The following is a 57,302-nucleotide window of genomic DNA, read 5'->3' as shown; positions in this document are numbered from 1 at the left end:
GCCGGTCACGTCGACGATCGACGACGGCACGATGCCGGGCGTCGGGCCGCCGTCGAGGTAGACGGAGACGGAGTCGCCGAGCATCTCCTGGGCCGCGTCGCAGTCCTCGGGGGCCGGGTGTCCGGTGAGGTTGGCGCTGGAGACGGCCATCGGGCCGACCTCGGTGAGCAGCTCGATGGCGACCGGGTGCAGCGGCATCCGGATGGCGACGGTGCCGCGGGTGTCGCCGAGGTCCCACTGCAGCGACGGCTGGTGCTTGGCGACGAGCGTGAGGGCGCCGGGCCAGAAGGCGTCGACGAGCTCCCAGGCCTGTTCGGAGAAGTCGGTGACCAGCCCGTGCAGCGTGTTCGGGGAGCCGATCAGGACGGGCGTGGGCATGTTGCGGCCGCGCCCCTTGGCCTCCAGCAGGTCGGCGACGCCCTCGGAACTGAAGGCGTCCGCGCCGATCCCGTACACGGTGTCGGTGGGGAGCACGACCAGTTCGCCGCGGCGGACGGCCGACGCGGCCTCACGCAGACCCGTCGTACGGTCGGTCGCGTCGTTGCAGTCGTATCGCCGTGCCATCAGCCGGCCTCCTCAAGCGTGTACGGGTATGGCGGGTACGGGTCGTGCGGGTGGTGGCCGCCGGTCACGGCATGGCCTTGCGGGCCGTGGCGAACCGCGGCCGGTTGTTCAGGTCGGGGTGGTCGGCCGCGTCGGCCCAGCCACGTTCCTCGGTGAAGATCCACGGCACCTGGCCGCCCTGGGTGTCGGCGTGCTCGATGACGACGAGGCCGCCGGGGCGCAGCAGACGGTGCGCGGTGCGTTCGATGCCGCGGATGGTGTCGAGGCCGTCCTCGCCGGAGAACAGGGCCATCTCCGGGTCGTGGTCGCGGGCCTCGGGTGCCACGTACTCCCATTCGGTGAGCGGGATGTACGGCGGGTTGGAGATGACCAGGTCGACCTGGCCGTCGAGCTCGGGAAGGGCCGTGAGCGCGTCTCCGTGGTGGACGGTGACCCTGGACCCCTCGGCGTTCTTCCTGGTCCACCTGAGGGCGTCGTCGGAGAGCTCCACGGCGTGCACCCGGGAGCGCGGCACCTCCTGGGCCATGGCCAGGGCGATGGCGCCCGATCCGCTGCAGAGGTCGACGACGACCGGCTCGACGACGTCCATCGCGCGCACCGCGTCTATCGCCCAGCCGACGACCGATTCGGTCTCCGGCCGGGGCACGAAGACGCCGGGACCCACCTGGAGCTCCAGGTAGCGGAAGAAGGCGCGTCCGGTGATGTGCTGCAGCGGTTCGCGGGCCTCGCGGCGGGCGATGGCCTCCCAGTAGCGGGCGTCGAAGTCCGAGTCCGGCACACGGTGCAGTTCGCCCCGCTTGACGCCGTGCACGAACGCGGCGAGTTCCTCCGCGTCGAATCGCGGTGAAGGCACACCGGCGTCGGCCAGCCGCTGGGTGGCCTGGGCCACCTCGGCGAGCAGCAGGTTCATCGCGGTTCTCCGTACGGGGTTACGGGCGGGGCGGGTCTTGCACTTATGCGGCGGCGAGCTTGGCGGCGGAGTCGGCGTCGACACAGGCCTGGATCACGGAATCCAGGTCGCCGTCGAGCACCTGGTCCAAGTTGTACGCCTTGAAGCCGACGCGGTGGTCCGAGATCCGGTTTTCCGGGAAGTTGTACGTACGGATCTTCTCGGAACGGTCGACCGTACGCACCTGACTGCGCCGTACGTCCGAAGCTTCCTGCTCGGCGGCCTCCTGCGCGGCCGCGAGCAGACGCGAACGCAGGATGCGCATGGCCTGCTCCTTGTTCTGGAGCTGGCTCTTCTCGTTCTGGCAGGAGGCGACGACTCCGGTCGGCAGGTGGGTGATGCGGACCGCCGAGTCCGTGGTGTTGACGGACTGGCCGCCGGGGCCCGAGGAGCGGTAGACGTCGATACGGAGATCGTTGGCGTGGATCTCGACGTCGACCTCCTCGGCCTCGGGCGTGACGAGCACGCCGGCGGCGGAGGTGTGGATGCGGCCCTGGGACTCGGTGGACGGCACCCGCTGCACGCGGTGCACCCCGCCCTCGTACTTCAGCCGGGCCCACACACCCTGGCCGGGCTCGGTGGCGCCGTTGCCGCCCTTGGTCTTCACGGCGACCTGGACGTCCTTGTAGCCGCCGAGCTCCGACTCGGTGGAGTCGATGATCTCGGTCTTCCAGCCGACGCGCTCGGCGTAGCGCAGGTACATCCGCAGCAGGTCACCGGCGAACAGGGCGGACTCGTCGCCGCCCGCGCCCGCCTTGATCTCCAGGAGCACGTCCTTGTCGTCGCTGGGGTCGCGCGGGACCAGGAGGAGGCGGAGCTTCTCGGTGAGCTCTTCGCGCTGCTTCTCCAGGTCCTTCACCTCGGCGGCGAAGTCGGGGTCGTCGGCGGCGAGTTCACGGGCCGTCTCGATGTCGTCCCCGGCCTGCTTCCAGGAGCGGTACGTGCCGACGATCGGGGTCAGCTCGGCGTAGCGCTTGTTGAGCCTGCGCGCGTTGGCCTGGTCGGCGTGGACCGCCGGGTCCGCGAGCTTCTTCTCGAGATCGGCCTGTTCGCCGATCAGTTCCTCGACCGCCTCGAACATCTTCGGGCTCCTGGTTTCTTCACTCAAACGTGCCTGCTGGACGGCGTGATGCCGGCCGGGCGGGGATACGGGCCGCGCACCCCCGGCCGGAAAAAACGCCGGTTCCGACGCCCCCGGGAAGAGGGCGCCGAGAACCGGCGCAGTGGCTCGCTACTTGCTGGCGGAGCCGGCAGCCTTGCCGAAGCGGGCCTCGAAGCGGGCCACGCGGCCACCGGTGTCGAGGATCTTCTGCTTGCCCGTGTAGAACGGGTGGCACTCGGAGCAGACGTCGGCGCGGATGGTGCCGCCGTCGATGGTGCTCCGGGTCGTGAACGACGCGCCACAGGTGCAGCTGACCTGCGTCTCGACGTACTCGGGGTGGATGTCGCGCTTCAAGGGTTTCTCCTAGGTTCGGGAGGGCGCCGGGTCGTCCGCGCGGATTGCGCGTCCGTGAACCGGGGCCGACGTACCAGTCTGCCAGGACCGGCCGCATCTCCCAAAACCGGGGGCGGGCCGCAACTATTCCCGGCCCGCCCGGTCACCGCACGACGCTGCCCGCGACGCCCTTGTCGCCCGCCGACTTCTCGGTGGCGGAGGCGGGGATCGTCTTGTCCTGCTTCAGCGCCGTCCAGACCTGCTGCGCGGACGCCTCCAGCGGTACGACGCGGTTCGGGTCGGCCGGGTCGTACTGCACGGGCAGGGTGACCATGTGGACGTTCTTCGCGCCGAGCCCCTTGAGGCCGTTGGCGAAGCCGGTGAGCTGCTGGACCGAGCCCAGGTCGGAGTCGGTGGTGATGGCCTTGGTCGCCGTGTCCGCGAGGTCGAAGAGGGTTTTCGGGTTCGAGAACACCCCGACGCTCTTGACCTGCTCCATGAGCGCCTTGATGAATGCCTGCTGGAGCTGGATGCGGCCGAGGTCGCTGCCGTCGCCGACGCTCTTGCGGGTACGGACGAGCCCCAGCGACTGCTCGCCGTCGAGATTGTGGGTGCCGGGCTCCAGGTCGAGATGGCTCTTGGAGTCGTGGATGGCGCGGGTGGTGGTGATCTTCACGCCGCCCAGCTGGTCGATGAGCTTTTTGAAGCCGGTGAAGTCGACTTCGAGGTAGTGGTCCATGCGGATGCCGGACATGGACTCGACGGTCTTGACCGCGCAGGCCGGTCCGCCGACCTCGTACGCCGTGTTGAACATCGCGCGCTGCTGGCTCGCGACGGGCTTCCCCGTCGTGTCACTGGTGCATTCCGGGCGGGTGACGAGGGTGTCGCGCGGGATGGAGACGACCGAGGCCGTTTTGTGGCCCTTGTTGACGTGCACGACCATCGCGGTGTCGGAGCGGGCCGTTCCCTCGTCGGCACCGTACTTCGAGTTCGCGCCGGAGCGGGAGTCGGAGCCGAGCACGAGGATGTCCTCGGAGCCGTTGTCGACGTTGTCGGGGCGGTTCTTGCCGAGCGCCGCGTTGATGTCGACGGCCTTGAGATTGCCGTTGAGTGTGAAGTAGGCGTATCCGAGCCCGCCACCGCCGACGATCACGGCGGCTGCCAGCGTCCAGATCGCCGCCATCTTCGCCCGGTGGCGTCGGGACGGCTTCCTCCGGCGTTTGCCGGTGGGGCGTATTCGGCCGCCGCTCCCGCTCTGCTCGGTCATCCGTCTCCTTCGGTCGTCAGCTTCTCCCGGCTACCCCCTGCAGCGGTGTTCGGGCACCGAGTCGTCGCCTTGGGCGACTTGTCGTCACTTCGTACGACGTCGCGGTACGAAGAAGGGTTGCACAGAGACCTGTCATCTCCATGTGAGGACAAAAGGGACGCGGAGCCTTGATGGACAGCTGGTGATCCCGCGCTCACCTGCGGTTTCTTGCCCTCTACAGACATCACGGCGGCAGCCGTTGTCGCGACCGTCATGTGGCGAAGGTCTCGGATCGGCCGAAAAGGCCGGATCGGTTGCGGCGCATGCGCGGACATCACGACACAGGGCCGCCCCCGTCACCTGGGTGACGGGGGCGGCCCTGTTGTTCGGCCCTGCTGTCCGGCCTCTGTCGTTCGGCCGGTCCGGGTGCGACGTCAGTCGTTGCCGTTGCCCGGGGCCGGCGTCGTCTTCTGGATCTGGAGCAGGAACTCCGCGTTGGACTGGGTCTTCTTCATCCGGTCCAGGAGGAGCTCGATCGCCTGCTGCTGGTCGAGCGCGTGCAGCACCCGGCGCAGCTTCCAGACGATCGCCAACTCGTCGCTGCCGAGCAGGATTTCTTCCTTGCGGGTGCTGGACGCGTCGACGTCCACCGCCGGGAAGATGCGCTTGTCCGAGAGCTTCCGGTCGAGCTTGAGCTCCATGTTGCCGGTGCCCTTGAACTCCTCGAAGATCACCTCGTCCATCCGCGAACCGGTCTCGACCAGCGCGGTGGCCAGGATGGTCAGCGAACCGCCGTCCTCGATGTTGCGCGCGGCACCGAAGAAGCGCTTCGGCGGGTAGAGCGCGGTCGAGTCGACACCACCGGAGAGGATGCGTCCGGAGGCGGGGGCCGCGAGGTTGTACGCACGGCCCAGACGGGTGATGGAGTCCAGCAGGACGACCACGTCGTGACCCAGTTCGACGAGACGCTTGGCGCGCTCGATGGCCAGCTCGGCGACGGTGGTGTGGTCCTCGGCGGGGCGGTCGAAGGTCGAGGAGATGACCTCGCCCTTCACCGACCGCTGCATGTCGGTGACCTCTTCCGGACGCTCGTCGACCAGGACGACCATCAGGTGGCACTCGGGGCTGTTGACCGTGATGGCGTTGGCGATCGCCTGCAGGATCATGGTCTTGCCGGTCTTCGGCGGAGCCACGATCAGGCCTCGCTGGCCCTTGCCGATCGGGGCCACCAGATCGATGATCCGCGTCGTCAGGACGTTGGAGTCGGTCTCCAGGCGGAGCCGGTCCTGCGGGTAGAGCGGGGTCAGCTTCTGGAACTCCGGACGGCCGCGTCCGGATTCGGGCGCCATGCCGTTGACCGAGTCGAGGCGGACCAGGGCGTTGAACTTCTCGCGCCGCTCGCCGTCCTTGGGCTGGCGCACCGCACCGGTGACGTGGTCACCCTTGCGCAGGCCGTTCTTGCGGACCTGGGCGAGCGAGACGTACACGTCGTTCGGGCCCGGCAGGTAGCCGGAGGTCCGGATGAACGCGTAGTTGTCGAGGATGTCCAGGATGCCCGCGACGGGGATCAGGACGTCGTCGTCGGAGACGGGGACCTCGTTGGCGAAGTCCTCGCGGCCACGACGGCCACGGCGGTCGCGGTAGCGGCCACGGCGGCCACGACGGCCGCCCGCCTCGTCGTCGTAACCGTCGTCCTGCGGTCCGCCGCCCTGCTGGCCCTGGCCCTGGCGCTGCTGGCGCTGGCCGCCCTGCTGACCCTGCTCGTCACCCTTGCCACGGCGATCGCGCTGGCGGTCGCGGCGCTCCCCGCGCTCCTGACGGTCGCCCCGGTCGCCGCGCTGCCCGCGGTCCTGACGGTCGCCACGGCGGCCCTCGGCCGTGTCCGCGGCGGCTTCGGCCTTCGCGTCGGCGCGCTCGTCGCTCTTCGGCTCGGCCTGCGCCTCCACCTTGGCCTCGGTGGCCGGCTTGCTCTCCGCCTTGGCCTCCGGGCTGCCCGCCTGAGCGGTCGCACGGCGCCGACGGCGCTCGCCCGTGGGCTGGTCGTCGCTGGCCGGCTGGCCGGGGATGTCGATCTGCTGCTGGGCCGCGGCCTTCTCGGCGGGCGCGGCGGCCGCGGGCTCGTCCCCGGTGCGCGCCTTGGAGGTGGCACGGCGCTTCGGCTTGGTCTCGGCATCCGCGGCGGGCGCGGCGGCCTTGGGCGCGGCGGTGCTACCGGCCTGCGCCTCCTTGATGACCTCGATCAGCTGGCCCTTGCGCATCCGCGCGGTGCCCTTGATGCCGAGGCCGGACGCGACCTGCTGCAGCTCGGCCAGGACCATGCCGTCAAGGCCGGTGCCGGAGCGGCGGCGCCGTGCGGTGGTGCCAGTGGCAGCACCTTCGGCGGGCGCAGCGCTGTCGACAGTCTTGTCGGCAGTCACGCCCATCAGATCGGTGGTGTCGCTCACGAAGGGTCCTTCCCTGGAGCGGACGTCGGCCTTCTGGCTCGGCGACCGGTTGTGCTGTCCGACTGCGGTCTTTTTCTTGCGGACCGTGCCGGGGCGGTGGTCCGCCGGGTACGGCGGAGAGATGAAGGTGTGCTTGGGTCCGGCGCGAGCATCCCCCTGCTCGGCCCACTCCTGGACAAGCGAGGGGTGTCGTGCCGGTTCCGGAGCGTGCACGAAACTGCTCAGGCAGGCTGCTCAGGCAGTTGGGGAGGCTCCCGGAAGAAATGTGGTCCCGGAAAGGGACACGAAGCAACGCGCCACATAGACGTCGGTTGCAGACTTGAGGTTAACACTACCGGCTCCAACAAACATTCCCCCTCTCACTCACCGGCAATCACTTCTCGGCTACGGGGCGAGCGGCAGCACACTCGCACCCGGGGCGTCGAGCGTGAGCCGATTGGCCGCCCATCCCTCGCCCGCCAGCCGTGCGACCTTGTCGGCCGCACCGTCCTCGGCCAGTGCGAGCACGGTCGGCCCGGCACCGGAGATGACCGCGGGCACGCCGTCGGCACGCAGTCGGTTCACGAGTTCCACGCTCTGCGGCATCGCCGGGGCGCGGTACTCCTGGTGCAGCCGGTCCTCGGTGGCGGTGAGCAGCAGTTCGGGGCGTCTGGTCACGGCCTCGACGAGAAGCGCGGCACGGCCGGCGTTGAAGGCCGCGTCGACATGCGGGACCGAGCGCGGCAGCAGCCCGCGGGCGGTCTCGGTCAGGACCGGCTTGCCAGGGACGAAAACCACCGGAACGATGGAATCTGCGGGATCCATCCTGATCGCGTGGGCCGATCCGCCGTCCATCCAGGCGAGTGTGAAACCGCCGAGCAGACAGGCCGCGACATTGTCGGGATGGCCCTCGATCTCGGTGGCGAGTTCCAGCAGCGCGGCGTCGTCGAGCCGTGCGTCGCCACCGGTCGTCACGGCTCGGGCGGCGACGATGCCGGCACAGATGGCGGCGGAGGAGGATCCCAGGCCGCGCCCGTGCGGGATGCGGTTGGCGCAGACGATCTCCAGGCCGCGGGGCTGCCCGCCGAGCAGGTCGAAGGCGGTGCGCAGGGAGCGTACGAGGAGGTGGCTCTCGTCGCGGGGCAGCGTGTCCGCGCCCTCACCGGCGATGTCGATGTGGAGTCCGGAGTCGGCTACGCGGACGACGACGTCGTCGTACAGCCCCAGCGAGAGGCCGAAGGCGTCGAAACCGGGGCCCAGGTTGGCGCTGGTCGCGGGGACGCGCACCCGGACGGCGGCGGCTCGGAAGGCGGGACCGGCCATCGGTTGGACGACTCTCCTTGTGAGGCAGCGGGGGTGGTGGAGCGATTTCTCGACAGTGGCGGTGGTCGTGGCGACGGGGAGTGGGATTCCGGGGAAACCGACGGCCACAACGGCCCTTGCACCGCGGCATATGCGGCGGGGCGGGTTGGGTACAGCTTATCGAAGGAAGGTTCTGTGGCGACATAGGGCGCACAGGAGGCGCACGATGCGTGTCGCTCGCCTCCTATGCGCTCTCCGCCCCGAAAAAGGATGGTTGAGCTGGGTTCTTACCGGGATCCCCGCCGGCGGCGAGCCCGGCGTCCGGCGGGGCGGTCCGGGCCCCCGTCGGCAGCTGAACCGAGTTGCGCCGCGGGGCCCGGAACTGCGAGCTCCTCTTACCCGAGACCCAGCTTCTCGGCAGCGGTGGCCGCGTCGACCGGGACCGTGACCGGCTGCGGAGCGCCCGCGACGGCCCAGTCGGGGTCCTTGAGCCCATTGCCGGTGACCGTGCACACGATCTTCTGGCCGGGATCGACCTTGCCCTCTTCGGCGGCCTTCAGCAGACCGGCGACGGACGCGGCCGAGGCGGGCTCGACGAAGACACCCTCCTGGGAGGCCAACAGCCGGTAGGCGGCCAGAATGTGGCGGTCCGTCACCTCGTCGATGAAACCGCCCGATTCGTCCCGGGCATTCAGCGCGTACTGCCAGGAGGCCGGGTTGCCGATCCGGATCGCGGTGGCGATGGTCGAGGGGTCCTTGACGATCTCGCCGCGGACGATGGGCGCGGAGCCGGAGGCCTGGAAGCCCCACATGCGCGGGGTGCGTGTGGACATGCCGTCCCCCGCGTACTCCTTGTAACCCTTCCAGTACGCGGTGATGTTGCCCGCGTTGCCGACCGGGAGGACGTGGATGTCCGGTGCGTCGCCGAGTGCGTCGACGATCTCGAACGCGGCGGTCTTCTGGCCCTCGATACGGACCGGGTTGACCGAATTGACCAGCGCCACCGGGTAGTTGTCCGAGAGCGAGCGGGCCAGGGTCAGACAGTCGTCGAAATTGCCGTCGACCTGGAGGATCTTGGCGCCGTGCACGAGCGCCTGACCCATCTTGCCGAGCGCGATCTTGCCCTGCGGCACGAGGACGGCGCACACCATGCCGGCCCGCACCGCGTACGCGGCGGCGGAGGCGGAGGTGTTGCCGGTGGAGGCGCAGATGACGGCCCGTGCGCCCTCCTCCTTGGCCCGGGTGATCGCCATCGTCATACCGCGGTCCTTGAAGGAACCGGTGGGGTTGGCGCCCTCGACCTTGAGGTGCACCTCGCAGCCCGTGCGCTCGGAGAGGACCTGAGCGGGGACGAGCGGCGTACCGCCCTCACGGAGCGTGACGACAGGCGTCGTGCTCGTGACCGGAAGGCGGTCCCGGTACTCCTCGATGATGCCGCGCCACTGGTGGGTGCCCTTGCTGGTCATGGGTCCTTACTCCCCTTCAACACGCATGATGCTGGCGACACCGCGCACGGTGTCGAGCTTGCGCAGCGCCTCGACGGTCGCCGAGAGGGCGGCGTCGGGCGCGCGGTGGGTGACGACGACGAGAGATGCCTCGCCGCCTCCGTCCGCCCACCGCCCGCCGCCACCCTGCTCGATGGCGACTTCGTCGCCGCTGCCTGAATTCCTGCCTTGCTGACGGACGGTGTCGATCGATACGCCCTGTTCGGCGAAGACCGTCGCGACCTGGGCGAGCACGCCGGGCTTGTCGGCCACGTCGAGGCTGATGTGGTACCGCGTGACGACCTCGCCCATGGGGCTGACCGGCAGGCGCGTGTACGCGGACTCGCCGGGGCCGGTGGCCTCGTTGAGTTTGTTGCGGCAGACCGCGACCAGATCGCCGAGGACCGCGGACGCGGTCGGTGAGCCACCGGCGCCGGGGCCGTAGAACATCAGCTGTCCGGCCGCCTCGGCCTCGACGAAGACCGCGTTGTACGCCTCGCGGACCGAGGCCAGGGGGTGGCTCAGCGGAATCATCGCGGGGTGCACGCGCGCGGTGACGGACTGCCCGTCGGCGGCGCGCTCGCAGATGGCGAGAAGCTTGACGGTGCAGCCCATGCGGCGGGCGGAGACGATGTCGGCGGCGGTGACCTCGGTGATGCCCTCGCGGTGCACATCACCGATCCTGACCCGGGTGTGGAAGGCGATCCCGGCGAGGATCGCGGCCTTGGCGGCGGCGTCGAAGCCCTCGACGTCGGCGGTCGGGTCGGCCTCGGCGTATCCGAGGGCGGTGGCCTCGTCGAGCGCCTCGGAGTATCCGGCTCCGCTCGTGTCCATCCGGTCGAGGATGAAGTTGGTGGTGCCGTTCACGATGCCGAGGACCCGGTTGACCTTGTCACCGGCGAGGGACTCGCGCAGCGGCCGTACCAGCGGGATGGCACCGGCCACGGCGGCCTCGTAGTAGAGGTCCCGGCCGTGCTGCTCGGCGGCGCCGTGCAGTGCGGCGCCGTCCTCGGCCAGCAGCGCCTTGTTGGCGGAGACGACGCTCGCGCCGTGCTCGAAGGCGGTGGTGATGAGCGTGCGGGCGGGCTCGATGCCCCCGATGACCTCGATGACGACGTCGATGTCGCCCCGTTTGACCAGGGCTGTCGCATCGGTGGTGATCAGTGCGGGATCGATGCCCTCGCGTACTTTGGAAGGCCGGCGCACGGCGACACCCGCGAGCTCGACCGGCGCGCCGATGCGCGCGGCGAGGTCGGCGGCCTGCGTCGTCATGATGCGCGCCACCTCTGAGCCGACCACTCCACAGCCCAGCAGCGCCACCTTCAGCGGACGCGTACGCATCATCCGACCTCGTTTCCTTTACATCTGTTGTATGGACCAGTCTCACTCACCGGACGAGCGTTCCTGCCGCCCGTCCGGATCCTGAGACATCTACGGGGCTCCGGGGGTGTCCCCCGGGAAAATCGGCATCAGCCGACATCGAGACGCAGGAGATCTTCCTCCGTCTCGCGCCTGACGATGACGCGCGCCTCTCCGTCGCGCACGGCGACGACGGGCGGGCGCAGGGCGTGGTTGTAGTTGCTCGCCATCGAGCGGCAGTAGGCACCGGTGGCGGGGACGGCGATCAGGTCGCCGGGGGCCAGGTCGGACGGCAGGAAGGCGTCCTTGACCACGATGTCGCCGCTCTCGCAGTGCTTGCCGACGACGCGGGCGAGCATCGGTTCGGCGTCGGAGGTGCGCGAGACGAGCGCGACGCTGTACTCGGCGTCGTACAGCGCGGTGCGGATGTTGTCCGACATGCCGCCGTCGACGCTGACGTACGTACGCAGCCCCTCCAGGGGCTTGATCGTGCCGACCTCGTACAGAGTGAACGCGGTGGGGCCGACGATGGCGCGGCCCGGCTCGACGGAGATCCGCGGGGTGGCGAGCCCGGCCGCCTCGCATTCGCGGGTCACGATGTCGCCGAGCGCCTTGGCGATCTCGTGCGGCTCGCGCGGGTCGTCCGCGGAGGTGTACGCGATCCCCAGTCCGCCGCCCAGATCGATCTCGGGCAGCTCGACCCCGTGCTCGTCACGCACCTCGGCGAGCAGCTGCACCACGCGCCGGGCGGAGACCTCGAAACCGGCCATGTCGAAGATCTGCGAGCCGATGTGCGAGTGGATGCCGATCAGATCGAGCCCGTCGAGGGTGAGCGCCCGGCGCACCGCCTCGGCGGCCTGGCCGTCGGCCAGCGCGATACCGAACTTCTGGTCCTCGTGCGCGGTGGCGATGAACTCGTGGGTGTGCGCCTCGACACCGACGGTCACCCGGATCTGTACACGCTGCCGCTTGCCGAGCCGCTGCGCGACGTGCGCGACCCGGGCGATCTCCTGGAAGGAGTCGAGCACGATCCGCCCGACGCCGACGGTGACCGCCCGCTCGATCTCCTCGACGGTCTTGTTGTTGCCGTGGAAGGCGATGCGCTCGGCGGGCATCCCGGCGTCCAGCGCGCAGGTCAGCTCTCCCCCGGAGCAGACGTCGAGGTTGAGCCCCTCCTCCTTGAGCCAGCGCACGACGGCCCGCGACAGGAACGCCTTTCCGGCGTAGAACACATCGGCGTCCCGTCCGAAGGCGTCGGCCCAGGCCCGGCAGCGGGCCCGGAAGTCGCTCTCGTCGAGGATGTAGGCCGGAGTGCCGAACTCCTCGGCCAGTCGCGTCACTTCGATCCCGCCGACGGTGACCGTGCCGTGCTCGTCACGGGCGACCGTACGGGCCCAGACCTTCTCGTCCAGGACATTGAGATCGGCGGGCGGGGCCGTGTAGTGCCCTTCCGTCATGACATCGGCGTGGCGGGGCCCGGCGGGGTGTGCGGATCGGCTCATCGTGTTGCTCTGTTCTCTCGGGTCTCTCAGAGGACTTCGGGTGCGCTGATGCCGAGCAGGGACAGGCCGCCTGCCAGCACCGTCCCGACGGCTTCGGCGAGGGCGAGCCGGGAACGGTGGGCGGCCGAGGGTTTCTCGTCACCGACGGGCAGCGGCCGGGCGTCGTCGTGGAAGTCGAAGAAGGCCTGCGCGACCGCTTCCAGCTGCCGGGCGACCCGGTCGGGCTCGCGGTGGCGGGCGGCCGCGGCAAGCACACCGGGATGGTCGGCGAGGAGCGCTCCGAGTACGGGCGCGTCCACGCCCCCCTCGTACGCGGCGCGGAAACCGAGCTGCTCGGCGTTCCGGCTCAGGGCGCGGGTCCGGGCGTGGGCGTACCGCACCCGGAACAGCGGATTGCTCTCCCCCTGCACGAGGAGATCGCCGGTCCCCGTGCACCGGGGCCGGTCGTGCGGGGCGGCCCGCAGCAGTGCCCAGCGCGCGGCGTCGTTCCCGAGCCGCTCGAAGAGGTCGCGGTCACAGGCGGGCACGGCCACCACGTGCAGCGCCTCGCCGCCGGCCGTACGCTCCCCGACCTGCGCGCCCTGGGCCCGGAGCAGCCGCTCCACGGTCCCGGTGACGACACGGGCGCGCGGCTCGTCGACGGGCGCGAAGCAGACGGTGGTACCGACGAGGTCGTTCCCGTGCCCGTACTCCGCGCCGCGCTCGTCGACGGCCCGGACGAGCGCGCCCAGCCGGTCGGCGCCGTCGAGCAGGGTGAAGTTCAGGAACCCGGGTCCGGTGACCTCGACGCCGCCGATCCCCGGCGCCCCCTGCATCCGCGCCCGGAGGATCTCGGCCACTTCCCTGGCCGGCAGCGTGGCGGGCCGGGCCAGCTGGAGGGCGACGGCACAGGCGTAGTCCCCACGCCCGCCGGGCCGGGTCCGCTCCACCCGCACGCGCGCGGGCACGGGCGCACGCAAGGCGTCCTCGTCGACCGCGCGGCGCACGGCGTGCAGCACGGTCCTGGAGAGATCGGCGGGGGTCACAGGACAAGCGTATGGGAGAAAGGGGGGCATCCCGCGACCCGGTTTCGCCATGCGGTCACCCTGCGGTGCTCTCCGCCTTCCCGGCGCCGTGTCTGCCGTCGAGCGGCGGCGGGTCCTCCCGGTCCATCAACTGCTGTACGAGCCGCACGAGCTCGCTCGGCTCGAAGGGCTTCGCCAGAAAGGCGTCGACCCCTGCGGCGACCGCGCTGTCCGCCTCGAAGGGAGTACAGGCGCTGATGATCGCCACGGGCAGATGTCTGGTCTGCGGATCGGAGCGCAATCTGGTGGCGGTCTGCAGACCGTCCAGCCTGGGCATGACGACATCGAGCGTGATCACATCGGGGCGGACCCGATGAACCAGATCCAGACACTCGACACCATCGGCCGCGGTCACGACCTCGAAGCCCTCAAGCTCGAGATTGACCCTGATCAATTGCCGGATGACCTCGTTGTCGTCGACAACAAGCACGCGGCCACACGCCCCTGACACACTCCGAGAGTAGGCGGGACGTAGGGGCTGCGTCCGGGTTTTGCCTATTTCCGACCCCGGACGAGTGGTGCGAGCGGTGGCCGGATGCGCCCCAACCGCACCACACGCCCCTTCCGCGGGCCCGCGCCGCGCGCGTCGACGGCCCGGAAATACCTGTTCACGGACACCCCGCCGAAGCTGGTAGTGTTTCACCCGTCGCCGAGCAACACAGCGATACGCCCTCGTAGCTCAGGGGATAGAGCATCGGCCTCCGGAGCCGTGTGCGCAGGTTCGAATCCTGCCGAGGGCACTTCCGAATAGACCTTCTGATCGGTGGAAACGCTGATTGGAGGGTCTTTTTCATGGGCGTGAGATCTCGGTGCGCTCACCGCGGGTGCCGGACCGGTAGCGGTTGACGGCGTCTGCCCGCCGCAAAGCGCGACGTCCGGTTCGGTGCTTCGCGATGTCCGGGGCCGCCTTCGCGTCCGGCGCCCGGCCCACGACCTCGATGCCGCACTCGCCGTCGAGGAGTGCGACCAGGCCGTGCCTGACGACCTGCATGTCCTCCGCGACGAGCACCTTGATCACGGGCCCTCGTCCCCCGGGCCGCCGGAACCGATCTGTTCGGCCCGCAGCGCCAGGTCCTGCAGCACATCGGCGGAGGACACGTCCGTCTGCCCGGAGTCGTGCACCTGGGCCAGCATCGCGAAGGCCAGGGTGAACGCACCGACCAGCTGCTCCACCGCGCCCCCGACCTCCCGGCCGACGACCGCCGCGACCTCTTCGATCGAGGCGTCCTCGGGGATCGTGATCCGGGGCATCGTCTCGTTCAGGAGCGCGGTCACCACGCTCGAATCCGTTTGCACGTCGTCACGGTCGACGTTCTCTTCGAGGAGCCGGCGGATCTCGCCCGCCTCCGTGAGGATGCCCACCACACGCTTCACCACTTCGCTCTGCTCCATGCCGTGAGCATAGGCCTGGGAGCCGCGCGGCCGGTGATCAGTCGGCGTTTCCCGACGCCGTCGGTTCGGACGGACCATGGCCTCTGCCTGTGCCTGTGCCATGGCACCATCTCCTCGGCCACGCCCACGTCGGCTGCCCGGCCCGCCTCCGCCTCTACGTCCTCGTCCTCCGACCGCTGCTCGAAATGGGTTCCGCCCTGTTCAGACGGGCCTGCGCGGCCTGCTGCGGCTCCGTCCACTCTTGATCGCCGGATCCCCCTCGCCCGTTTTGTCGGGATGCTGACCGGCGACGCGACCGGAGGGAGTGTCGGCGTCCATGCGGTGCACACATCCTCATGACGCCCCCGGGGCGGGCCCGAGGTGTGCCGCTCCCTCGTGGTCGGTTCCACGGAGCACCCCTGCCGGGGCACGCGCCAGTCGCGGCACCAGGCCGTCACCGGGCGCCGCGTCGAGTTGCCTTGATATGGACCGATTCGTCGACCGTCGACCGGACGGCTGACCGGTCCGGATTGACACTGTTCAGGGCGTCGTGGAAGGTGATCCGACCGGGTGCCGTTCGAGCCCCGTATCGCTCAACGGTTGGGGGACCGACGTGAGTTGGGATGGTCAGCATTTCGGGGCAGGGGCGAGCCCTTCGCCGCCGTCCGACTCGCCTTCCGCGCCCCCTCCCGCACCCCCTCCCCCGAGCCTGCCTCCCACCGTCGGACCGCCGCCGCCGGGAGGTCTTCTCCGTTCCGTGGCCGTGGGGTTGCTCAACCTGAGCGGGTTCGGGCTCGGCTATGCGCTGATGCGGTGCTGGTTCAGGACGGTTCTGTGCTGGGCGGCGACCGGTGCGCTGCTGGTGGTCGCCCTCCCCGCCGATGCCGACGGGGTCGCCGGGTGGCTGGTCGTCGCGTATCTCGTCGTGCTGGTCGTGGCGGCCGCGGACGGGGCGAGGACCGCCCGGCGTCGCACCGTCGGCGGGTCGTGGCGACCGCTGGTGGCGGCCGGGGCCGGCTTGGTGCTGCTGGCGGTGCCTGCGGGGGGCGTGGTGTTCTACGGCTCCGCGCAGGACGAGGCCGTCGAGCAGATGCTGCTGGACCGGCTGGAGCGAGGCGACCGGAGCGTCGCCGCGGCCTCGGGCAAGTCCTTCGCCGACGCACGCGACGACTACCGATCGGCGCTCGCCGTCTACCGCGACCTCGGCGAGAGGCACGCGGGATCGCGGGCCGGGAAACTCGTGCCGAAACGGCTCGACGCGTACTACCGGGCGGTCTCGGCGCCGTACCGGCAGAAGAAAAACTGCGAGGCGATCGAGCCGCTGACCTATCTGCGCACCGTGCCGGAGGCGATCGACCGGAAGCTGCTGGGCGATCTGGCCGACTATCCCGACGAGCCGCTCGCCACCGCGCTGTACGAGTGCGGGGTGGGGAAGCTGGGCACCGTGAGGACCGACAAGGACGGCCGGGAACTGTCCGAGCTGCTGCGCACGTTCCCCGGCTCGGCACAGGCAGGGAAGGTGGGAGCGGCGGTCTCGGGGAAGATCTCCGCGCAGAGCCGGGCCGTGCGCGGGAGCTCGCCCTGCGCGGCCGAGGAGACGCTGCGCCGCATCCGTGCGACGACCTTGTCGCTGCCGGACAAGAAGGTCTCGGCACTGGCCGGGAAGGCCGACCCCGGTATCGAGGACGGTGCTTATGCCTGCGGGGTCGCGCAGTTCGAGGACAAGCAGTTCGACTTGGCGCGACTGTCATTGACGGAGTTCGCCGCCACGTACAAGAAGGACAAGCGCCGGGCGCGCGCCCGGGACATCGCCATCGCCGCCGAGATCGCCGATACGCGGGCCGCCGCCGGAAAGCACCTGCCGCCCTCGGGCTCGCCGGGCGGAGGCCGGATGGAGCTCGTCATCAGCAACGACGCCCCCGACGGGGTCGAGATCCTGTACACCGGGCCGGTGACGGGAAGGACCAGCATCAAGGGGTGCGGCAGTTGCACGTCGTACTCCTGGGTGAGCGGTGCCACCGCGGCCTGCAAGGCCAGGGGGAAGAGCTACCCGAAGGTGACGCTCTGGCTGCCCGCGGGTGAGTACCACTTCCTGTACAAGCACCGAGGGGCCTCGTCCGGGACGGGCGTGACGAGCTACGCGGACGGTTCGAGGATCCAGCCCGGATACCGGTACACCGGCTGTACGTACGTGAGCAGATCACCCGGGCTCGGCTACGGCACGACGGGCACCTGAGACGGGAGTGCGAGCCGCCTGTCCGCCCATGGGCGGACGGGCCGGCAGGCGCAATTCCGCACGTTCTCCATGAACTGCCCTGCGCATACGCTCACTTGGTCGATTCTTGGTGAATGCATGCCCCCTGCATGAGGTGTTCCTCGCCAGAGTGGCGCATTACATGTGCACATCATCCGGCACATGCTCCACACGCGAAGACCCACATCGCAGGGGGTTATATGAGAACCAGCCGCGCGAGAAGTCGCGCCGCGCTGAGCATGGCGGCGACACTCCCGCTGCTTGCCGGCGCGCTCGCCCTCGGAATACCGAACGCCAGCGCGGACTCCGCGCCGAGCGGGCGGGACGCACTGCAGGGCTCCAAGCCCGCCTGGGCGACCGCCGCGGCCGACCGGGGGGCCACGGCCGACAGCGGCAAGGTCAGCGTCCGGGTGCATCTGGCCGGGCGGGACGCGAAGGGGCTGGCCGCCTACGCCGCCGCCGTGTCCGACCCGCGGTCCGCCTCGTACGGGAAGTACCTGAGCGCCGAGCAGGCACAGGCCCGGTTCGGGGCGACTCAGAAGCAGATCGACCAGGTCGGCCAGTGGCTGAGGTCGAGCGGGCTGACCGTCACCGGCGCCAACCGGCACTACGTCTCGGCCACCGGTGATGTCGCCACCACCGAGAAGGCGTTCGGCACCCAGCTGCGCAACTACCGCAAGGGCAACCGGACCTACCGCGCCCCTGCCTCCACCGCCTCCGTGCCCGCCGGGCTGAGCGATGACGTCCTCGCCGTGTCCGGCCTGGACAACGCGCCGCACAAGTCGAGCCACGACGAGACGCTGCCGCCGCCGGACGCCGTGTTCCGCAACTCCGGCCCCTTCTCCTCGTACTACGGCTCGAAGACCGCGTCGTCGCTGCCGAGCGCCTACGGATCCAAGGTGCCGTACGCCGTCAAGGGGTACACGGGCAAGCAGCTGCGCGCCGCGTACGGTGCGGGTGACTGGACCGGCGAGGGCGTCACCGTCGCGATCACCGACGCGTACGCCTCGCCGACCATCGCGAAGGACGCCGCCGAGTACGCCAAGCGCAACGGCGACGCCCCGTACCGTCGCGGGCAGCTCAGCCAGGTGCTGCCGGCCGACTACACGAAGACCGAGGAGTGCGGGGCCTCCGGCTGGTACGGCGAGGAGACCCTCGACGTCGAGGCCGTGCACGCGGTCGCGCCCGCCGCCGACATCGTGTACGTGGGCGGCGCCTCCTGCTACGACGCCGATCTGCTGGACTCGCTGAACAAGGTCGTCGACCACCGGCTCGCGGACATCGTCTCCAACTCCTGGGGCGACATCGAGGCCAATGAGACCCCGGACATCGCGGCCGCGTACGACCAGGTCTTCAAGATGGGCGCGGTCGAGGGCATCGGCTTCTACTTCTCCTCCGGCGACGACGGCGACAACGTCGCGTCCACGGGGACGAAGCAGATCGACGTCCCGTCCAACTCCGCCTGGGTGACCTCGGTCGGCGGTACCGCGCTGGCGGTCGGCAAGAACGACACGTACCAGTGGGAGACCGGCTGGGGCACGCTGAAGGCGGGCCTCTCCGACGACGGCAGGAGCTGGACCGGCTTCCCGGGCGCGTACACCTCCGGCGCGGGCGGCGGCACCAGCTCGTCCGTGAAGCAGCCGTTCTACCAGCGGGGCATCGTCCCGGACTCGCTCGCGCGGGCGAACGGCAAGCAGCGGATGCGCACGGCCCCGGACATCGCGGCCGTCGCCGACCCGAACACCGGTTTCCTGGTCGGCCAGACCCAGACACTGCCCGACGGCTCGCTCGGCTACGACGAGTACCGCATCGGCGGTACGTCACTGGCCGCGCCGGTCATCGCCGGTGTGCAGGCGCTCGCGCAGCAGGCCCGGCACGGTCTGCCGATCGGCTTCGCCAACCCGGCGATCTACGCCCGGTACGGCTCGAAGGCGTACCACGACGTCACCGACCACCCCCTGGGTCCGAACCGCGATCTCGCGGTGGCCCGGGTGGACTTCGCCAACGGCGTCGACGACGCGGACGGCGTACTGACCTCGTTGCGCAGCCTCGGCAAGGACGCCTCCCTCAAGGCGGTCAGGGGATACGACGACGTGACGGGGGTCGGGACTCCGGCGGCCGGTTACGTGAACTCGTACCGGCGGCGCTGAGCACGGACGCGGTCGGCGTACCGGCCGGCACACACCGACGGCCGTCCCGGGGCCTCGTGCTCCGGGGCGGTCGTCGGTCGTGTGCGGGCCCGGGGCACGGCCGCCGGTCCCACCCGCGGGCGCGGATCCGATCACGCCCGCGACCCGCGGCAGCAGGGCGTGGGACGCGGGGCCCGGCGGTTTCGTTCGGGCGCGGGCCCGGCGGTTTCGTTCAGGCGCGGGCCCGACGGATTCGTTCGGGCACGGGCCCGACGGATTCGTTCGGGCACGGGCCCGGCAGTTTCCTTCGGGCACGGGCCCGACGGATTCCTTCGGGCACGGGCCCGGCAGTTTTGTTCGGGCACGGGCCCGGCCGTTTCGTTCAGGCGCGGGCCCGGCAGTTTTGTTCGGGCATGGGCCCGGCCGTTTCGTTCAGGCGCGAGCCCGGAGCGGCGGGCCGCCACCGCACGCCCGGTGCGGACCCGGAGCGGCGGGCCGCGGCCGTGCGGCTCATCCGCCTCCTGCCGCGTCTCAGGCCGAGGCGCGCTTGCGCGGGGCCCCCTTCTTCGCTGTCGACTTCGTGTCCGACTTCGCGGTGGTCTTCTTCGCCGTGGACTTGGTGGCCGACTTCTTCGCCGTCGACCGCGCCGCGGTCTTCTTGGCGGGTGCCCTGCTCGGCGCGGCCTTCTTCGCGGCCGTCTTCTTGGCGGACGAGGCCGCCTTCTTCTTCGCCCCGGTTCCACCGGACTTCTTGCGGCCGGTGAGCGAAGTGACCTTCGCGACGGGGGCGTTCGCCGCCTGCCTCTTCTCGTCGGCCGCTTCCTCCGGCTTCTCGCCACGGGCCTCCTTCGCCGCCCGGACGCTGTTCTCCAGGGCCGCCATCAGGTCGATGACCTGGCCGCCGCCGGACTCGTCCGCCTCCACCGGCTCCAGGGCGCGGCCCTCCGCCTTCGCCGCAACGAGCTCCTCGACCGCCTCGCGGTAGTCGTCGTGGAGCGAGTCCATGTCGACCTCGCCGAGAGTGGCCATCAACGCGTCCGCCAGGTCGAGTTCGGCCTCGCGGACCGTGACCCCGGCATCCGGTGCGACGCCCTCGGGGCTGCGGACCTCGTCCGGCCAGAGCAGGCCGTGCATGGTGATCACGTCGTCGACCACCCGCAGCATGCCGAGCCGTTCCCGGCCGCGCAGGGCGTACTTCGCCACCGCGACCTTCCGGCTCCGCTTCAGCGCCTCACGCAGCAGGGTGTACGGCTTGGCCGCCGGGACCCCGTTGGCGGAGAGGTAGTACGCCGCGTCCATCTGGAGCGGGTCGATCGAGGCGGCCGGCACGAAGGCGACGATCTCGATCGTCTTGGCGGTGGGAAGCGGGAGGGAGCCGAGGTCCTCGTCGGTGATTGGGATCATCGAGCCGTCGGCGTCCTCGTACGCCTTGCCGATCTCGGCCGCGGCGACCTCCTGCTCGTCGATCTCGCAGACCTTCCGGTGGCGGATCCGGCCACCGTCGGTGAGATGGATCTGGCGGAAGGAGATCGAGTGGTTCTCGGTGGCGTTGACCAGCTTGATCGGGATGCTGACCAGCCCGAAGGAGATGGCACCGTTCCAGATGGACCTCACTGTTCACCCCTTGCATCCGCATGGATACCTGTAGATCCGAAATGCATGTGATTCTTATCGTATGACGCCCATCACAGAGGTGGAGGGACGGCGGCTGGCGCTCAGCAACCTCGACAAGGTCCTGTACCCGGCCACCGGGACCACCAAGGGCGAGGTGCTCCACTACTACGCCGCCACCGCCGCCCAGGCCCTGCTGACACATCTGCGCGACCGGCCGGTGTCCTTCCTGCGCTATCCGGACGGGCCGGACGGGCAGCGCTTCTTCACCAAGAACCCGCCGCCGGGCACACCGTCCTGGGTACGGACCACCCCGGTGCCGCGCAGCGAGGACGAGTCGGCCCGCCAGGTGGTCGTACAGGATCTGGCCTCGCTGATGTGGGCGGCCAACCTGGTGGTGGAGTTCCACACCCCGCAGTGGCGGACCGATGCGCCCGGGACGGCCGACCGGATGGTGTTCGACCTGGACCCCGGAGCGCCCGCGACCGTGGTGGAGTGCTGCGCGGTGGCGGTGTGGCTGCGCGAGCGACTGGCGGCGGACCGGCTGTCCGCGTACGCGAAGACCTCCGGGTCGAAGGGGCTGCATCTGCTCGTACCGCTGGAGCCGGCCCCCGCCGATCGGGTGTCGGCCTACGCCAAGAGGCTGGCCGTCGAGGCGGAGCAGGAGCTTCCCGAGCTGGTCGTGCACCGGATGACGCGGACACTGCGACCGGGGAAGGTCTTCGTCGACTTCAGCCAGAACGCGGCGTCGAAGACGACCGCCGCCCCCTACACGCTGCGTGCCCGCCCCGAACCGACCGTCTCCGCGCCCGTCACCTGGACGGAGATCGAGGAGTGCCGGGCGCCACGGGGACTGACCTTCCTGGCCCATGACATGGGGGCACGCCTGGAGCGGTACGGGGACCTGCTCGGGCCGCTCGTCGATCCCGACCGGGCGCGGCCCCTGCCGGTCGCGCGCTGAGCACTGTCCCATAACCCGCCTCCCGGCCCTCCGGCCCGCGGTCCGGGCCCGCTTCCCCGGAAGGAAGGGTTCGGGCCGCCGGGCGGACGCCCTCCATGGCCGATTCGACGAGCCCTTAAAGAGCACAGCAATGTGCCTATACCTTTTAGGCACATGCATAATTGATTCTGTCGAAAGAAGAGGCGGGCATGGTACGCGTGGGGCTGAGCACGGAACGTCTGATCCGGGCGGGCGCGGAACTGGCGGACGAGGTCGGCTTCGACCAGGTGACCGTCTCGGCGCTCGCCAGGCAGTTCGATGTCAAGGTGGCGAGTCTCTACTCGCACGTGAAGAACTCCCAGGACCTCAAGACGGGGATCGCCCTGCTCGCACTGGAGGAGCTCGCCGACCGCGGCGCCGCCGCGCTGGCTGGGCGGGCCGGCAAGGACGCCCTGGTCGCCTTCGCGAACGTCTACCGCGACTACGCCCAGGAGCACCCCGGCCGCTACGCCGCGGCGCAGCTGAAGCTCGACCCGGCGGCGGCAGCCACCAGTGCGGGCGGCAGGCACGCGCAGATGACGCGGGCGATCCTGCGGGGATACGACCTGACGGAGCCGGACCAGACGCACGCGGTCCGACTGCTGGGCAGCGTCTTTCACGGCTATGTCAGCCTGGAGCTGGCGGGCGGGTTCAGCCACAGTGCTCCGGACTCGCAGGAGAGCTGGTCGAGGACCCTGGACGCCCTCGACGCCCTGCTGCGGAACTGGCCCGCGCCGTGACCGCGGCCCGCGCCGGCCGGAGGCCGTGACCTCCTCCGCGTGTGCACCGACGGCCCCGGCCTCTGCGGCAGAAGAACGGATTCCGCCGGGCTGCCGCTGCCCGACGGGCTCCACCGGGCTGCCACTGCCCGACGGGCTCCACCGGGACGCCGCCACCCGCCGCCTCGTCGGTGAACGGTGAGCCGGTCCGGTCTTCACTGCCCACGGCGCCTTCCCGGCCCACGCCCGATGCTGATCCGTCCGTCCCCCCTCCGTCCGTCGCCGCCGCCGCCGCAATCGTTGTCGCCGTCGCCGTCGCAGTCGTCGTTGCCGCCGTCATCGCCGGAAGAGGACGTTCCGGCTCGGCCCGCCGATAGCGCATGACGGGATCTTTGTCATGTCCGTAAGGAAATGACCGCATGTGGAGGGCGGTCGTCCGAGCGGTGGTGCAGACTCCTCGCAGACACTGCTTCGTGGAAGTGCGTGGGGAGGCGAGGGCGTGTTCGCAGGAATCGACGAGGTCGACTGGACCTCTATGGAGCATGCCTACGGGCCTGCCGATGATGTGCCGACGATGCTGCGGGGTCTGGCGTCCGCCGATCCGGCGGAGCGCGAGGTGGCTCTGGACGGCATGTACGGGGCCGTTCACCACCAGGGTGATGTGTATGCCTGCACGCTGGCCTGCATTCCTTTTCTCTTCGAGCTGGCCGTGGACCCGGGGATTGCGGACCGGGGCAGCATCGTCGAGTTGCTCACCAGCATCGGTGGCATCGATCTGGACGAGGACGACGAGGACGATCTGGACGAGGAGGAGATCGAGGGCGCGGCCAACTACGCGATGGCGGCGGCCGCCGTCGCCGCGGGTTCCGGGGTGTTCTGTGAGCTGATGGCCGACGAGGACCCAGGGGTACGGCTCGCCGCGCCCCTGGCACTCGCCGCGCTCCACAGCCATCCGGCGCGGGTGCTCGCGCTGCTGCGGGAGCGGCTCCCGGTGGAGCCCGCCGAGGAGGTGCGGCTCGCGCTGGTCGAGGCGGCCGGGCGGGTCGCGCTGCGCCATCGCGGGCTGGCTGGACAGGCGGCCGACTGGCTGACCCGGCTGGCCGGTGAGGGCTTCCCGCCTGGGCTGCGGCTCGCCGCGCTGGCGCAGCTGGCCCGGTGTGCGCCGGACGCGCTGCCGGGCGATGTCGTACGGGTGGTGACGGGGCTGCTGCGTCAGCTGCGCTCCGCGCCCCGGCGCCGCTCCGCATCGGCCCCCGGGGCCGATGCGCAGGCCGGTCCGGCCGAAGCGGTCGCGGTCGTCGACGCGCACACCGAGGCGTCCGGGGCCGGTGAGCCGCCCGGCGAGGAGCGGGCCGTACCGGTGACCATGGTGGGACAGTTGCGGGCGCTGTCCGACGAGGAGACCTCCGGGCGCACCGCTCCCTGGACGGCGGATCTGCTGCGGACCCTGCACGTCGGGCTCGACGACCGGGTCGCCGAGCGGACGGCGCTGCTGACCGATCAGCTGCGCAGCCCCGACCACCGGCAGCGGATCGACGCCCTCCGGATGAGCAGCGGGCTGATCAGGGCCTGGCGCGGCTCGTACGAGGAGCTGGTCCGGCTGGTCGGTGAGCAGCTCGCCACCCCTGAGCCTCGGCTGGCCGAGGCCGCCGCGCATGTGCTGGAGGAGCTGTTCGGGCTCGCCGCGCCCGCCGCCGACGCGCTGGCGGCCCGGGTGGCGGCCGACCCCGGCGCCTGGGTGCAGGACTGGCCGAGCGGGCCTCCGGGGCTCGGCAGCGCCGTGAAGGCGCTGGCCCGGCTGGGCGATGCCCGTGCCGTGCCCGCGCTGGCCGCGGCGCTGGAGCGGCCCGAGGTGCCGCACGACGTGGGCTCCGCCATCGACCGGATGGGAGCGGCGGCCGTCCCGTTGACCGCCGTGCTGCGCCGCAGGCTCGGGGAGGTCCGGCTCGACGAGCGGGCGTACGACCGGGCCGGTCCGCTGCTCGCGGGGCTGACCGCGCTGCGGGCGGACGAGGCGGTGCCCGAGGTGCTGCGGGTGCTGCGCGGCGCGCCGGACCACCGGGGCGGGTGGCTGCGTACGGCGGCGCTGCGGGCGCTCGCTTCGTTCGGGCCCGCGGCGCACGCCGCGGCACCGGAACTGCGCGCGCTGCTGTACCGACCGGGAGCCGCCTCGGCGACGGAGGCGGCCCAGGCCCTGTGGGCGGTCGACGGCGACGCCGACGCCGTGCTGCCGGTGCTGATCGAGGGCCTGCAGGCGGAGCGCGACCACGAGCGGCGCTCCGCGCTGAACGCGCTGGGCGGGCTCGGGACGCGGGCGGCGGTGACGGCGCCCCGGCTGCGCGCACTGCTCCGGCACGAGGAGCCGTGGCTCCGGGTGGACGCGGCGATCGCGCTGTGGGACGTGTCGGGGCGGGCCGCGGAGTCCGTGCCGGTGCTCCTGACGGCCTGGGAGCAGAACCGCCATGTCCGGGTCCGGGTGGCGGAATGTCTGGCGCGCAAGGGTGTCGCTGATGCCGGGTCGGACGCGGCACACGCGCTGCGCGCCGAACTCGCCTCCGTACGCCGTCACAACGCGATGGACGGCGGATACGGCAGTCACGACACGTACGAGGACGAAAGGCTGCTGGCGCTCTGCCGGCAGGCACTCATGGGGAAGACGGGGAAGGGACCCACCATATGATCATTTTCGGTACGCGGGGTTATCTGTACCAGCTGGCCATAATGACGCTGGTCTGCGGCTGGTGCGGCAATCCGGCCGCGCACACGCTGCGCAAGCGGGTCACCAAGTTCACGCTGTTCTTCGTGCCGCTGTTCCCGTTCTCGACGAAGTTCGCGACGCAGTGCACGTTCTGCGGCGGGGAGCAGCAGATCGCGAAGGAGCAGGCCGAGCAGTTGCTGGCGCAGCACGCCGCCTCGCTGGACGGCAATCCGTTCGGGCAGGCACAGGCCCAGGGGCAGGGCCAGGGGCAGCCGGGACACGCACCGGGCGGCCAGGGCCACAACCCCTACCAGCGCTGAACCGTCACTTCGCGCCGACGCCGCGGACAGCCGTTCCCGGCGTCGTACACCGGTCGGGCAGCCGCTCCCGGCCCCGGTCGGGCACCGCTCCGGGCAGCCTCCCCATGCACTAAATAGGCATAAAGGACTTCCTTCCGAATAAGGTCTATGAGGTATGGACCACGGGAAGGGAGGGTGTCATGCGTCGGGAGCGCCGGGTGCGAAGCCGCACGGCGGCGGCCGTCGGGGTCGCCGTCGGCGCGGCACTGCTGGCCGGTTGCGGTGTCGGCGGCGGGCTGCAGAGCGCCGGGCGGGCTCCGGCCGCCGTCGGGCCCGCCCTGCTCTGGCCCGAGCTGCCGCCCGCCTCCGCCGCGCCGTACGACTACGGCGAGGGCGAGACCGCGCGCATCCCCGGGATCAAGGTGCCGGACGACGATGTGCACCGTCTGGATCCGGTGGCGGTGGTGCAGGCGGGCCTGAAGGCCCAACCCAACCGCTCCAGCGGCACCGCCGACCTGCCCGCCGAAACGGTCCGCCTCATCGGCGCGTGCCGTTCCGATCCGGCGTCCTGCCCGGTGCTGCGGCCCTATTTCCGTGATCTGACGGGCGACGGCAAGGACGAGATGGTGGTCGGCATCCGGCTGCCGGACCACCAGCTCTCCGTACGGGTCTACATGCCGGAGGGGGGCGGCCTGACCCGGATCCTGTCCACCTCGGACGCCGTGATCAGCGTCCAGCTGGCCGGGCGGGATCTGATCATGCGGGCCCCGTCGGCCATCACCGGCTACGAGTACCGCACCGCCTGGTCCTGGGACAGCCGGCAGCGCGCGATGCTGCCCACCCGGGACGAGATCCTGCGGACGCCTCCGTCCCCGGCCCCGCGTCCGCACACCACGACCGCCGAGCCGACCGCCAAGCCGTCCGCCGGCGTTTCCGCGGAGCGCCGGTGAGCCGCCACAGGACGGCGCGGCGCGGGCCGCGCATGCCTTCCTGGGCCGCGACGCTCACCTGGAAGTCCGCCGTCTTCATCACCGTGATGTGCTGCGCGCTCGCCGCACTGCTGAGCGTTCTGGTCCACGGCGAGGTGACGCACCAGACCGTCAGCCAGGCCCGGGAGAAGGCGCTGTCGCGACTGGCGGACGTCACCGTCGCGTACGAGACGGGCGAGGCGCTCCCACCGGGTTCCGGCATCGATCCGCCGGGGCTGCCCGACTCCCTGCGCGCACTGGCCGCGGGCGGTCGACGTGGCACGCTCGTCGCCTATCACGACGGGCGTCCGGCCATGTGGGCGGCGGCTCCGGCCGACGGCCGCGCGCTGGCCACGGCGGTGGACTACAGCCAGAGCGCCCGCACGATCAACGATCTCGACGGGGCGATCGTCGGTTCCTCCCTGCTGGCCACCGGCGCCACGCTGCTGGTCGGCGCGTTCGCCGTCACCCGGGTCACCCGGAGGCTGCACCAGACGGCCCGGGTGGCCGGCCGGATCAGCGCGGGCGACCTCGACGCCCGCGTCGACGACCCGCGCACGGCGGACCCCTCGCGCCCTCAGGACGAGGTGGCGATCGTCGCGGGTGCGCTGGACACGATGGCGTCCACGCTCCAGCGCAAGCTGCAGACGGAACAGCGGTTCACCGCCGATGTGGCGCACGAGCTCCGCACTCCGCTGACCGGCCTCTCGGCCGCCGCCGAACTGCTGCCGCCGGGGCGGCCGTCGGAGCTGGTGCGGGACCGGGTCCGGGCGATGCGGGCACTGACGGAGGACCTGCTGGAGATCTCCCGGCTCGACGCCCGTACGGAACAGGTCGATCTCGACGTGCACGAACTGGCTCCGCTCGTCGAGCGCGTGGTGCGCGCTTCCGGGACGAGGACCACGGTCCGTTCCGTGGAGGGCGGCCGGGAAGGCCGGCCCGCGCCCGTGCGGGTCGAGACCGACAAGCGCCGCCTGGAGCGGGTGCTGGGCAATCTGATCACCAACGCGCACAGGCACGGCCGGCTCCCGGTGGTACTGACGGTCGACGGGCCGACGGTGACCGTACGCGATCACGGTCCGGGCTTTCCGGACTACCTGCTGGAGGACGGTCCGCAGCGGTTCCGTACCGAGGGCGGCAGGGGACACGGTCTGGGGCTGACCATCGCCGTCGGGCAGGCGGCGGCGATCGGCGCCGGTCTCGACTTCTCCAACGCCCCGGACGGCGGAGCGGTGGCGCGCCTGACGCTCCCCGAGTACGTGCTGCTCGACGACGAGGGCGCCCGGAGCCCCGACGATCCGGATCCCTCTCCGCGTCACGAGCAGTGACGGCGCTTCGGCGCCGCACCGCACTCCACCCCACCGCACCGCACTCCACCCCACCGCACCGCACCCCACCGCACCGGTAGCGGACATCGGGCGCACCTTTACGGATATCCGGACATACCCGCTATGACATAAGGGAAATAGACACCACCTCTTGCTACGTTGCGGGACATGACCGCAACGACGGCGGACGCACCCCCGCCCGACCCACGCCTGCCCAAGCGGCGCGGGGTCGAGCTCCTGCTCCTCATCGGGTCCGTCCTCGTCCCCGTCTACGGCTACGCCGCAGTCGGCCTGGCCAGGAACGGCGCGGTCCCGCCCGATGTGGCCGGATACGGCGCGGGCCTCGGGCTGCTCGCCCTCCTGGCCCATCTCGCGGTCCGCTTCCGGGCCCCGTTCGCCGATCCGCTGCTGCTGCCCATCGCCGTGCTGCTCAACGGACTCGGTCTGGTGCTGATCTACCGGCTCGATCTGGAGACCCCGAAGGACCAGGCGGCCCCCACCCAGCTGATCTGGTCCACGCTCGGGGTGGCGCTCTTCATCGTGGTGGTCGTCTTCCTCCGCGACCACCGGGTGCTCCAGCGGTACGCCTATCTCTCGGTCGCCGCCGCCCTGGTCCTGATGATCGTGCCGATCTTCTTCCCCGCGGTGAACGGTGCCAAGATCTGGATCCGGGTCGGCGGATTCTCCTTCCAGCCGGGCGAGTTCGCCAAGATCCTGCTCGCCGTGTTCTTCGCCGCGTATCTCGCCGCGAACCGCAACGCCCTCGCCTACACCGGCCGCAGGATCTGGAAGCTCCAGCTCCCCACCGGGCGGGTGCTCGGCCCGATCGTGGCGATCTGGCTGCTCAGCGTCGGCGTGCTGGTCCTGGAGCGCGATCTGGGCACGTCACTGCTGTTCTTCGGCCTCTTCGTGATCATGCTGTACGTGGCGACCGGCCGGACCGGCTGGATCGCGGTCGGCCTGCTGCTCGCCGCCGTCGGCGCGTTCGTGGTCGGCTCCTTCGAACCGCATGTGCACAGCCGGGTCCAGGACTGGCTCGACCCGTTCGCCACCATCAAGGCGGGCCAGGGCCCCGGTCAGCTGGCCCAGTCACTGTTCGCGTTCGCCGCGGGCGGGATGCTCGGTACCGGGCTCGGGCTCGGGCATTCCATCCTCATCGGCTTCGCCGCCAAGTCCGACTTCATTCTGGCGACCGCGGGCGAGGAGCTCGGGCTGACCGGGCTGACCGCAATCTTCCTGCTGTACGCGCTGCTCGTCGCCCGCGGCTACCGGGCCGGCCTCGCCCTGCGCGACCCCTTCGGGCGACTGCTCTCGATCGGTCTCGCCTCGATCCTGGCCCTCCAGGTGTTCGTGATCGCGGGCGGAGTGATGGGGCTGATCCCGCTGACCGGCATGGCGATGCCGTTCCTCGCCCAGGGCGGTTCGTCCGTCGTCACCAACTGGATCATCGTGGCGCTGCTGATCCGGGTCAGCGACCAGGCCCGCAGACCGCATCCCGAACATGTGGAGACCGGAATCGTCGCACCGACGGCGGAGGACGAGCCGTGACCCCGTACCCGCGAGCCGTGCGCACACACCGGCGGGCGGTGCCGCCGCACCCCCGAGCCGAGACCCCCCACCCGCCGCCGGCCCCGGAGGTCAGGCCGTGATCCGCTACATCCGCCGGGCCGCCGCGCTCCTTCTGCTGCTGCTCGTCGCACTGCTGCTGAACGCCGCGCGCATCCAGGTCTTCGAAGCCGACAGCCTGGACGACAATCCGGCCAACCGCCGTCTCACGATCGCCCGTTACCACCAGCCGCGCGGCAACATCCTGGTCGGCGGCAGGTCCGTGACCGGTTCCGAGAACACCGGTGAGCAGCTCGCCCACGAGCGCACGTACAAGGACGGCCCGCTGTACGCGCCGGTGACCGGCTACGCCTCGCAGACGTACGGCACGACCCTGATCGAGCACGCCGAGGACGAGATCCTCTCCGGCACCGACCCGATGCTCGCCCCGCTCCCGCTGTGGAACGAGATCACCCGCGGCCGGCAGCCCGGCGGCAACGTCGTCACGACCATCAAGGACACGGTGCAGCGCGCCGCCTACGACGGGCTCGGCGGACGGCGGGGCGCGGTCGCCGCCGTCGAACCGTCGACCGGCCGGATCCTGGCGCTGGTCTCGTCCCCCTCGTACGATCCCGGGCTGCTCTCCGGCACCGGTTCCTCCGTGACCGACGCCTGGCGGCGGTTGAACGCGGACAGGAGCCGGCCCATGCTGAACCGGGCGATCCGGCAGACCTATCCGCCGGGCTCCACCTTCAAGATCGTGACCGCGGCGGCCGCGCTCGACGCGGGCGTCGTCACCGATCCCGACGCCGAGACCGACACCCCGTCCCCCTATGTGCTGCCGGGCACGACGACCACACTGCCCAACGAGGCGGAAGGCTGCGAGAACGCCCCGCTCGCCGAGGCGATCCGGGTCTCCTGCAACACGGTGATGGCGGAACTGGGGGTGCGGGTCGGGCTGAAGGGCATGGTGGACGCGGTGCGGAAGTTCGGCTTCAACGACACCGGGCTGAAGATCCCGTCGGGGGTGGCGAAGAGCAACTTCGACATTCACATGTCGGACGACCAGCTGGCGCTCTCGTCGATCGGCCAGTTCGACACGACGGCGACACCGCTCCAGATGGCGATGGTGGCCTCGGCCGTGGCGAACGGCGGCGACCTCAAGTACCCGCATCTGGTCGACCGTACGACCACGAGAGACGGCTCGACCGTTCATCGCGAAGGCTCGCACACCTACCACCGGGCCATGAACCCGCGGACGGCCTCGCAGCTGCAGAGGATGATGGTCGACGTCGTGGAACAGGGCACCGGGTCCAACGCCGCCATCGACGGGGTGACGGTCGGCGGCAAGACCGGCACCGCGCAGCACGGCATCGACAACTCGGGCAGGCCGTACGCCTGGTTCATCTCCTGGGCGCAGGCGCCGGATTCGGGGCAGCCGGCCGTCGCGGTCGCCGTGGTGGTCGAGGACGCCGCCGCCGACCGGGCCGACATCAGCGGCGGTGGCAGCGCGGCCCCGATCGCCCGTTCCGTCATGCGGGCGGCTCTGGGAGGCTGAGCATGTGACGGATGCGGGTGGGGCGGCCTCGGCACTGGAGCGGATCGATCGGGAGGATCCGCGCCTGTGCGCGTTCATCGAGGTGTGGCACGAGAGGGTGGCCGCCGGGGCCGAATCCGCGCGCCGGCTCCCGCTGGGCGGAATGCCGTTCGCGGTCAAGGGCCCTGTCGGCATCCGTTCGTACACGGCCCGGCGGCTGATCGCCGCCGGTGGCCTCCCGGTCGGCGCGACCTCGGTGCCCGGCCCCGGCACGCCCTGGCAGACGTGGGGGCTGGGCGCGCACGGCCGTACGGTCAACCCATGGCGCCCCGACCGCACCCCGGGCGGCTCCTCGGCCGGTTCGGCGGTGGCGGTCGCGGCGGATCTGGTGGACCTGGCGACCGGCAGCGACGGGGCGGGGTCGGTCCGGATACCGGCGGCGTGGTGCGGGGTGTTCGGCCTGAAGACGACGAACGGCCTGCTGCCGTCGCCCGACCGGTCCGGGCTCGCGTCCGCCGGGGTGCTGGCCCGTTCGGCGGTGCACGCCCAGACGTTCCTGCGTTGTGTGCTGGACGGCTACGAACCGGCGACCGCGGCGCTTCCCGTCCCTGCCGTGTTCAGCCCCGACCTGGGGTACGCGCAGGTCGACCCGGAGGTCGGGGCCGTCGTCCGGCGGGCGGTGCGGCGGCTCGTGACGGCCGAAGTGGTGCGGCTCGTGGACCGTACGTGCGTGCTGCTCGATCCGCGAGAGGCGTGGCAGGCGGTCCGCAGCGGGGAGCCGGCCCCGGCCGCCTCGGAGCTCCGACGCGAGAACGACCTGCGGCTCGACGCCCTGTTCGCCCGTACGCCCCTGCTGCTCACCCCGACCACCCCCAACCGCCCGCATGGCCACGACGGTCCGGGCGAGCTCTACTCGACCGCACTGACCTGGGCGTTCAACCTCAGCGGGCATCCCGCCGCGAGCGTGCCCGCGGGATTCACGGCCGACGGCTGCCCGGTCGGCCTCCAGTTGGTCGCGGAGCGCGGGGCGGACGTCTCGCTGCTCGGAATGGCCCGTGCGGTGGAGAGCGCGCTGATTACGGCCTGATCCACTCTCCGTCGTGCACCGGGCCGTCAGCGTGCGGCCACGTCATTCGGCGACCGCCGGACCGGCACCGGCGCCGGCACCGGCCATGAACCGGCCCAGGTGAACACAGCCCGCCTCGGATTCCCCCTGGACTCCCCCGAGCTGAAGGACTTCGTCGACGCCCCCGACCCGGTGAAATCGGTCGCCGACGAGGCGGCCCCCAGGCGGCCGCGGCCGCCGCCTCATTGCGCCGACGGGTCCGCCGCGACGCCCTGCGCGATCGCCTCTTCGACCTCGGCGACCCTGGCCTGCTCCTCGGCCGCGAACCGGTCGCGGTCGAGCTGCTCGGCGGTCTCCTCGTCCTGGGCCATGAGCAGGTCCAGGCTGGAGTCGCCGAGTTCGAGGACGCCCATGTCGACGTAGGCCTTCTGAAGTCGTTCGCCCCACAGGCCGATGTCCTTGACGCACGGCACTATCCGGCTGAACAGCAGCTTGCGGAACAGCTGCAGGAACGGCGACTGCTCCGAGAGCGCGTCGGCCTCCTGCCTGCCGATGCCGAAGTTCTCCAGCACCTCGACGCCCCGGATCCGGTCCCGCATCAGGTAGCAGCCCTCGATGACGAACTCCTCGCGTTCGCGCAGTTCGGCGTCGCTCAACTGCTTGTAGTAGTCCCGCAGCGCCATCCTCCCGAAGGCGACGTGCCGGGCCTCGTCCTGCATGACGTACGCCAGGATCTGCTTGGGCAGCGGCTTGTTCGTCGTGTCGCGGATCATGCCGAACGCTGCCAGGGCGAGCCCTTCGATGAGGACCTGCATCCCGAGGTACGGCATGTCCCAGCGCGAGTCGCGCAGGGTGTCGCCGAGCAGCCCCTGGAGGTTGTCGTTGATCGGGTAGAGCATCCCGACCTTCTCGTGCAGGAACCGGCCGTAGACCTCCGCGTGCCGGGCCTCGTCCATGGTCTGGGTCGCCGAGTAGAACTTCGCGTCCAGGTCGGGCACGGACTCCACGATCCTGGCCGCGCAGACCATGGCGCCCTGCTCACCATGGAGGAACTGGCTGAACTGCCAGGCGGTGTAGTGCTTGCGCAGCTCGCCCCGGTCCTTCTCGGTCATCTTCGCCCAGTGCGGGGTGCCGTACAGGGTGAGGGCCTCGTCGGGGGTGCCGAGCGGGTCGGCGGGATCGACCTCGAGGGACCAGTCGATGCGCTTGTTGCCGTCCCACTGCTTGTCCTTGCCCTTCTGGTAGAGGGCGAGCAGGCGTTCGCGGCCGTCGTCGTAGTCCCAGCTGAAGCGGGCGGCGCCGGAGGCGGGCACCTGCCACAGCGGCGTGTCGGGGGCGGTGGTGTAGAGGTCGTGTGTCGACACGGACGGCTCCTTCGCCTTGCGTGCTCCGATAAGTTCCGCGGCGGTTGCCTCAGTTGGCAGGTTCACACGTTGCTAGACACCGGGTCAACAAGTAGCGCGCAAGGGATTGACGGCCTTGCTGACGAGCAGTCTCATAAGAAGTGACCGCAGGTAACCCACATGTGAGGTGCCCCCAGCCATGACGACAGTGTCCGAACGCGATGTGCGATTGCTCCGCGACGCACTCGGCCCGCTCCGGGACCGCGAACAGATCGCCGAGCGGCTGCTCGAATCCTCGGCCAAGCACTCGTTCGACCCGGACAAGGAACTCGACTGGGACGCGCCGATCGAGAACGGCAAATGGTTCTGGCCGCCCGAGCTCGTCTCGCTCTACGACACCCCGCTGTGGCGGAAGATGTCCGAGGAGCAGCGGATGGACCTGTCCCGGCACGAGGCGGCATCACTGGCCTCGCTGGGCATCTGGTTCGAGATCATCCTCATGCAGCTGCTGGTCCGGCACATCTATGACAAGCCGCCGACCAGCAATCACGTCCGATACGCACTCACCGAGATAGCCGACGAGTGCCGGCACTCGATGATGTTCGGCCGCATGATCAAGTGGAGCCGGACGCCCGACTACCCCGTGCCGCGCGTCTATCACAACCTCGCACGCGTACTGAAGACCATCTCCACCACGCCCGGTTCGTTCGCGGCGACCCTGCTCGGCGAGGAGATCCTCGACTGGATGCAGCGGCTGACGTTCCCGGACGAGCGCGTCCAGACGCTGGTGCGCGGGGTGACCCGCATCCATGTCGTCGAGGAGGCCCGGCACGTCCGGTACGCCCGCGAGGAGCTGCGCCGCCAGATGGTGACCGCCCCTCGCTGGGAGCGCGAGCTCACCCGGGTGAGCTGCGGCGAAGCGGCCCGGGTCTTCAGCGTCTGCTTCATCAATCCACAGGCCTACGAGAACGTCGGCCTGGACCGGCGCGAGGCCGTCGCCCAGGTGAAGGCGAGCGGCCATCGGGCGGAGGTGATGCAGAGCGGCGCGAAGCGGCTGACGGACTTCCTCGACGACATCGGGGTGCTCAACGGGGTGGGGCGCAGGCTGTGGAAGAGCTCGGGCCTGCTGGCCTGAGGTCACCCGACAGGCTCTGAGGCGAAGGGACGTCCGGACACCGGATGCGTGCGGGCGTTCCGAGGACGCGGCGAGGTGCCGTAGCCGTCGTCGTGCGCCCGCCGGGGGTTACGGACGGCCCTTAGGCTTCGACATATGACCTCCGCCGCCACAACCCCGCCGACCCGCGCCTACCGAAGGCTCAGCGTCGAGGAACGCCGCACCCAGCTCCTCGGTGCGGCACTCACCCTCTTCGCCCACCGGGCCCCCGACGAGGTCTCGCTCGACGAGGTGGCGACGGTCGCCGGGGTCTCCCGCCCTCTCGTCTACCGCTACTTCCCGGGCGGGCGGCAGCAGTTGTACGAGGCCGCGCTCCGGTCCGCCGCCGAGAAGCTGATCCTGTGTTTCGGCGAGCCGCCCGCGGGACCGCCGACCGAGCGTGTGCAGCGGGTGCTCGACCGCTATCTCGCCTTCGTCGACGAGCACGACGCCGGGTTCAGCGCGCTGCTGCGCGGCGGCAGTGTCGTCGGGACCTCCCGTACGACGGCGATCGTCGACGAGGTACGGCGGGCGGCGGCCGAGCAGATCCTGCTGCACCTGGGCCGGGACGGCACGGCTCCCGGGCCCCGGCTGCGGATGATGGTGCGGACCTGGATCGCGGCCGTCGAGGCGGCGTCCCTCATCTGGCTGGACGAGGGGAAGCGGCCCGCCGCGTCCGATCTGCGCGACTGGCTGGTCGACCAGCTGATCGTGCTGCTGGCCGCCACGGCGGCGACGGACCCGGAGACCGCCTCGACGGTCACGGAGCTGCTGCCGCTGGAGACCGCCGCGGGCCCGGCCGGGCAACTGGCGCAGCGGCTGATCCCGGTGGTCGGCGGAGCGGCCCATCTGCTGCCCGAGAACTGATCGGTCAGACTGGGACGGTGCGAAGCGAGAACACCCCCTTCACCGGCGGCCCCCTGGACGGGCGGGTCCTGCCCGTCCTCGTCGGCCCGACCGGCCATCCGCCCAAGTGGTACGAGGTCCCGGTACCGGCCGCCGACGGCGGACCCGCCACCGTGTACGCGTACCGCAGGGTCCCGGCCGGTCACTCCAAGCGGCTGGGGCTCCCGCGCGGCTGGGTGTACGAGTACGCCCCCGAGGGCCGTGAGCGGCACAGCCCCAAGTGGCCCTGGTCGAAGCCGGACTGAGGAAGGCGGGCCCGCGCGGCCGTGGGGCTGCTCGGACCGGCCGGTCCGAGACCGAGCGGCGAATGGGGGGCGGCGTCGCGGGGCCGGGCACGCACATCCGCGGCGTTGCCGTCGGTCGACAACTCCCCCATAGCCCGAAAGGCATGGGAGGGGCCCCCTCCGCGTCGACTCCCTCCTCCGCCTTGCAGACGCACGCACCCGGCCCCGCTCCTTCTTCCACCCCCCATGTGCCGGCCGGTCTAAGATCGACGCTCTGGTGCCGGGCACGGTCAGCAAGGGGGTGCGCCATGGAGGCGCTGCGTCAGGACGATCCACGCCGCATCGGTCCGTACGCCTTGCTGGCACGGTTCCGCGAGACCGCGAGCGCCGTGCAGTACCTCGCACACGACCCGGCCGACGACAGACCCGTGGTGGTGACCGCCGCCCGCCCCCGACTCGCCGCGCTGCCCGCCTTCCGGCGCCGTTTCCAGGCGGAGGCCCGCACCGCGGAACGGCTGGCCGACGGCTGGATCCAGCCGCCGCCGGGCGGTCCCGAAGACACGGACGACGTCCCGCCGTGGACGGCCGTCCCCTACACCCCCGCTCTGACGCTCGCCGAGGCGATCGAGATCACGGGTCCGCTCCCCGAGCGTGCCGTGCGGATACTGGGCGCGGGCATCGCCGAGACGCTGTCGCGCGTGCACGCGACCGGAGCCGTGCTCCAGGGCCTGGCCCCCGGAACGGTGCTGCTGGCCGAGGACGGGCCGCGGCTCACCGCGTTCGGCCCGCTGGGCGCCGCGGCAGCCGCCGAGGCCCGGCCCGGTGGGCAGTTGTCCGTACGACTCGGCTATCTCACCCCGGAGCAGGTCGAGGGCGAGGAACCCGGGCCGGCCTCCGACCTCTTCGTGCTGGGCCTGCTGCTGGCGTACGCAGCGACGGGCACGACGCCGCTCGCCGACGGCCCGGCCGCCGAGGGGGCCGAGCGGATCGCCCGCACCGCACCCGAACTCGGCGCGGTTCCCACGGAGTTGCGCGGCCTGATCGCCCGCTGTCTGGAGAAGGACCCGGCCGACCGGCCGACCGCGGGAACGGTCGCGGCGGAACTCGCCCTGGAGGGAGCGGCAGGTTCGGCGAAGGATGGCTGGCTGCCCGGGCGGGTGGCGGCCGCGGTGAAGGAACAGGGCGTACGAGCAGAGGAGTTGACGGCTTCCGCCCATCCGGTCGACGCGCCGGTGCGCGGACCGGCCGACGGGGCCGTCGACGGACCCGAGGACGCCGTCCCGGCCGGTGAGCCCGCCGACGCTCCCGTCACCACGCCCTCGGACGCGACGGCTGGCCCGGCCGCCCACGGCCCCGCCCCGGCCGCGGAGCCCCTCCCCGCCCAGGACACCCGTACCGCGCAGCTCGGGGACATCTGGCACCGGGCATCGAGGACCGACCGGCCCACGACCCAGCTGTCCGTTCCGCGCGAGCTCACCGGACCCGGCGCGGGGACGCCCGCCGAACCCCCCGTCGCGCTCCCCGCCGTACTCCCGCCGGTGCCGCTGCCGGTCCCGGTTCGCCCCGCGCCCGCGCCCTCCCCCGCCGTCGACCGGCGCGGTCTGTTCATCGGGCTCGCCGCCGGGGCCGCGGGACTGGTCGTCGGCGGAGGCGGGGCGCTCGCGTTCGGATCCGGGGACGGCGGCACGACGGACGACCCCAAGCCCGTACCGAGCCGCAGCGGCCCCGCCGTCGCGGGACTGCCCCCGCAGCCGCGCTGGGTGTACACGCACCCGGCGGCCGAACCGTCACCGCTCACCGCCGCCCTCTGGAACGACCGGTTGCTCGTGCTGACCGGCGAGAACGGTGCCGCCGGCGTCGATCTGCGCACCGGGCGCCGGGTCTGGGAGAGCGCCGACGCCGCCAAGGGGCAGGCCGCACTGCCGGCCGGGAAGGACCTCTGCTTCGTCGCCGGCCCGTCCGAGTTCCTGTGGCTGTCGCCGAAGGACGGCAAGGTGGCCCACCGGGTCGGCTACGCGGACCAGTTCAGCGGGGTGCCGAATCTCGCGATGGCCGAGATCGTCGGCGGCTCCGGACCGGTGGTCTGGTTCACCGGCTCGAACGAAGTCACCGTCAAGGCCCCGCCCCCGAAGAAGGGCAAGAAGCGCGGCAAGGACCAGAAGGTGGTCAGGTCCTATCTCTTCGCCTACGACATCCTGCGGCGCAAGGAGCTGTGGCGGACCGTCGTACCCACCGGACGCGGCCCCGCCGCCCCCGTCCACCGGCTGATCGCGGTCGGGCGCGACGACCTCGTCGTACGTCAGAGCCCGGCCACCCTCACCTCCGCCGACGTGAAGTCCGCCAAGGGGAAGGCCGTCTTCCGGGGCTTCGACCGGAAGACCGGGAAGCTGCTGTGGAGCAGGTCGTTCGGCACGGTCGCGCCCGACGGTGCGGCGACGGGTGACGACCGTGGCGTCGTGTACGCGGCGGTGGGCGACGACCTCCAGGCGTTCGAACTCCCGGAGGGCAAGCCGAAGTGGACGGTGAACGGCACCACCGGGACCGCGTACGGGACCTCCGTCGCCTCCGGGACCCTGCTGCACACCACCAACCGCAACCAGGAAGTGGGGGCGGTCGAGCGGGAGACGGGACGGCTGCGCTGGCGGCGCTCGACGGAGGCGGCACCCGGCCCCGCCGCCCCCGCGGTGACGCTCAGCACGTCCGGAAAGACGCTGCTGGCCGCGGACACGGCCCAGGTCACGGCGTTCGCGGCGGAGGACGGGCGGCGGCTGTGGAAGTTCCAGGACATCGGGTCCCAGGACCCGAAGGGGCCCACGGTCACCGCGCCGTACCGGGTGCTGGCGACCGGGAGAACGGTCGTCGTCCGGCGCGACCGGATCTTCTACGCGTTCCCGGTGGCCTGACGGCTGCCCCGATCCGGTCCGGCTCGGACCGAACGCGCCCCGGTCCGTTCCGTTCCGGAAGAAGGACAGCCCCTGCCCGAAACCCCTGGGACCGCATCCGCTCGCCGCCTTCCGGGCGAACCCCGGGCCGCCACACCACGGGGTTCTTGCATCCCCCGGCACCGAGTGACCGTATTGTTCCGTTGCGCTCACTTTTGGGGCATTTTCATGATTCGCCCCGCCGACGGAGGTGATGTCGTGTCGGGCAGAGTCCTGTGTGCGGTCTCCACCGCAGCCCTGGCCACGCTCCTCGTGGCCCCGCAGGCAGCCGCCGCGCCGGTGGCCCCGGACCCCGTGAGGAGCGGCAGCGCGAAACCGTCCGCCGCCCCTGGCCCGACAGCCGCGAACAAGAACGTCGCCCAGCTGCTGACCCAGCTCCAGAAGCTGTACCAGCAGGCCGAGGAGGCGACCGAGACGTACAACGGGACCGCGGCGGAGCTGAAGAAGCGCACGGCGGAAGCGAAACGGCTCAACGCCTCCCTGGCCGCCGCCCGGAGCGCGCTGTCCGACAGCCACGACCAGGCGGGGCAGCTGGCCCGGGAGCAGTACCAGGGGCGGTCCGACTTCTCCTCGTACATGCAGCTGCTGCTCGCCCGCGATCCCGAGCACCTCCTGGACCAGGAGCATGTGCTGCGGCGTGCTGCGGCCGAGCGGGCGGCGACCGTGAAGCGGCTCACCGGTGCCGAGAAACGCGCCCATGACCTGGCAACCGAATCCCGCAAGGTACTGGACCAGCAGCAGCTCCTGGCCGCGAGGCAGAGGAAACAGCGGGACGACGTACGGTCGCGGCTCAGGACCGTCGAGACGAAACTGGCCACGCTCTCCGCCGCGCAGCTCGCCGAGCTGTCCCGGCTGGAGCAGCAGGGCATGGCGAAGGCTCAGGGCGCCCTGGTCACCTCGGGCGCCCTGTCCTCGACCAGACCACCGTCCGAGGCGGGCGGCGCGGCGGTGAAGTACGCGATCGGGCAGATCGGGAAGCCGTACGTGTGGGGCGCGGAGGGGCCGGACTCGTTCGACTGCTCGGGGCTCACCTCGCGGGCCTGGGCGAAGGCGGGCCGGGTCATTCCGCGGACCTCGCAGGAACAGTGGAGGCAGTTGCCGAAGGTGCCGCTGAACGCGCTGCGCCCCGGCGACCTGGTGATCTACTTCCCGAAGGCCACTCATGTGGCGCTGTACATCGGCAACGGGCTGGTGGTCCAGGCGCCCCGGCCCGGCTCCCAGGTGAAGGTCTCGCCCGTGGCGTCGAATCCGCTGCTGGGCGCCGTACGGCCGGATCCGCGGAGCGAGCCGCTCTCCGCCTACCGGCTGCCGCAGCTCCCGCAGAGTGCTTCCGCGGGCTCGGACTCGGGGTACAGCTCGTCGTCGGCGCCCCAGGCCTGAGGGCTGTCCCGTGATCCGCGGCGGATCAGCGCGCGGCCCGCTCCCGGGCCGCGATCAGGACTGACCTCGGCTCTCCCGCACCCGGTCGGTCACGAGGGCGGCGATCGTCTCCGCCCGCGGAAAGCCTCCCGGCAGAACGATCGATCCGCGCCGCAGGGGGTTCGGCAGCGGCTGCACCGTCAGGGAGTGCACGGTACGGAATGTCCTGCCGAGCCGGTCCTTCACCTCGACGACCTTGTGCTCGGCCCGTTCGATCTCGTCCCACGCCAGTGCCGGCGCCTGTCCGGCGCCCTCCACGCAGTACACCGGTCCGGCGTCGTACACGGCGATCCACTGCGCCGGACGGGGCGGGCCGGGCCTCTGCCTCACGGTGGCCCACACCAGCATCAGGGTCAGGATGCAGCCGAAGGAGAAGGCGAAGACGAGGGGTGCGATGAGGTCGTCCCGGGCGGCGACCAGCCCCCAGGTGGTGAGGCCGCCGAGCAGGACGGCGAAGAACCCTGTGACCAGCACCCGCCCCCAGGAGCCGGGGTGTTCCCGGGCGCCGGCTGTGTGCCGGGGCGAGCCCCATTCGCGGGCGCGGGCGGCCGAGCGCATGGTCTCTGCCGTGCTGTCGTCGGGAACCCTGATCTCCTGCATGCCGCCCACCTTGACCGTGGTTGTCCTGGTCATGTCGGAGCGGTGATATTAGCGGGAAGGCTGCACGGTACGCGGGGATGCCGTGACGCCCCGCATGAGCCCCGGTCCGTGGTGCCCTCGCCGGGTCCCGGCTCACGGCGGGTGGCGGTCCGCCCGACGACCGGGCCGTCCGTGGGCCGTCCGAGGGCGGCCCACGGACACCGACGTTCACCGACGTCGACCGCCGCTTCGCAGGTCGGGCCCTTACGCGGCGCCCGACACCTCGGCGAGGTACGCGTTGGTCTTCTCCGGATCGAAGAAGAAGTTCTCGAAGTCCGCCGGGTTGTTGAAGCCGTTGGCGAAGCGGTCGGCGACCGGCTGGAGCTGGCCGGCGGCGCCGATCAGGTTCAGCACGTGCTCCGGCGGTACACCGAGCATCGCGTTGGTCCACTTCACGACGTGCTGCGTGTTCTCCCAGTGCCGGTCGAACGTGGCCTGCATCCACTCGGCGTCGAACTCGCGGTCACCGTGCTCGATGATCGAGTTCAGGTAGGAGTTCGCGCACTTGGAGGCCGTGTTGGAGCCCTGGCCGGTGACCGGGTCGTTGGCGACGACCACGTCTCCCACGCCGAGGACCAGCCCGCCGCCGGGCAGCCGGCCGATCGGCTTGCGGACGGTCGGGGCGTAACGGCCCGCCAGGGTGCCGTTGGCGTCGGTCAGTTCGACCTTGGTGGCACGGGCGTACTCCCAGGGCAGGAAACGCTCCATGAGCTCCAGCGTCTTGGCGAGGTGCTCGGAGGGGTCCTTGATGTCCTGGAACGCGTCGATCGGGCCGCCCGGGATGCCTTCCCAGAACAGGATGTCGGCGCGGCCGGAGGTGGTCAGGGTCGGCATCACGAAGAGCTCGCCGACGCCGGGCACCAGGTTGCAGCGGACCGCGTCGAACTCGGGGTGCTCGGGGCGCGGGCCCAGGCCGTGGACGTACGCGACGGCCAGGGCGCGCTGCGGGGCGTCGAACGGCGAACGGGACGCGTCCCGGCCGAACATGGAGACCAGCTCACCCTTGCCCGCGGAGACCATCACCAGGTCGTAGGTGCGGGAGAAGTAGTCCAGGTCCGAGACGGCGGCGCCGTGGATGACGAGCTGTCCGCCGCGCTGGGCGAACGTCTCCATCCAGCCGGCCATCTTCACGCGCTGGTCGATGGACTGGGCGTAGCCGTCGAGCTTGCCGACCCAGTCGACGGCGCGCGAGGAGTCCGGCGCGGCGACCGAGACGCCGAGGCCCTCGATGCGCGGGGCCTGGGACTCCCAGAAGTTGAGCTGGTAGTCGCGCTCGTACTGCAGCGCCGTGTGGAACATGCACTGCGTCGACATGACCCGGCCGGAGCGGATCTCGTCGGCGGTCCGGTTGGACATCAGGGTGACTTCGTAGCCTCTGGACTGCAGTCCGAGGGCGAGCTGGAGACCGGACTGGCCGGCTCCGACTATGAGTATCTTCCGCATCGCGGTTCTCCGTTACGTGTGACGTGCGAGCCGGGAGGGGGCTTCGGCGCGCTCCCGGGGCCTCTCGATTGGATCATGCCGGGCTCGTGGGCACCGCTCACCGGTCCGGCCCGATCCGTACGAAAGGCCCTTACGGCCTCCCCCACGACAGGGAGCGGGCTCCCGACGTCATGCGACTCCGCTTGCGGCGTTGTCGTCGGTCGACGACGCCCCTTCCCCAAGCTCTCAGCTGCGTTCGAGCAGGGGAGGCCCCATCCGATTCCTTCCTCCGCCTTGCAGTCGAAGCCGCAAGACGCCGCTCGCCGATCCACTCCCTGTCGTGGGGGAGGCCGTCAGGCCGGGGTGGCGTCGAGGGCGTGACCGACGAGGGCCAGCAGCGACTCGACGACAGTGATCCTGTTACGCGCGTCCATGATCACAACTGGTACGTGCGGAGGTACGGTCAGGGCCTCCCGGACGTCCTCGGCCTCGTATCCCGGTGTGCCCTCGAAGTGGTTGACGGCGACGATGTACGGCAGTCCGCAGCTCTCGAAGTAGTCGAGCGCGGGGAAGCAGTCCGCGAGCCGCCGGGTGTCGGCGAGCACGACGGCGCCGATGGCACCGCGCACCAGGTCGTCCCACATGAACCAGAAACGCTGCTGGCCCGGCGTGCCGAACACGTACAGCACGAGGTCGTCGTCGAGCGTGAGCCTGCCGAAGTCCATCGCGACGGTCGTGGTGACCTTGTCGGGCGTCGCGGTGAGATCGTCGGTCTCCTCGCTGGCCTGCGTCATCATCGCTTCGGTCTGCAGCGGAGTGATCTCGGAGACCGACCCCACGAAGGTCGTCTTGCCCACGCCGAACCCGCCCGCGACCACGATCTTCGTGGCGATGGGGGCCCTGGTGTGATCCAACTGCCAGGCCTGCAGCGATTCTTCGGCCTGGTCCTTGGCCCCGGGCTGGCGCGGGGCGAAGAGTGGCGACTCAGAGACGGCGGAGTCCATTGAGCACCCTTTCGAGCAGTGCGCGGTCGGGCTGGCCGGTGCCGTGACCGGTCCCGTACACGCGGATCTTTCCCTGGTCGGCCAAGTCGCTGAGCAGCACCCGGACCACACCGAGCGGCATCTTCAACAGGGCGGAGATCTCCGCGACCGTACGCATCCGGCGGCAGAGTTCGACGATGGCCTGGAGCTCCGGCATGACGCGGGTGGCCAGGTTGCCGTTGGTCAGTTCACGGCGTTCCTCGGGTGCTTCGAGCGCGGCGACGAACGTCTCGACGAGCAGGACGTGGCCGAAGCGGGTGCGGCCGCCGGTGAGGGAGTACGGGCGGACCCGTGCGGGCCTTCGGTCGGACCCGCGGACGGGCAGCCTGCGGGCGGGTTCAGCAGCGGACGTCACTGGGTGCTCTCCATCGATTTGCGCAGTTCACTGCGGAGTTCGGGGGTGAGTACGTGTCCGGCTCGACCGACGAAGAGCGCCATGTGGTACGCGATGACGCTCATGTCGCAGTCCGGGGTTGCGTGCACACCGAGCAGCGAGCCGTCGCTGATCGACATGACGAAGACGCTGCCCTCGTCCATGGCGACCATGGTCTGCTTGACGCCACCGCCGTCCATCAGCTTGGCGGCGCCGGAGGTGAGGCTGCCGATGCCGGAGACGATGGTCGCCAGGTCGGCGCTGGAGCCCCTGGGACCGTCCTGCCGACCGGTGACGCGGGCGGTCTGGTGGCCGGGGTCGGAGGAGAGCAGCATCAGTCCGTCGGACGAGACGACGGTGACCGAGTGGACCCCTGGCACCTCCTCCACCAAATTGCTGAGCAACCAGTGAAGGTTCCGGGCCTCGGTACTCAGCCCGAATGTGCTGGGCGCAGTCAACTGCGTGCCTCCTCGACTGTGTCCCCCGTCTCATCGGTTCGGCCGTCGTTGCGGTCGGCCGGGTCACTGCGGTCGGTATGCGCGGGGCGTCCGGCGTGTACGGCGGTTCCGGGGAACGGTTGGGTCGCCGTCATCTCGGCGATTTCCGCCTCGACGTCCCGACGGCCGTCCTTCGCGCCCTGGTGGAAGCCGCCGAGCCGACGGCGCAGGGCCTCCTTGTCCAGGCTGCCCTTGCGCTCGGAGGCGGGTGCCGTGGCGGGCTTCACGACCTTGGGAGTGCGCTTGGGCAGCCCCTTGTCCGTGATGCGTTCCTGCTGCGGCTGCGACTGCTGCTCCGGCTGCCGGGGGCCCGGCAGGGCGTCGGCGACGGGCGCGGGGGCCGGAGCGATGTACGGCTCCGGGGCGGGCGCGGGGACCGGAGCGGTGTGTGCCGCGGGCTCCGGGGCGGTACGGGGCTCCGCGGACTCGTCGACGGTGCGCTCATGGCGGTCGGGGCCGATGGCGTACGGGTCCGGCGTCGTGGGCTCGGGGCCGTCCGCGATTTCCGGCGCCACCGGGAGCCGGACCTGCATCGTGGTCTCGGCCTCGGTCTCGACGGCGGTCGGAGCGGGCACGGCGTCCGCCGCCTGTCCGGGCTCGGGACCGGCCTCGGGCTCGACAGCGGCGTCGGCCTCGGGCTCGGGCTCGGCAGCGACGCCGGCCTCGCGGATCGTCTGCTCGGCCGCCGCGATCAGCGGGTCGTCGGGCAGGGCGAGCGTGCGCGTCGGCAGCGCGTTGGAGTTGGCCTCGGCGACCGACCCCGGCAGGTTCAGCGCGGGCGCTTCCCCGGGTACCGTCACCGGCGGCGGTGTGGCGGCCGGGGGGGCCTTCGGCAGCAGGACCTTGGGCAGGACGACGACGGCCGTGACCCCGCTGCCCTTGTGGTCGCGCAGCTGGACCCGTACGCCGTGGCGCGCGGCCAGCAGCGAGGTGACCTGGAGGCCGAGTCCGGACCCGGGCGCCGACTTGTCGTCCCCCTCACCCATGTCGAAGAGCGTCGGGTCGCCGAGCCGGGCGTTGAGCTCGCCCATCCGTTCGGCCGACATCCCGATGCCCTCGTCCTGGACGGAGAGCATCACCTCGCCCGTCTCCAGCAGCCAGCCGGAGAGCTGGACAGAGGAGTCCGGCGGCGAGAAGGAGGTGGCGTTCTCCAGGAGTTCGGCGATGAGGTGGCTGAGGTCGTCGGCGGCGAAACCGGCGATCTGGGCGTGCGGCGGCAGGGACTGGATGGTGACCCGCTCGTACCGCTCGATCTCGGAGACCGCCGCGCGCGCCACATCGACCAGCGGGATCGGGCCCGCGTGCCCGTGCCCGTGCTCGGCGCCCGCGAGTACCAGCATGTTCTCGCTGTGCCGGCGCATGACCGTGGCCATGTGGTCGAGCTTGAAGAGGGTGGCCAGCCGCTCCGGGTCGTGCTCCTTCTCCTCCAGGCCCTCGATGACGCCGAGCTGACGCTCGACGAGGCCGAGGCTGCGCAGCGAGAGGTTGACGAAGGTGTGCTGGACCGTGTTCTTCAGCTGCTCCAGCTGGGCGGTCAGGTCGGCGGTCAGGACCTGGAGCTCCGCGCGCTGGACGGTGAGGGCCTCGCGTCCGGCGATCAGCTCGGCGCGCTCGTTCTGCAGGCTCTCGAAGCGGCCGTTGAACTGGTGGAGCAGGCCGTGCAGCTTGCCGTGCAGGGCGTTGATGGACCGCACGACCTGGGCGAACTCGTCGTTGCGGCCGGTGTAGCGGATCGGTTCGGCGTTGTCGGGCTCGGCGACGAGGCGGGCGGCACCGATCCGCAGGACGGCGAGCGGCTGGGTGAGGGTGCGGGCCACGGCGGTGGAGACACCGACGGCGATCAGCAGACAACCGCCGAGCAGCGCGATCCGCAGTTCGAGCGCGGTGACGTCGTCGTCGCGCAGTTGCTCCAGGCGCTGGACCTGTGCGGTGCCGAGGGCGGATTCGACGCCCCGCATCCGGTCGATCCGGGCGGAGAGGGCCGCCGCGACCTTCTTGCTGTTGGTCTGCTGGTCGGATTCGGACAGCTCGGGGCGGTCGGTGAGGGAGTTGAGGTACTTCTCCGCGCTGTCGACCTCGGGGCCGGTGACGGTGGACGACAGCTTGTCGCGGGCGGTGGTGCCCGCGACCTGGTCGAAGTCGGCGAGCGAGGCGAGTTCGCCGACGCGGGCCTGCTGGGCGGCGGCGCTCAGCTCGTCACGGGTGCGGTCGTCCTTGCTGCTGCCCTGGTCCTGGGCCTGGACGGGCAGCCCGGTGATCGGGTCGATCTGCGGGGTCGTGACGGGACGGGGCACGGAGAGCGCGGCGAGCAGCAGCCCGCGGGTGGCGGAGGCCTGCTCGGTGGCCCGGCCGAGCGCGAGCGGCGCGCGGGTGGCCCCGGCGGCGCGCGGCGGGGTCTTCTCGGCGAGTTCGTCGGCGAGGTCGTGGAGCTTGGTGATGACCTCGGTGTACGCCTGGTGGGCCTGCAGTGCCGAGCCCTTGCCGCTGAGCGCGTCGCGGCGCAGCGAGGGAATGGTCGAGAGATCGCGGCGCAGCGCGGCCGGGGCCGCGTCCCTGATCTCGTCCACCTGCTGATCGACGCGGGCGCTCCGGCTGCCGGAGTCGCCCTTGCCCTTCGACGCCGGGCCGGACTGCTCGTCACGGCCGGCCGCGATGTAGGCGGTGACCTCGTCACGCTCGTCCGCGAGGGCGTGCGCGAGCGCGATGGCCTGCTGGTTCAGCTCGGCGAGAGTGACCAGCCGCTGCGACTCGTTCAGGTCCGAGGAAGCGCTGAGGGCCGCGGGCGCGCCCGCGGCGATGACGGTGATACCGACCACCGCGACACCGGCGACCAGCCGGCTGCGTACGCGCACGGTGCGCCGGGTGCCCTCGCTCTCGGCGGGTACCGGTGACGTCACCCCGGAACCGCTGTGCTTGCTGCCCTTGCTCCGAGGCCGCTTCTTCTGCACCGGTGCTCGCAATCTTGACTCGTCCGCCCTTGAAGCAGAGGTGACGCACGATCACATGTGAACGAGCACCCCGACCCCTGTACGGCTTCTGACCATTCCAGTGCTTTTGAGAGGGGGGCGCGCATCAACCACTCCGCCACCTGAACGAGTGAACAACACTCCGGAGTTGACGAACAAGTCTCCCCCCGAGGCGCGCGCGGCACACCTGGAGCTTCGGCTGGAACTTCCGCCCCGGCTTTGGCAGGATGCCCGCCCGCACGCCGCCCGGAGCCATTCCTTCCGTTCGGGACACCCGCCTGACCTGGCGGTACAGGCCGATTCTGATCCATGCAGGGCCCGTGAAGACATCGTGCAGACTGACCGCATGCGCATCGAACTCGCCACCGTCGCCGGCAGCCCCGACCGCCCGAACGAGGACTGGGCGGCCACCACCGTCCCCGCTTCGGGCCAGGGCGGGGCGCTGGTCCTGCTCGACGGGGTGACCCCGCCGAGAGGTGACGACGGTTGTGTGCACTCGGTGCCCTGGTTCACCGCACGGCTCGGCGGCGCGCTGGTCGAACTGTCCGGTTCGCGGCGGGATCTGACCCTCCAGGAGATCCTGGCCGAGTCCATTCGGCGCACCGCCGACGCGCACCGCCACCTGTGTGACCTTTCTCACGTACGGACACCGCAGGCGACGGTCGTCATGGCGCGCTGGGACGAACGCGAGATCGAGCACCTCGTACTGTCCGATTCCGTCCTGCTGTTCGAGGCGCCCGACGGAAGCGTGCGCCCCCTGCTCGACGACCGGCTGGACCGCCTGCCACCGGGCGCGCTCGCCGGCGAGGCGATCGCCGACGCACAGGCGCGGAACAAGGAGGGCGGCTTCTTCACCGCCGCCGCGGACCCGTCCGTGGCGGCCCGTGCGGTCACCGGGCGCACCCCCGTCGCCCGGGTGCGGGCGCTCGCCGCACTGACCGACGGGGCGGCCCGCTGGACCGAGATGTTCCGCGAAGGCGACTGGGCGGACTGCCTCGGGGTGCTCCGCAAGGAGGGGACGCAGGGGCTGATCGACCGCGTCCGGGCCCTGGAGGACGCGGACACGGAGCGCACACGGCTGCGCCGCAGCAAGACCCATGACGACGCGACGGCGGTCTACGCGGTGCTGTGACGCCGTACCGGGACGGGGCGCGCCGCCGGGAGCGGGCAGGCGCGGACGTCAACCCTCGGCGCGGGCGTTCAGGTGATGCAGCAGCCGGGCCAGTTCGGCCACCTCGGCCCGGTCCCAGTCGGCGAGCTTGCGCACATAGCGCTCGCGGCGGGCGTCGCGGACGCTGCGATAGCGGGCCAGCCCCTCGGCGGTGAGGTGGACGAGATAAGCGCGGCCGTCGGCCGGGTCGGGCTCGCGCGCCACCAGTCCGAGGTCTTCCAGGGCGCGGAGTTGACGGCTCATCGTCGCCTTGCCGACGCCGAAGTAGGCGGCCAGATCGGTGGCCCGTTGCCGTCCGGCCGACTCCAGCCGGACGAGAAGTCCGTACGCGGCGGCCTCCAGTTCGGGGTGTACCTCGCGCGCCATTTCGCCGGAGTTGGCCCGCGCCCGCCGCAGAAATACGGCCAACTCCCGCTCCAGGGCCAGGAATGCGTGGTCCACACCACTTTCTCCGGTCGCGCCGGGTTCACTGCCGCTTTCGCTCCCGTGCACGTCAACACCCCTCATTAGCTTTCCTGCCGCTGAAAGTTTCTTTCGCCGCTGGTCATCGCCGCAGCTTGGCCAGTATTTCGCAGGCGTAGACCAACGGCGGCGCCCAGGCCCCCTTCCGCAGCACAGGTCTACGTGCGTAGCGTCATGCATGGCATGTCCACACCATGACATGCCGACAGGGGTGCGCCCGACGCCCCCTGGGATCAGCGCGTCCCCCCACCAAGGCCTCGGAGGCACTCACATGCCGGTGCTCAGATCCGGATCCGGAACGTCCCGCCGCTCGCGCTTCGCGGCGGCCGGAACCCTGCTCGCAGCCCTTTCCCTCCTCCTCACCCTGCCCGGCGCGGCGAGCGCCGCGGGCACCCACGACTCCGCCGTCGCGGCCAAGAAGCCCGCGCGGGGCACGGCCACGATGGGCATGGGCGTCGCCGCCCACGACGGCCAGGGCGAACTGCCGCGCAACACCCTCGCCGCCCAGACCGAAGGCGTGGACGTCGCCAGCTACCAGGGCAACGTCGACTGGCCGACCCTCTGGAACAGCGGCGTGAAGTGGGCCTACACCAAGGCCACCGAGGGCACTTACTACACGAACCCGTACTTCGCCCAGCAGTACAACGGCTCGTACAACGTCGGCATGATCCGGGGCTCGTACCACTTCGCCACCCCGAACACCACGAGCGGCGCCGTCCAGGCCAACTACTTCGTGGACCACGGGGGCGGCTGGTCCAAGGACGGCAAGACCCTGCCGGGCGCGCTCGACATCGAGTGGAACCCTTACGGCGCCCAGTGCTACGGCCTGAGCCAGGCCGCCATGGTGTCCTGGATCCGTGACTTCGTGAACACCTACAAGGCGCGCACCGGACGCGACGCGGTCATCTACACCGCGACCAGCTGGTGGCAGACCTGCACCGGGAACAACGCGAGCTTCGGCACCACCAACCCGCTGTGGGTGGCCCGGTACAACAGCACGGTCGGCGAACTCCCGGCCGGCTGGGGCTACTACACGATGTGGCAGTACACCTCGTCCGGCCCGTACGTCGGCGACCACAGCCACTTCAACGGCGCGCTCGACCGCGTACAGGCCCTCGCCAACGGCTGAGCCGGCCCGCCGCTGCCGCGCGGCACACCGCTTCGCACGACCGAGCCCCCGGTGACCCACCCAATCACCGGGGGCTCCGCCCTGTTCGCGCCCATGACCAGGCCGTTCGGCCCCCGAGCGGGCGCCGGACACCCCTATGAATCCGGTGTATACGCTGTGTGTATAGTCCTTCTCCGCCGCACATCGCACGCCCTGTTCAGCCACGGAGGAGTGACCCGCCTTGCCCATGAAGACGAAGTCGATCGGTGCGGGGTTGGCCGCTGCCCTTGTGACGGCACTCACCCTGACGCTCAGCGGCTGCTCCATGCAGACCACCGCACCGGCCTCGGCGCGTGGCGACGCGGGCTCCGACGCCAAGGGCTCCTTCGGCCCGGTGGACTGCCGCAAGGCCAAGTGCATAGCGCTGACCTTCGACGCGGGACCGGGCGAGGACACCCCGCACCTGCTGGACGTCCTCAAGGAGAGGAAGGTGCACGCGACCTTCTTCCTGCTGGGCAAGAACCACGTCAAGAAGCACCCCGACACCGTGCGCAGGCTCGCGGCCGAGGGGCACGAGGTGGCCAACCACACCTGGTCCCACGAGATCCTGACGGACAAGAAGCCCGCCGAGATACGCGCCGAGCTGGAGAAGACGCAGGACGCGATAGCGGAGATCACCGGCAAGAAGCCGCGGCTGATGCGCCCGCCGCAGGGCCGTACCGACGACACCGTCTCGGGGATCAGCAAGGACCTGGGGCTCTCCCAGATCCTGTGGAGCGCCACCGCCAAGGACTACTCCACCACCGACTCGGCGCTGATCGAGAAGCGCATCCTGGACCAGGCGAGCAAGGACGGCATCATCCTGCTGCACGACATCTACAAGGGGACGGTGCCCGCGGTGCCCGGCATCATCGACGCGCTGAAGAAGCAGGGCTACACCTTTGTCACCGTCCCGCAGCTGATGGCGCCCGCCGAGCCCGTCCCGGGGACGATCTACCGCCCCTGAGAGCCTGTCGGGTGGCCTTCGACCGGGCGGCCGCCCTGGCACGCACGCTTCCCGCGGGGGAAGTCGCCGGCCGTCGCGGCCTTCGGTGCGCCGCTCGCCGCGCGGCCTTCACGGGCCGACCCGCCCGCCCGCACACGCGGAACGGCCCGCCCACCCGTTGCCGGGGAGGCAGGCCGTCCGTACCGGTCGCGCACGTGGTGCCACGTCCGTCACGCCGTGGCGGCTACGCCGCGGCCGGGATCCTCTCCTCGGGCCTGGCCGCGGAGACCGGCGCGAGAGCGATCTCCAGCACCTGGCGGACGTCCGTCACCGGGTGGACCTCCAGGGTGTCCAGGACCTCGGCCGGAACATCGTCCAGGTCGGCCTCGTTCCGCTTCGGGATCACCACGGTGGTGATCCCGGCCCGGTGCGCGGCCAGCAGCTTCTGCTTCAGGCCGCCGATCGGCAGCACCCGTCCGGTCAGCGAGACCTCACCGGTCATCGCCACATCCGTACGGACCAGCCGTCCGGAGAGCAGCGAGGCCAGTGCCGTCGTCATGGTGATGCCGGCGCTCGGGCCGTCCTTGGGGACCGCGCCCGCGGGGAAGTGGATGTGCACGCCGCGGTCCTTCAGGTCCGCGACCGGCAGTTCCAGTTCCGCGCCGTGCGACCGCAGGAAGCTCAGCGCGATCTGCGCGGACTCCTTCATCACGTCGCCGAGCTGACCGGTCAGGGTCAGTCCGGAAGCCCCGGTCTCCGGGTCGGCCAACGACGCCTCCACGAACAGCACGTCGCCACCCGCTCCGGTCACCGCGAGCCCGGTGGCCACGCCCGGCACCGAGGTCCGGCGCTCGGCCGGGTCCTGGGCGGACTCGGGGACGTGGTGCGGCCGTCCGATCAGGCCGCGCAGATCCGCTTCGGTGACCGTGAACGGAAGCTCCCGGTCGCCCAGTTCGTGCTGGGCCGCGACCTTGCGGAGCAGCCGGGCGACGGCCCGCTCCAGGTTCCGTACGCCCGCTTCACGGGTGTACTCGCCGGCCAGCTTGCGCAGCGCGGACTCGTCGAGCGTCACCTCGCCCTCCTCCAGACCGGCCCGCTCCAGCTGGCGCGGGAGCAGGTGGTCGCGGGCGATGACGACCTTCTCGTCCTCGGTGTAGCCGTCGAGCCGAACCAGTTCCATCCGGTCCAGCAGGGCTTCCGGGATGGCTTCGAGCACATTGGCGGTGGCCAGAAACACGACGTCGCTGAGGTCGAGTTCGACCTCCAGGTAGTGGTCGCGGAAGGTGTGGTTCTGGGCCGGGTCGAGGACTTCGAGGAGGGCGGCGGCCGGGTCGCCCCGGAAGTCCGAGCCGACCTTGTCGATCTCGTCGAGCAGGACGACCGGGTTCATCGAACCGGCCTCCTTGACGGCCCGCACGATACGCCCCGGCAGGGCGCCGACGTAGGTACGCCGATGGCCGCGGATCTCCGCCTCGTCCCGCACACCGCCGAGCGCGACGCGGACGAACTTGCGTCCCATGGCGTGCGCGACGGACTCGCCGAGCGAGGTCTTGCCCACGCCCGGAGGCCCCACCAGCGCCAGCACGGCGCCGCCGCGCCGCCCGCCGACGACGCCGAGGCCGCGGTCGGAACGCCGCTTGCGGACCGCCAGGTACTCGGTGATGCGTTCCTTCACGTCCTGCAGGCCCGCGTGCTCGGCGTCGAGGATCTCCTGGGCCCCGCGGATGTCGTAGGCGTCCTCGGTCCGCTCGGTCCAGGGCAGTTCGAGGACGGTGTCGAGCCAGGTCCTGATCCAGGAGCCCTCGGGGCTCTGGTCGGACGAACGCTCCAGCTTGTCGACCTCCTTGAGCGCCGCCTCGCGGACGTGCTCGGGAAGATCGGCGGCCTCGACGCGCGCCCGGTAGTCGTCGGACTCGTCCCCCGGGTCCCCGTTGAGCTCGGAGAGCTCCTTGCGTACGGCTTCGAGCTGCCGCCGCAGCAGGAATTCGCGCTGCTGCTTGTCGACGCCCTCCTGGACGTCCTTGGCGATGGACTCGGCGACGTCCTGCTCGGCGAGGTGCTCGCCGAGCCACTGGATGGCGAGCTTCAACCGGGCGACCGCGTCCACGGTCTCCAGGAGCTGCACCTTCTGGGCAGTGGTGAGGAAGGGTGAGTATCCGGAATTGTCGGCGAGTGCGGAGATGTCCTCGATCTGCTGGACCCGGTCCACGACCTGCCAGGCCCCGCGCTTCTTCAGCCAGCTGGTGGCGAGTGCCTTGTACTCCTTGACCAGCTCGGCGGCGGCTCCGGGCATGGGGCCTCCCCGGCCGAGCTTGTTCGAGGCTGGGGAAGGGTCGGGGACGACCGCGTCGACCCGGGTCCCCTCCACCCAGAGCGCGGCCCCCGGTCCGCTGGTCCCGGCCCCGATCCGTACCCGGCCACGGCCGCGGATGAGCGCGCCCGGATCTCCGTCCGAAAGCCGTCCGACCTGCTCGACGGTGCCGATGACACCGGTGCCGGTGTACGTCCCGTCGATCCGCGGCACCAGAAGCACCTCGGGCTTGCCGCCCCCCTCGCGGGCCGCGGCCTGCGCGGCCTCCACGGCGGCGCGCACATCGGTGTCGGACAGGTCCAGAGGCACCACCATCCCGGGCAGCACGACTTCGTCGTCGAGCGGCAGCACAGGCAGGGCGAGCGGAGTGACCGCATTGGACTCGGTAGCCATGATCTCCCCTTCAGCAGTCAAGTTGAGCTATGAAGACTCAATGCTCCTGAGCCGCCCATTGTTCCCCGGGGCACGTTCGCTGTGAGCGATCACCGAGAGGCACTCGCCGCTCACGGATCCGACGGGCCCGTCCCGGCCGCGGGCCTGTACATGGTGAACCTCGCGCGCCTCCGCTTCAGTCCCACGGGCGGTGATCGATTGCTCCGTCGGCGCTCCGGCCGGGCCGCCGGAGAAGCGGAACCCCCGGAAAACCGTGCGGCAGCCGCACCGGGCAGCGGGCAGAGTGCCGGCGCCACTCCGCTGCTCGCCCGCGAGACCGACGGGGAGCTGCTCCACCTCTCGCTCCCCCGCCGGCGGCGAAGGGCCGCCGAGGCCGCCACCGGCGGCGGGCGAAACCTCGGCCGCGACTCCGCCCGCCGCATCGTCCGCCCGGTCGGGCTTCACACCCCGGTCATGCCGCAGTGGGGTGGCTGGACCAGCGGTCCGGTGGAGTCGGCCGAGGTGTTCGCCCGCCACTGCCCGGACCGTCCGGCGCGGATCGGGCAGATGCGGGTGGCCGCGCCCTCGGGCCGCGCCCCCTCCGCCGATCCGGCCGTCCTGGTGATGCTCATCGACGGTCTGGTGCCCTGGCCGGCAGCCGGACACCTCGCGGTGCACGGTGGGCCCTGATCGCCACGCCCCGGGCCGCGACGACCCGGCGCAACAGCGGCCAGCAGGCCACACCCAGCAGCAGCGCCAGCGGATGCCCCCAGTCGGTGAGGGGGCTGCTCAGCTCGAACAGATCCTGCAGCAGCATCGCGCCGACGCCGCCGAGCACCACCACCCGGAGCCATGGCACGAGCAGCCCGGCGAGGGCGCCCACGCTCGCCATCAGCCCGAAGCTGATGCCGTAGTCGAGCCGGTGCAGCGAGGACTCCGGCAGGTGACCGGCCACCACGGACAGCCCGACCGGGATCTCCGTGGCGAGCGTCGCCACGACATGGCCGAGCAGGAACACCCCGGCGGTGCGCCACCCCCCGATGCGACGCTCCAGGGCGGTCAGCACGAGAGCGAAGCCGATGACGTACGGCGAGGTGAGCCCGCCGACGACCCAGAGGGCACTGGCGGCCAGGACGAGCAGCGGGGTCTCGCCGAGATGCGCGACATCCGTGCTCGACGCGCGCAGGACCGCGGAGACGGTGTCCTGGTCGGCGAACTCCATGAAGAGGGACGTACCGACGAGCACCAGCAGATAGCCGAAGGTGAACGGGGTGCCGGTGGGCGTCGGCAGCATCCGCAGCCGAAGGCGCGCCTTGCGCGCATCGCGGGCCTCGTGCGCATCGCGGGCCTCGTGCGCATCGCGGGCCTTCGGGGCCTGCCGGGCCGGAGGAGGGGCGCCCTCTCCCGTGCGGCGCTGACGCGGTATGGCGTCGAGCGGCGGCGCCTCGTGGTGTTCCTCGCCAGCCGCTCTGTCCGTACCCTGATGCACCGCGCGAGGCCCCTTTCCGTACAAGCCCCCCAAAACAACGTCCTACCCTCCGCGATCGTCCCCCACGTCGTCCATGGCGTGAGCCACACGAGGTGGCCGAAAACGGGCCATCGCTGCGCGCCGGGCGTCGGCCACACCATTCTTCCGTCCTCTTATATGCGCTTACGCTCCCCGAGGGGCATGTTCCTCGACGGCGCACCCCCGAGGCCCGGGGCGGCGCCCCACCGGCGCACCCCCTCGGCAATGCGCTGGCCGCCGACCGCGTCGACCGGACAGGATGGCGGGGACCGTGTCCGCCACGCACCGGAGATCCGCACCATGCCCGACATCCACGGCCCCGACGCTCTCGCCCCTGTCACACTCGACCGCCGTGAAGGCCCGTACGGCGAGGTCGTGCTGCGGGAGCGGGGCGACGACTTCGAGATCATCGCCAACGGGTGCTTCCTGATGGACACCTCGGACGGGCGTTCCGAGCGGCTGCTGATCGACGCGGCGCTGGCCGCTCTGCCCGCCGGGCGGACGGCCCCGTCGGTACTCATCGGGGGTCTCGGGGTCGGCTTCTCTCTCGCCCGCGCCGCCGACGAGCCGCGATGGGGGCGGATCGCCGTCGTCGAGCGGGAGCAGGCGATCGTGGACTGGCACCGGGAGGGACCGCTGGCCGCGATCTCCGGGGCGGCGCTCGCCGATCCGCGGACCGCGATCCTGACGACGGATCTCGTCTCGTACCTGCACACGACTACGGACCGTTACGACGCCCTGTGCCTGGACATCGACAACGGGCCCGACTGGACCGTCACTGAGGACAACACCAGCCTGTACTCCCCCGCCGGCCTGGCGGACTGCCGGGAGCGGCTGACACCGGGCGGCGTTCTCGCAGTGTGGTCCGCACAACCGTCCGCCGAGTTCGAACAAGCCTTGCGGAATGCCGGATTCAGTGGGGTAAGAACCGAAGAGGTAAGCGTTGCCCGAGGTGTTCCGGACGTGGTTCATCTCGCACTTCGGACAGACCGATAGGGCCCTCGGGTGTCCGCTCCCCCCGGACGCCCGGGGCCAAGCGCCACAAGGCCGACACTCCGCCACTTTCATTGCACCGAAGCCGTTACACCCTGCGTAGCCGAGAGCGGTCCGCTGCCTTTACGCTGCTGACCGGTGACGGGATCACCCATGACATCCACAAGCGAAGACCGCGCCTCCGGGGGAATGGCCCCCGTGAGAGCGGGCAGGGGCGGGGCGATGGAACAGACACACACCACCCACAACGGTGTCGCGGCCACCCCGGGCGCGCAGCGCCGGGTGCTGGTGGTCGAGGACGACGCCACGATCGTCGATGCCATTTCCGCCCGGCTGCGGGCCGAGGGCTTTCTGGTGCAGACCGCACTCGACGGGCCCGCGGCCGTGGATGCGGCCGAGGCGTGGCAGCCCGATCTGATGGTGCTCGACATCATGCTCCCCGGCTTCGACGGACTGGAGGTCTGCCGTCGCGTGCAGGCCCAGCGGCCGGTGCCGGTGCTGATGCTGACCGCCAGGGACGACGAGACCGACATGCTGGTCGGCCTCGGGGTCGGCGCCGACGACTACATGACCAAGCCGTTCTCGATGCGTGAGCTGGCGGCGCGGGTGCACGTCCTGCTGCGCCGGGTCGAGCGCGCCGCACTGGCCGCGGTCACACCGCGCAGCGGCATACTGCGCCTCGGCGAGCTGGAGATCGATCACGCGCAGCGCCGGGTCCGGGTGCGCGCCGACGACGTCCACCTCACCCCGACCGAGTTCGACCTGCTGGTCTGCCTGGCCAACACGCCGCGTGCGGTGCTCTCCCGGGAGCAGCTGCTGGCCGAGGTCTGGGACTGGGCGGACGCCTCCGGCACCCGTACGGTCGACAGCCACATCAAGGCGCTGCGCCGGAAGATCGGTGCGGAGCGGATCCGTACCGTGCACGGTGTCGGCTACGCCCTGGAGACCCCTGCACCATGACCCGGCCCGGTTCCGGACTGCGTCCCTTCTCGGTCAAGGCCAAGCTGGGCACGCTCGTGGTGGTGTCGGTGTTCATCACCACCGGGCTGCTGATGGTGGCCCTGCGCACCAGGACCGAGCTGCGCTTCATCACGGTGTTCTCGGTGATCGCGACCCTGCTGATCACCCAGTTCGTGGCACATGGCCTGACGGCACCGCTGGACGAGATGACGACCGTGGCCCGGTCCATCTCGCACGGCGACTACACCAGACGGGTGAGCGGCGCCGACCGGCGTGACGAGCTCGGCGACCTGGCCCAGACGATCAACCGCATGGCGGACGACCTGGAGGCCGTGGACCGGCACCGCAAGGAGCTGGTGGCCAATGTGTCGCACGAGCTGCGGACACCCATCGCGGCGCTGAGAGCCGTGCTGGAGAACGTCGTGGACGGGGTGTCCTCGGCCGATCCCGAGACGATGCGCACGGCGCTGAAACAGACCGAGCGGCTCGGCAGGCTGGTGGAGACACTGCTGGACCTGTCCCGCCTGGACAACGGGGTGGTCACGCTGAAGGCCCGCCGCTTCGAGGTGTGGCCGTATCTGTCGGGTGTGCTGAAGGAGGCGAATCTCGCCGCCTCGCACCGCCGGCTGCCCTCCGGCTCCGGCAACCACACCCGCACGGACGTGCATCTGCAT

48 protein-coding genes, 1 tRNA gene and 1 pseudogene (2 of these 50 cut by a window edge) are annotated in these 57,302 nt (G+C 71.2%); 25 read left to right on the top strand and 25 right to left on the bottom strand.

From position 1 onward, the window contains the following. The 12 genes from ACIQCZ_RS06025 to ACIQCZ_RS05970 all read right to left on the bottom strand — a co-directional run. Positions 1-564 carry the 5' portion of an L-threonylcarbamoyladenylate synthase gene (locus tag ACIQCZ_RS06025; RefSeq protein ID WP_351077780.1) on the bottom strand. Its footprint begins 84 nt before the window's first position, so the window shows 564 of its 648 coding nt (coding positions 1-564); it begins with the start codon at positions 562-564; the stop codon falls past the left edge of the window. 64 nt (positions 565-628) lie between these two features. Beyond that, the gene (prmC, locus tag ACIQCZ_RS06020) at positions 629-1,474 is read right to left on the bottom strand and encodes a peptide chain release factor N(5)-glutamine methyltransferase (RefSeq protein ID WP_365690095.1); all 846 of its coding nucleotides are present in this window, start codon (positions 1,472-1,474) and stop codon (positions 629-631) included. A 43-nt stretch (positions 1,475-1,517) separates the two neighbouring features. Further along, on the bottom strand, positions 1,518-2,594 hold the full coding sequence (prfA, locus tag ACIQCZ_RS06015) for a peptide chain release factor 1 (protein ID WP_093894461.1): 1,077 nt from the start codon (positions 2,592-2,594) through the stop codon (positions 1,518-1,520). A gap of 150 nt (positions 2,595-2,744) precedes the next feature. Further along, positions 2,745-2,969 (bottom strand): 50S ribosomal protein L31, encoded by a 225-nt coding sequence (gene rpmE, locus ACIQCZ_RS06010; protein WP_019764351.1) that lies wholly within the window; start codon positions 2,967-2,969, stop codon positions 2,745-2,747. A gap of 142 nt (positions 2,970-3,111) precedes the next feature. Next, positions 3,112-4,215 (bottom strand): LCP family protein, encoded by a 1,104-nt coding sequence (locus tag ACIQCZ_RS06005; protein ID WP_402280020.1) that lies wholly within the window; start codon positions 4,213-4,215, stop codon positions 3,112-3,114. Positions 4,216-4,628: 413 nt separating this feature from the next. Then, positions 4,629-6,638: a transcription termination factor Rho gene (gene rho / locus ACIQCZ_RS06000; RefSeq protein ID WP_402280018.1), complete on the bottom strand. Its 2,010-nt coding sequence runs from the start codon at positions 6,636-6,638 to the stop codon at positions 4,629-4,631. Between the two features lie 384 nt (positions 6,639-7,022). After that, positions 7,023-7,940, bottom strand: a complete 918-nt coding sequence (gene thrB / locus ACIQCZ_RS05995; RefSeq protein ID WP_391741813.1) for a homoserine kinase — start codon at positions 7,938-7,940, stop codon at positions 7,023-7,025. 374 nt (positions 7,941-8,314) lie between these two features. Beyond that, on the bottom strand, positions 8,315-9,385 hold the full coding sequence (gene thrC / locus ACIQCZ_RS05990) for a threonine synthase (protein ID WP_402280017.1): 1,071 nt from the start codon (positions 9,383-9,385) through the stop codon (positions 8,315-8,317). 6 nt (positions 9,386-9,391) lie between these two features. Next, the gene (locus ACIQCZ_RS05985; RefSeq protein WP_376211021.1) at positions 9,392-10,747 is read right to left on the bottom strand and encodes a homoserine dehydrogenase; all 1,356 of its coding nucleotides are present in this window, start codon (positions 10,745-10,747) and stop codon (positions 9,392-9,394) included. Between the two features lie 125 nt (positions 10,748-10,872). Continuing rightward, positions 10,873-12,264 (bottom strand): diaminopimelate decarboxylase, encoded by a 1,392-nt coding sequence (gene lysA / locus ACIQCZ_RS05980; protein ID WP_402280015.1) that lies wholly within the window; start codon positions 12,262-12,264, stop codon positions 10,873-10,875. Positions 12,265-12,290: 26 nt separating this feature from the next. Further along, positions 12,291-13,289 carry an ArgS-related anticodon-binding protein NrtL gene (gene nrtL, locus ACIQCZ_RS05975; protein ID WP_402280013.1) on the bottom strand — a complete coding sequence of 333 codons (999 nt, stop codon included), beginning with the start codon at positions 13,287-13,289 and terminating at the stop codon, positions 12,291-12,293. A 55-nt stretch (positions 13,290-13,344) separates the two neighbouring features. After that, positions 13,345-13,779, bottom strand: coding sequence for a response regulator (locus ACIQCZ_RS05970; protein ID WP_402280012.1), 435 nt, complete (start codon positions 13,777-13,779; stop codon positions 13,345-13,347). 217 nt (positions 13,780-13,996) lie between these two features. On the opposite strand from ACIQCZ_RS05970, the gene ACIQCZ_RS05965 reads away from it, so the two are divergent. After that, a tRNA-Arg gene (locus ACIQCZ_RS05965) sits at positions 13,997-14,068 on the top strand. 50 nt (positions 14,069-14,118) lie between these two features. Here ACIQCZ_RS05965 and ACIQCZ_RS05960 read toward each other — a convergent pair. Both ACIQCZ_RS05960 and ACIQCZ_RS05955 read right to left on the bottom strand, forming a co-directional pair. After that, positions 14,119-14,346 (bottom strand): hypothetical protein, encoded by a 228-nt coding sequence (locus ACIQCZ_RS05960; protein WP_402280010.1) that lies wholly within the window; start codon positions 14,344-14,346, stop codon positions 14,119-14,121. Beyond that, positions 14,343-14,720, bottom strand: coding sequence for a hypothetical protein (locus ACIQCZ_RS05955; RefSeq protein WP_376272023.1), 378 nt, complete (start codon positions 14,718-14,720; stop codon positions 14,343-14,345). Before ACIQCZ_RS05955 ends, ACIQCZ_RS05960 begins: the two co-directional genes overlap by 4 nt. Positions 14,721-15,456: 736 nt before the next feature. Here ACIQCZ_RS05955 and ACIQCZ_RS05950 point away from each other — a divergent pair. Then, a complete protein-coding gene (locus ACIQCZ_RS05950) occupies positions 15,457-16,935 on the top strand; it encodes a hypothetical protein (RefSeq protein WP_402280009.1) in 1,479 nt (492 codons plus the stop codon). Between the two features lie 218 nt (positions 16,936-17,153). Next, positions 17,154-19,103: a protease pro-enzyme activation domain-containing protein gene (locus ACIQCZ_RS05945; RefSeq protein ID WP_402280007.1), complete on the top strand. Its 1,950-nt coding sequence runs from the start codon at positions 17,154-17,156 to the stop codon at positions 19,101-19,103. A gap of 510 nt (positions 19,104-19,613) precedes the next feature. Here ACIQCZ_RS05945 and ACIQCZ_RS05940 read toward each other — a convergent pair. Next, positions 19,614-20,696: a Ku protein gene (locus tag ACIQCZ_RS05940; protein ID WP_402280005.1), complete on the bottom strand. Its 1,083-nt coding sequence runs from the start codon at positions 20,694-20,696 to the stop codon at positions 19,614-19,616. Positions 20,697-20,757: 61 nt separating this feature from the next. Here ACIQCZ_RS05940 and ligD point away from each other — a divergent pair, with 61 nt between their 5' ends. The 10 genes and pseudogenes from ligD to ACIQCZ_RS05890 form a co-directional block, all read left to right on the top strand. Continuing rightward, positions 20,758-21,654 (top strand): non-homologous end-joining DNA ligase, encoded by an 897-nt coding sequence (ligD, locus tag ACIQCZ_RS05935; protein WP_402280003.1) that lies wholly within the window; start codon positions 20,758-20,760, stop codon positions 21,652-21,654. A gap of 188 nt (positions 21,655-21,842) precedes the next feature. Then, complete coding sequence (locus ACIQCZ_RS05930; RefSeq protein ID WP_402280002.1) at positions 21,843-22,412, top strand: TetR/AcrR family transcriptional regulator; 570 nt, start codon at positions 21,843-21,845, stop codon at positions 22,410-22,412. 478 nt (positions 22,413-22,890) lie between these two features. After that, positions 22,891-25,071 (top strand): HEAT repeat domain-containing protein, encoded by a 2,181-nt coding sequence (locus ACIQCZ_RS05925; RefSeq protein WP_402280000.1) that lies wholly within the window; start codon positions 22,891-22,893, stop codon positions 25,069-25,071. After that, positions 25,068-25,409, top strand: coding sequence for a zinc-ribbon domain-containing protein (locus ACIQCZ_RS05920; RefSeq protein ID WP_402279999.1), 342 nt, complete (start codon positions 25,068-25,070; stop codon positions 25,407-25,409). The genes ACIQCZ_RS05925 and ACIQCZ_RS05920 overlap by 4 nt, the downstream gene beginning before the upstream one ends. 179 nt (positions 25,410-25,588) lie before the next feature. Further along, a complete protein-coding gene (locus tag ACIQCZ_RS05915) occupies positions 25,589-26,338 on the top strand; it encodes a hypothetical protein (RefSeq protein ID WP_402279997.1) in 750 nt (249 codons plus the stop codon). Positions 26,339-26,370: 32 nt separating this feature from the next. Further along, positions 26,371-27,684, top strand: coding sequence for an ATP-binding protein (locus ACIQCZ_RS05910; protein ID WP_402280244.1), 1,314 nt, complete (start codon positions 26,371-26,373; stop codon positions 27,682-27,684). 168 nt (positions 27,685-27,852) lie between these two features. Further along, positions 27,853-29,232: an FtsW/RodA/SpoVE family cell cycle protein gene (locus ACIQCZ_RS05905; protein ID WP_402279995.1), complete on the top strand. Its 1,380-nt coding sequence runs from the start codon at positions 27,853-27,855 to the stop codon at positions 29,230-29,232. Between the two features lie 97 nt (positions 29,233-29,329). Next, on the top strand, positions 29,330-30,787 hold the full coding sequence (locus ACIQCZ_RS05900) for a peptidoglycan D,D-transpeptidase FtsI family protein (RefSeq protein WP_402279993.1): 1,458 nt from the start codon (positions 29,330-29,332) through the stop codon (positions 30,785-30,787). Between the two features lie 4 nt (positions 30,788-30,791). After that, on the top strand, positions 30,792-31,853 hold the full coding sequence (locus tag ACIQCZ_RS05895; protein WP_402279992.1) for an amidase family protein: 1,062 nt from the start codon (positions 30,792-30,794) through the stop codon (positions 31,851-31,853). Between the two features lie 99 nt (positions 31,854-31,952). After that, positions 31,953-32,048, top strand: a pseudogene (locus ACIQCZ_RS05890) (DUF3291 domain-containing protein); the annotation flags it as partial. 26 nt (positions 32,049-32,074) lie between these two features. On the opposite strand, the gene ACIQCZ_RS05885 reads toward ACIQCZ_RS05890, so the two are convergent. After that, a complete protein-coding gene (locus ACIQCZ_RS05885; protein WP_402279990.1) occupies positions 32,075-33,196 on the bottom strand; it encodes a ferritin-like domain-containing protein in 1,122 nt (373 codons plus the stop codon). 178 nt (positions 33,197-33,374) lie between these two features. Here ACIQCZ_RS05885 and ACIQCZ_RS05880 point away from each other — a divergent pair, with 178 nt between their 5' ends. The 5 genes from ACIQCZ_RS05880 (at position 33,375) to ACIQCZ_RS05860 (ending at position 39,780) form a co-directional block, all read left to right on the top strand. Further along, a complete protein-coding gene (locus ACIQCZ_RS05880) occupies positions 33,375-34,310 on the top strand; it encodes a diiron oxygenase (RefSeq protein ID WP_402279989.1) in 936 nt (311 codons plus the stop codon). A 135-nt stretch (positions 34,311-34,445) separates the two neighbouring features. After that, positions 34,446-35,195 carry a TetR/AcrR family transcriptional regulator gene (locus ACIQCZ_RS05875; protein WP_402279988.1) on the top strand — a complete coding sequence of 250 codons (750 nt, stop codon included), beginning with the start codon at positions 34,446-34,448 and terminating at the stop codon, positions 35,193-35,195. A gap of 17 nt (positions 35,196-35,212) precedes the next feature. Beyond that, entirely contained in the window at positions 35,213-35,479 is a 267-nt protein-coding gene (locus tag ACIQCZ_RS05870; protein WP_376272050.1) for a hypothetical protein, read from the top strand. A 287-nt stretch (positions 35,480-35,766) separates the two neighbouring features. Next, the gene (locus ACIQCZ_RS05865; RefSeq protein ID WP_402279987.1) at positions 35,767-38,361 is read left to right on the top strand and encodes a PQQ-binding-like beta-propeller repeat protein; all 2,595 of its coding nucleotides are present in this window, start codon (positions 35,767-35,769) and stop codon (positions 38,359-38,361) included. Between the two features lie 237 nt (positions 38,362-38,598). After that, positions 38,599-39,780 carry an NlpC/P60 family protein gene (locus ACIQCZ_RS05860; protein ID WP_402279986.1) on the top strand — a complete coding sequence of 394 codons (1,182 nt, stop codon included), beginning with the start codon at positions 38,599-38,601 and terminating at the stop codon, positions 39,778-39,780. 54 nt (positions 39,781-39,834) lie between these two features. On the opposite strand, the gene ACIQCZ_RS05855 is transcribed toward ACIQCZ_RS05860, so the two are convergent. From ACIQCZ_RS05855 to ACIQCZ_RS05830, 6 genes are all read right to left on the bottom strand, one after another. After that, positions 39,835-40,452 (bottom strand): hypothetical protein, encoded by a 618-nt coding sequence (locus ACIQCZ_RS05855; RefSeq protein ID WP_402279984.1) that lies wholly within the window; start codon positions 40,450-40,452, stop codon positions 39,835-39,837. A 210-nt stretch (positions 40,453-40,662) separates the two neighbouring features. Next, positions 40,663-41,901, bottom strand: coding sequence for a styrene monooxygenase/indole monooxygenase family protein (locus tag ACIQCZ_RS05850; protein WP_402279983.1), 1,239 nt, complete (start codon positions 41,899-41,901; stop codon positions 40,663-40,665). A 332-nt stretch (positions 41,902-42,233) separates the two neighbouring features. Further along, positions 42,234-42,884 (bottom strand): ATP/GTP-binding protein, encoded by a 651-nt coding sequence (locus ACIQCZ_RS05845; protein ID WP_391741767.1) that lies wholly within the window; start codon positions 42,882-42,884, stop codon positions 42,234-42,236. Further along, on the bottom strand, positions 42,865-43,278 hold the full coding sequence (locus ACIQCZ_RS05840) for a DUF742 domain-containing protein (RefSeq protein ID WP_351077864.1): 414 nt from the start codon (positions 43,276-43,278) through the stop codon (positions 42,865-42,867). The genes ACIQCZ_RS05845 and ACIQCZ_RS05840 overlap by 20 nt, the downstream gene beginning before the upstream one ends. Beyond that, positions 43,275-43,754: a roadblock/LC7 domain-containing protein gene (locus tag ACIQCZ_RS05835; RefSeq protein ID WP_351077866.1), complete on the bottom strand. Its 480-nt coding sequence runs from the start codon at positions 43,752-43,754 to the stop codon at positions 43,275-43,277. Before ACIQCZ_RS05835 ends, ACIQCZ_RS05840 begins: the two co-directional genes overlap by 4 nt. Next, positions 43,751-46,741 (bottom strand): nitrate- and nitrite sensing domain-containing protein, encoded by a 2,991-nt coding sequence (locus ACIQCZ_RS05830; protein WP_402279981.1) that lies wholly within the window; start codon positions 46,739-46,741, stop codon positions 43,751-43,753. Before ACIQCZ_RS05830 ends, ACIQCZ_RS05835 begins: the two co-directional genes overlap by 4 nt. Before the next feature lie 364 nt (positions 46,742-47,105). Here ACIQCZ_RS05830 and ACIQCZ_RS05825 point away from each other — a divergent pair, with 364 nt between their 5' ends. Continuing rightward, positions 47,106-47,891: a protein phosphatase 2C domain-containing protein gene (locus tag ACIQCZ_RS05825; RefSeq protein ID WP_402279980.1), complete on the top strand. Its 786-nt coding sequence runs from the start codon at positions 47,106-47,108 to the stop codon at positions 47,889-47,891. A 48-nt stretch (positions 47,892-47,939) separates the two neighbouring features. Here the strand turns inward: ACIQCZ_RS05825 and ACIQCZ_RS05820 are convergent, their stop codons facing one another. Then, positions 47,940-48,437 carry a MarR family winged helix-turn-helix transcriptional regulator gene (locus ACIQCZ_RS05820; protein WP_389636461.1) on the bottom strand — a complete coding sequence of 166 codons (498 nt, stop codon included), beginning with the start codon at positions 48,435-48,437 and terminating at the stop codon, positions 47,940-47,942. A 226-nt stretch (positions 48,438-48,663) separates the two neighbouring features. On the opposite strand from ACIQCZ_RS05820, the gene ACIQCZ_RS05815 reads away from it, so the two are divergent. Both ACIQCZ_RS05815 and ACIQCZ_RS05810 read left to right on the top strand, forming a co-directional pair. Next, on the top strand, positions 48,664-49,521 hold the full coding sequence (locus tag ACIQCZ_RS05815; protein ID WP_376322695.1) for a lysozyme: 858 nt from the start codon (positions 48,664-48,666) through the stop codon (positions 49,519-49,521). A gap of 226 nt (positions 49,522-49,747) precedes the next feature. Beyond that, complete coding sequence (locus ACIQCZ_RS05810) at positions 49,748-50,506, top strand: polysaccharide deacetylase family protein (RefSeq protein ID WP_402280242.1); 759 nt, start codon at positions 49,748-49,750, stop codon at positions 50,504-50,506. Between the two features lie 223 nt (positions 50,507-50,729). On the opposite strand, the gene lon is transcribed toward ACIQCZ_RS05810, so the two are convergent. Next, a complete protein-coding gene (lon, locus tag ACIQCZ_RS05805) occupies positions 50,730-53,189 on the bottom strand; it encodes an endopeptidase La (RefSeq protein WP_402279978.1) in 2,460 nt (819 codons plus the stop codon). Positions 53,190-53,270: 81 nt separating this feature from the next. Between lon and ACIQCZ_RS05800 the strand changes: the two genes are divergently transcribed. After that, a complete protein-coding gene (locus tag ACIQCZ_RS05800) occupies positions 53,271-53,858 on the top strand; it encodes a hypothetical protein (protein ID WP_402279977.1) in 588 nt (195 codons plus the stop codon). Here the strand turns inward: ACIQCZ_RS05800 and ACIQCZ_RS05795 are convergent. Continuing rightward, positions 53,797-54,657, bottom strand: a complete 861-nt coding sequence (locus tag ACIQCZ_RS05795; RefSeq protein WP_402279976.1) for a rhomboid-like protein — start codon at positions 54,655-54,657, stop codon at positions 53,797-53,799. The genes ACIQCZ_RS05800 and ACIQCZ_RS05795 overlap by 62 nt on opposite strands. A gap of 318 nt (positions 54,658-54,975) precedes the next feature. Between ACIQCZ_RS05795 and ACIQCZ_RS05790 the strand changes: the two genes are divergently transcribed. The 3 genes from ACIQCZ_RS05790 to ACIQCZ_RS05780 all read left to right on the top strand — a co-directional run. Next, on the top strand, positions 54,976-55,671 hold the full coding sequence (locus tag ACIQCZ_RS05790; protein ID WP_402279974.1) for a spermidine synthase: 696 nt from the start codon (positions 54,976-54,978) through the stop codon (positions 55,669-55,671). A 219-nt stretch (positions 55,672-55,890) separates the two neighbouring features. Next, positions 55,891-56,628 carry a response regulator transcription factor gene (locus ACIQCZ_RS05785; RefSeq protein ID WP_014154105.1) on the top strand — a complete coding sequence of 246 codons (738 nt, stop codon included), beginning with the start codon at positions 55,891-55,893 and terminating at the stop codon, positions 56,626-56,628. Further along, positions 56,625-57,302: the 5' portion of an ATP-binding protein gene (locus tag ACIQCZ_RS05780; RefSeq protein ID WP_402279972.1), read on the top strand. The gene runs 399 nt beyond the window's last position; 678 of the gene's 1,077 nt are visible here — the first part of the coding sequence; its start codon is at positions 56,625-56,627; its stop codon lies beyond the right edge, outside the window. The genes ACIQCZ_RS05785 and ACIQCZ_RS05780 overlap by 4 nt, the downstream gene beginning before the upstream one ends.

Source organism: Streptomyces sp. NPDC093149 (genome assembly GCF_044754145.1).
Taxonomy (GTDB): Bacteria; Actinomycetota; Actinomycetes; order Streptomycetales; family Streptomycetaceae; genus Streptomyces.
This window is presented reverse-complemented; position numbering and strand designations above follow the sequence as displayed.

Excerpts from the sequence above, each read along its gene's own strand:
- prmC (WP_365690095.1), bottom strand. The coding sequence starts at position 1,474 with ATGAACCTGCTGCTCGCCGAGGTGGCCCAGGCCACCCAGCGGCTGGCC.
- prfA (WP_093894461.1), bottom strand. The coding sequence starts at position 2,594 with ATGTTCGAGGCGGTCGAGGAACTGATCGGCGAACAGGCCGATCTCGAG.
- ACIQCZ_RS06005 (WP_402280020.1), bottom strand. The coding sequence starts at position 4,215 with ATGACCGAGCAGAGCGGGAGCGGCGGCCGAATACGCCCCACCGGCAAA.
- thrB (WP_391741813.1), bottom strand. The coding sequence starts at position 7,940 with ATGGCCGGTCCCGCCTTCCGAGCCGCCGCCGTCCGGGTGCGCGTCCCC.
- thrC (WP_402280017.1), bottom strand. The coding sequence starts at position 9,385 with ATGACCAGCAAGGGCACCCACCAGTGGCGCGGCATCATCGAGGAGTAC.
- ACIQCZ_RS05985 (WP_376211021.1), bottom strand. The coding sequence starts at position 10,747 with ATGATGCGTACGCGTCCGCTGAAGGTGGCGCTGCTGGGCTGTGGAGTG.
- lysA (WP_402280015.1), bottom strand. The coding sequence starts at position 12,264 with ATGAGCCGATCCGCACACCCCGCCGGGCCCCGCCACGCCGATGTCATG.
- ACIQCZ_RS05955 (WP_376272023.1), bottom strand. The coding sequence starts at position 14,720 with ATGGAGCAGAGCGAAGTGGTGAAGCGTGTGGTGGGCATCCTCACGGAG.
- ACIQCZ_RS05945 (WP_402280007.1), top strand. The coding sequence starts at position 17,154 with ATGAGAACCAGCCGCGCGAGAAGTCGCGCCGCGCTGAGCATGGCGGCG.
- ligD (WP_402280003.1), top strand. The coding sequence starts at position 20,758 with ATGACGCCCATCACAGAGGTGGAGGGACGGCGGCTGGCGCTCAGCAAC.
- ACIQCZ_RS05930 (WP_402280002.1), top strand. The coding sequence starts at position 21,843 with ATGGTACGCGTGGGGCTGAGCACGGAACGTCTGATCCGGGCGGGCGCG.
- ACIQCZ_RS05920 (WP_402279999.1), top strand. The coding sequence starts at position 25,068 with ATGATCATTTTCGGTACGCGGGGTTATCTGTACCAGCTGGCCATAATG.
- ACIQCZ_RS05915 (WP_402279997.1), top strand. The coding sequence starts at position 25,589 with ATGCGTCGGGAGCGCCGGGTGCGAAGCCGCACGGCGGCGGCCGTCGGG.
- ACIQCZ_RS05910 (WP_402280244.1), top strand. The coding sequence starts at position 26,371 with ATGCCTTCCTGGGCCGCGACGCTCACCTGGAAGTCCGCCGTCTTCATC.
- ACIQCZ_RS05905 (WP_402279995.1), top strand. The coding sequence starts at position 27,853 with ATGACCGCAACGACGGCGGACGCACCCCCGCCCGACCCACGCCTGCCC.
- ACIQCZ_RS05880 (WP_402279989.1), top strand. The coding sequence starts at position 33,375 with ATGACGACAGTGTCCGAACGCGATGTGCGATTGCTCCGCGACGCACTC.
- ACIQCZ_RS05875 (WP_402279988.1), top strand. The coding sequence starts at position 34,446 with ATGACCTCCGCCGCCACAACCCCGCCGACCCGCGCCTACCGAAGGCTC.
- ACIQCZ_RS05865 (WP_402279987.1), top strand. The coding sequence starts at position 35,767 with ATGGAGGCGCTGCGTCAGGACGATCCACGCCGCATCGGTCCGTACGCC.
- ACIQCZ_RS05855 (WP_402279984.1), bottom strand. The coding sequence starts at position 40,452 with ATGACCAGGACAACCACGGTCAAGGTGGGCGGCATGCAGGAGATCAGG.
- ACIQCZ_RS05850 (WP_402279983.1), bottom strand. The coding sequence starts at position 41,901 with ATGCGGAAGATACTCATAGTCGGAGCCGGCCAGTCCGGTCTCCAGCTC.
- ACIQCZ_RS05845 (WP_391741767.1), bottom strand. The coding sequence starts at position 42,884 with ATGGACTCCGCCGTCTCTGAGTCGCCACTCTTCGCCCCGCGCCAGCCC.
- ACIQCZ_RS05825 (WP_402279980.1), top strand. The coding sequence starts at position 47,106 with ATGCGCATCGAACTCGCCACCGTCGCCGGCAGCCCCGACCGCCCGAAC.
- ACIQCZ_RS05820 (WP_389636461.1), bottom strand. The coding sequence starts at position 48,437 with ATGAGGGGTGTTGACGTGCACGGGAGCGAAAGCGGCAGTGAACCCGGC.
- ACIQCZ_RS05815 (WP_376322695.1), top strand. The coding sequence starts at position 48,664 with ATGCCGGTGCTCAGATCCGGATCCGGAACGTCCCGCCGCTCGCGCTTC.
- ACIQCZ_RS05810 (WP_402280242.1), top strand. The coding sequence starts at position 49,748 with ATGAAGACGAAGTCGATCGGTGCGGGGTTGGCCGCTGCCCTTGTGACG.
- lon (WP_402279978.1), bottom strand. The coding sequence starts at position 53,189 with ATGGCTACCGAGTCCAATGCGGTCACTCCGCTCGCCCTGCCTGTGCTG.
- ACIQCZ_RS05790 (WP_402279974.1), top strand. The coding sequence starts at position 54,976 with ATGCCCGACATCCACGGCCCCGACGCTCTCGCCCCTGTCACACTCGAC.
- ACIQCZ_RS05785 (WP_014154105.1), top strand. The coding sequence starts at position 55,891 with ATGGAACAGACACACACCACCCACAACGGTGTCGCGGCCACCCCGGGC.